At 67.2% G+C, this 57,671-nt stretch carries 49 protein-coding genes (1 of these 49 running past the window's edge); 38 read left to right on the top strand and 11 right to left on the bottom strand.

Annotation, left to right across the window (positions count from 1 at the left end; translation table 11 throughout):
* From VF168_14330 to VF168_14285, 10 genes are all read left to right on the top strand, one after another.
* Nucleotides 1-185 carry the end of a hypothetical protein gene (locus tag VF168_14330; protein ID HEX7005358.1) on the top strand. 1,552 nt of this gene lie to the left of the window's left edge, so the window shows 185 of its 1,737 coding nt (coding positions 1,553-1,737); the start codon falls outside the window, past its left edge; the stop codon is at nucleotides 183-185.
* Nucleotides 186-187: 2 nt separating this feature from the next.
* Nucleotides 188-982: a phytanoyl-CoA dioxygenase family protein gene (locus VF168_14325; protein ID HEX7005357.1), complete on the top strand. Its 795-nt coding sequence runs from the start codon at nucleotides 188-190 to the stop codon at nucleotides 980-982.
* A gap of 55 nt (nucleotides 983-1,037) precedes the next feature.
* Complete coding sequence (locus VF168_14320; GenBank protein HEX7005356.1) at nucleotides 1,038-1,964, top strand: class II fructose-bisphosphate aldolase; 927 nt, start codon at nucleotides 1,038-1,040, stop codon at nucleotides 1,962-1,964.
* On the top strand, nucleotides 1,961-3,310 hold the full coding sequence (locus VF168_14315; protein ID HEX7005355.1) for a protein O-GlcNAcase: 1,350 nt from the start codon (nucleotides 1,961-1,963) through the stop codon (nucleotides 3,308-3,310). The genes VF168_14320 and VF168_14315 overlap by 4 nt, the downstream gene beginning before the upstream one ends.
* A 117-nt stretch (nucleotides 3,311-3,427) precedes the next feature.
* Nucleotides 3,428-4,420, top strand: a complete 993-nt coding sequence (locus VF168_14310) for an ROK family protein (GenBank protein HEX7005354.1) — start codon at nucleotides 3,428-3,430, stop codon at nucleotides 4,418-4,420.
* 3 nt (nucleotides 4,421-4,423) lie between these two features.
* On the top strand, nucleotides 4,424-6,370 hold the full coding sequence (locus tag VF168_14305; GenBank protein HEX7005353.1) for an MBL fold metallo-hydrolase: 1,947 nt from the start codon (nucleotides 4,424-4,426) through the stop codon (nucleotides 6,368-6,370).
* Nucleotides 6,367-7,176, top strand: a complete 810-nt coding sequence (locus tag VF168_14300; protein HEX7005352.1) for a sugar phosphate isomerase/epimerase — start codon at nucleotides 6,367-6,369, stop codon at nucleotides 7,174-7,176. The genes VF168_14305 and VF168_14300 overlap by 4 nt, the downstream gene beginning before the upstream one ends.
* A complete protein-coding gene (locus VF168_14295; GenBank protein ID HEX7005351.1) occupies nucleotides 7,173-9,713 on the top strand; it encodes a glycoside hydrolase family 38 C-terminal domain-containing protein in 2,541 nt (846 codons plus the stop codon). Before VF168_14300 ends, VF168_14295 begins: the two co-directional genes overlap by 4 nt.
* Nucleotides 9,710-10,348 (top strand): SIS domain-containing protein, encoded by a 639-nt coding sequence (locus VF168_14290; protein ID HEX7005350.1) that lies wholly within the window; start codon nucleotides 9,710-9,712, stop codon nucleotides 10,346-10,348. The genes VF168_14295 and VF168_14290 overlap by 4 nt, the downstream gene beginning before the upstream one ends.
* 85 nt (nucleotides 10,349-10,433) lie before the next feature.
* A complete protein-coding gene (locus tag VF168_14285; GenBank protein ID HEX7005349.1) occupies nucleotides 10,434-13,622 on the top strand; it encodes an alpha-mannosidase in 3,189 nt (1,062 codons plus the stop codon).
* A gap of 105 nt (nucleotides 13,623-13,727) precedes the next feature.
* On the opposite strand, the gene VF168_14280 is transcribed toward VF168_14285, so the two are convergent.
* Complete coding sequence (locus VF168_14280; protein HEX7005348.1) at nucleotides 13,728-14,357, bottom strand: hypothetical protein; 630 nt, start codon at nucleotides 14,355-14,357, stop codon at nucleotides 13,728-13,730.
* A 167-nt stretch (nucleotides 14,358-14,524) separates the two neighbouring features.
* Here VF168_14280 and VF168_14275 point away from each other — a divergent pair, with 167 nt between their 5' ends.
* From VF168_14275 to VF168_14260, 4 genes are read left to right on the top strand one after another with little or no spacing between them, the layout of a single operon-like run.
* Entirely contained in the window at nucleotides 14,525-15,169 is a 645-nt protein-coding gene (locus tag VF168_14275; GenBank protein ID HEX7005347.1) for a ThuA domain-containing protein, read from the top strand.
* Nucleotides 15,166-16,305 carry a Gfo/Idh/MocA family oxidoreductase gene (locus tag VF168_14270; protein ID HEX7005346.1) on the top strand — a complete coding sequence of 380 codons (1,140 nt, stop codon included), beginning with the start codon at nucleotides 15,166-15,168 and terminating at the stop codon, nucleotides 16,303-16,305. Before VF168_14275 ends, VF168_14270 begins: the two co-directional genes overlap by 4 nt.
* Nucleotides 16,305-16,433: a hypothetical protein gene (locus VF168_14265; GenBank protein HEX7005345.1), complete on the top strand. Its 129-nt coding sequence runs from the start codon at nucleotides 16,305-16,307 to the stop codon at nucleotides 16,431-16,433. Before VF168_14270 ends, VF168_14265 begins: the two co-directional genes overlap by 1 nt.
* Before the next feature lie 58 nt (nucleotides 16,434-16,491).
* Nucleotides 16,492-17,211, top strand: a complete 720-nt coding sequence (locus tag VF168_14260) for a hypothetical protein (GenBank protein HEX7005344.1) — start codon at nucleotides 16,492-16,494, stop codon at nucleotides 17,209-17,211.
* Between the two features lie 100 nt (nucleotides 17,212-17,311).
* Here the strand turns inward: VF168_14260 and VF168_14255 are convergent, their stop codons facing one another.
* Nucleotides 17,312-17,794 carry an SRPBCC family protein gene (locus VF168_14255; GenBank protein ID HEX7005343.1) on the bottom strand — a complete coding sequence of 161 codons (483 nt, stop codon included), beginning with the start codon at nucleotides 17,792-17,794 and terminating at the stop codon, nucleotides 17,312-17,314.
* 40 nt (nucleotides 17,795-17,834) lie between these two features.
* Nucleotides 17,835-18,170, bottom strand: a complete 336-nt coding sequence (locus VF168_14250; GenBank protein ID HEX7005342.1) for a metalloregulator ArsR/SmtB family transcription factor — start codon at nucleotides 18,168-18,170, stop codon at nucleotides 17,835-17,837.
* A gap of 89 nt (nucleotides 18,171-18,259) precedes the next feature.
* Between VF168_14250 and VF168_14245 the strand changes: the two genes are divergently transcribed.
* From VF168_14245 to VF168_14215, 7 genes are all read left to right on the top strand, one after another.
* Nucleotides 18,260-18,817, top strand: a complete 558-nt coding sequence (locus VF168_14245) for a hypothetical protein (protein ID HEX7005341.1) — start codon at nucleotides 18,260-18,262, stop codon at nucleotides 18,815-18,817.
* Nucleotides 18,818-19,001: 184 nt separating this feature from the next.
* Nucleotides 19,002-21,251 carry a hypothetical protein gene (locus tag VF168_14240; protein HEX7005340.1) on the top strand — a complete coding sequence of 750 codons (2,250 nt, stop codon included), beginning with the start codon at nucleotides 19,002-19,004 and terminating at the stop codon, nucleotides 21,249-21,251.
* A complete protein-coding gene (locus VF168_14235) occupies nucleotides 21,238-25,824 on the top strand; it encodes a discoidin domain-containing protein (GenBank protein ID HEX7005339.1) in 4,587 nt (1,528 codons plus the stop codon). Before VF168_14240 ends, VF168_14235 begins: the two co-directional genes overlap by 14 nt.
* A gap of 154 nt (nucleotides 25,825-25,978) precedes the next feature.
* The gene (locus VF168_14230) at nucleotides 25,979-26,626 is read left to right on the top strand and encodes a CsgG/HfaB family protein (GenBank protein ID HEX7005338.1); all 648 of its coding nucleotides are present in this window, start codon (nucleotides 25,979-25,981) and stop codon (nucleotides 26,624-26,626) included.
* A gap of 190 nt (nucleotides 26,627-26,816) precedes the next feature.
* Nucleotides 26,817-30,188, top strand: coding sequence for an AAA family ATPase (locus VF168_14225; protein HEX7005337.1), 3,372 nt, complete (start codon nucleotides 26,817-26,819; stop codon nucleotides 30,186-30,188).
* Between the two features lie 119 nt (nucleotides 30,189-30,307).
* Nucleotides 30,308-31,213 carry a hypothetical protein gene (locus tag VF168_14220; protein HEX7005336.1) on the top strand — a complete coding sequence of 302 codons (906 nt, stop codon included), beginning with the start codon at nucleotides 30,308-30,310 and terminating at the stop codon, nucleotides 31,211-31,213.
* 153 nt (nucleotides 31,214-31,366) lie between these two features.
* Nucleotides 31,367-32,596, top strand: coding sequence for a hypothetical protein (locus tag VF168_14215; protein HEX7005335.1), 1,230 nt, complete (start codon nucleotides 31,367-31,369; stop codon nucleotides 32,594-32,596).
* 26 nt (nucleotides 32,597-32,622) lie between these two features.
* On the opposite strand, the gene VF168_14210 is transcribed toward VF168_14215, so the two are convergent.
* The 4 genes from VF168_14210 to VF168_14195 form a co-directional block, all read right to left on the bottom strand.
* Entirely contained in the window at nucleotides 32,623-33,744 is a 1,122-nt protein-coding gene (locus VF168_14210; GenBank protein ID HEX7005334.1) for a DUF2156 domain-containing protein, read from the bottom strand.
* A 32-nt stretch (nucleotides 33,745-33,776) separates the two neighbouring features.
* Nucleotides 33,777-34,748 (bottom strand): quinate 5-dehydrogenase, encoded by a 972-nt coding sequence (locus VF168_14205; GenBank protein ID HEX7005333.1) that lies wholly within the window; start codon nucleotides 34,746-34,748, stop codon nucleotides 33,777-33,779.
* A gap of 36 nt (nucleotides 34,749-34,784) precedes the next feature.
* Nucleotides 34,785-35,639: a glycosyltransferase family A protein gene (locus tag VF168_14200; GenBank protein ID HEX7005332.1), complete on the bottom strand. Its 855-nt coding sequence runs from the start codon at nucleotides 35,637-35,639 to the stop codon at nucleotides 34,785-34,787.
* A 160-nt stretch (nucleotides 35,640-35,799) separates the two neighbouring features.
* Nucleotides 35,800-36,057: a hypothetical protein gene (locus VF168_14195; protein HEX7005331.1), complete on the bottom strand. Its 258-nt coding sequence runs from the start codon at nucleotides 36,055-36,057 to the stop codon at nucleotides 35,800-35,802.
* Between the two features lie 152 nt (nucleotides 36,058-36,209).
* On the opposite strand from VF168_14195, the gene VF168_14190 reads away from it, so the two are divergent.
* Nucleotides 36,210-37,703, top strand: coding sequence for a SulP family inorganic anion transporter (locus VF168_14190; GenBank protein HEX7005330.1), 1,494 nt, complete (start codon nucleotides 36,210-36,212; stop codon nucleotides 37,701-37,703).
* Nucleotides 37,704-37,775: 72 nt separating this feature from the next.
* Nucleotides 37,776-38,060 (top strand): metal-sensitive transcriptional regulator, encoded by a 285-nt coding sequence (locus tag VF168_14185; protein ID HEX7005329.1) that lies wholly within the window; start codon nucleotides 37,776-37,778, stop codon nucleotides 38,058-38,060.
* Between the two features lie 164 nt (nucleotides 38,061-38,224).
* On the opposite strand, the gene VF168_14180 is transcribed toward VF168_14185, so the two are convergent.
* From VF168_14180 to VF168_14170, 3 genes are all read right to left on the bottom strand, one after another.
* Nucleotides 38,225-38,722 (bottom strand): hypothetical protein, encoded by a 498-nt coding sequence (locus tag VF168_14180; GenBank protein ID HEX7005328.1) that lies wholly within the window; start codon nucleotides 38,720-38,722, stop codon nucleotides 38,225-38,227.
* A gap of 114 nt (nucleotides 38,723-38,836) precedes the next feature.
* A complete protein-coding gene (surE, locus tag VF168_14175; GenBank protein HEX7005327.1) occupies nucleotides 38,837-39,580 on the bottom strand; it encodes a 5'/3'-nucleotidase SurE in 744 nt (247 codons plus the stop codon).
* A gap of 99 nt (nucleotides 39,581-39,679) precedes the next feature.
* Nucleotides 39,680-40,798: a nitronate monooxygenase gene (locus VF168_14170; protein HEX7005326.1), complete on the bottom strand. Its 1,119-nt coding sequence runs from the start codon at nucleotides 40,796-40,798 to the stop codon at nucleotides 39,680-39,682.
* A 129-nt stretch (nucleotides 40,799-40,927) separates the two neighbouring features.
* Between VF168_14170 and VF168_14165 the strand changes: the two genes are divergently transcribed.
* From VF168_14165 to VF168_14140, 6 genes are all read left to right on the top strand, one after another.
* Nucleotides 40,928-41,323 carry a VOC family protein gene (locus VF168_14165; GenBank protein ID HEX7005325.1) on the top strand — a complete coding sequence of 132 codons (396 nt, stop codon included), beginning with the start codon at nucleotides 40,928-40,930 and terminating at the stop codon, nucleotides 41,321-41,323.
* Nucleotides 41,324-41,428: 105 nt separating this feature from the next.
* On the top strand, nucleotides 41,429-42,055 hold the full coding sequence (locus tag VF168_14160; GenBank protein ID HEX7005324.1) for a S24 family peptidase: 627 nt from the start codon (nucleotides 41,429-41,431) through the stop codon (nucleotides 42,053-42,055).
* A 190-nt stretch (nucleotides 42,056-42,245) separates the two neighbouring features.
* Entirely contained in the window at nucleotides 42,246-43,607 is a 1,362-nt protein-coding gene (locus tag VF168_14155) for a hypothetical protein (GenBank protein ID HEX7005323.1), read from the top strand.
* Nucleotides 43,608-43,677: 70 nt separating this feature from the next.
* Nucleotides 43,678-43,830: a hypothetical protein gene (locus VF168_14150; protein ID HEX7005322.1), complete on the top strand. Its 153-nt coding sequence runs from the start codon at nucleotides 43,678-43,680 to the stop codon at nucleotides 43,828-43,830.
* 115 nt (nucleotides 43,831-43,945) lie between these two features.
* Nucleotides 43,946-44,263, top strand: a complete 318-nt coding sequence (locus VF168_14145; GenBank protein ID HEX7005321.1) for a type II toxin-antitoxin system prevent-host-death family antitoxin — start codon at nucleotides 43,946-43,948, stop codon at nucleotides 44,261-44,263.
* The gene (locus VF168_14140) at nucleotides 44,260-44,682 is read left to right on the top strand and encodes a PIN domain-containing protein (protein HEX7005320.1); all 423 of its coding nucleotides are present in this window, start codon (nucleotides 44,260-44,262) and stop codon (nucleotides 44,680-44,682) included. Before VF168_14145 ends, VF168_14140 begins: the two co-directional genes overlap by 4 nt.
* On the opposite strand, the gene VF168_14135 is transcribed toward VF168_14140, so the two are convergent.
* Nucleotides 44,679-45,425 carry an NUDIX domain-containing protein gene (locus VF168_14135; protein ID HEX7005319.1) on the bottom strand — a complete coding sequence of 249 codons (747 nt, stop codon included), beginning with the start codon at nucleotides 45,423-45,425 and terminating at the stop codon, nucleotides 44,679-44,681. The two genes, VF168_14140 and VF168_14135, sit on opposite strands and share 4 nt — an antisense overlap.
* Nucleotides 45,426-45,523: 98 nt before the next feature.
* Between VF168_14135 and VF168_14130 the strand changes: the two genes are divergently transcribed.
* From VF168_14130 to VF168_14090, 9 genes are all read left to right on the top strand, one after another.
* Nucleotides 45,524-46,228: a dienelactone hydrolase family protein gene (locus VF168_14130; protein ID HEX7005318.1), complete on the top strand. Its 705-nt coding sequence runs from the start codon at nucleotides 45,524-45,526 to the stop codon at nucleotides 46,226-46,228.
* Nucleotides 46,215-47,540 carry an erythromycin esterase family protein gene (locus tag VF168_14125; GenBank protein HEX7005317.1) on the top strand — a complete coding sequence of 442 codons (1,326 nt, stop codon included), beginning with the start codon at nucleotides 46,215-46,217 and terminating at the stop codon, nucleotides 47,538-47,540. Before VF168_14130 ends, VF168_14125 begins: the two co-directional genes overlap by 14 nt.
* A 311-nt stretch (nucleotides 47,541-47,851) precedes the next feature.
* Nucleotides 47,852-48,727 (top strand): ABC transporter permease, encoded by an 876-nt coding sequence (locus tag VF168_14120; GenBank protein HEX7005316.1) that lies wholly within the window; start codon nucleotides 47,852-47,854, stop codon nucleotides 48,725-48,727.
* A 4-nt stretch (nucleotides 48,728-48,731) separates the two neighbouring features.
* Complete coding sequence (locus VF168_14115) at nucleotides 48,732-49,655, top strand: ABC transporter permease (protein ID HEX7005315.1); 924 nt, start codon at nucleotides 48,732-48,734, stop codon at nucleotides 49,653-49,655.
* A gap of 32 nt (nucleotides 49,656-49,687) precedes the next feature.
* A complete protein-coding gene (locus VF168_14110) occupies nucleotides 49,688-51,295 on the top strand; it encodes an ABC transporter substrate-binding protein (GenBank protein ID HEX7005314.1) in 1,608 nt (535 codons plus the stop codon).
* The gene (locus VF168_14105; GenBank protein HEX7005313.1) at nucleotides 51,288-52,217 is read left to right on the top strand and encodes an acetamidase/formamidase family protein; all 930 of its coding nucleotides are present in this window, start codon (nucleotides 51,288-51,290) and stop codon (nucleotides 52,215-52,217) included. Before VF168_14110 ends, VF168_14105 begins: the two co-directional genes overlap by 8 nt.
* A 196-nt stretch (nucleotides 52,218-52,413) precedes the next feature.
* Complete coding sequence (locus VF168_14100) at nucleotides 52,414-53,598, top strand: ATP-binding protein (GenBank protein ID HEX7005312.1); 1,185 nt, start codon at nucleotides 52,414-52,416, stop codon at nucleotides 53,596-53,598.
* 175 nt (nucleotides 53,599-53,773) lie between these two features.
* Complete coding sequence (locus tag VF168_14095; GenBank protein ID HEX7005311.1) at nucleotides 53,774-54,166, top strand: DUF1801 domain-containing protein; 393 nt, start codon at nucleotides 53,774-53,776, stop codon at nucleotides 54,164-54,166.
* A gap of 124 nt (nucleotides 54,167-54,290) precedes the next feature.
* On the top strand, nucleotides 54,291-57,533 hold the full coding sequence (locus VF168_14090) for a DNA polymerase III subunit alpha (protein ID HEX7005310.1): 3,243 nt from the start codon (nucleotides 54,291-54,293) through the stop codon (nucleotides 57,531-57,533).
* Nucleotides 57,534-57,671: the final 138 nt, after the last annotated feature.

Below are 57,671 nucleotides of genomic sequence, written 5' to 3'. Positions count from 1 at the left end.
AGAGCGCCTGGCGCCGTTACCTGGAGATCCAGCCCGAACTGGGTGTCTCGTCGCTCTACTTCACCAGCCACATAGACAGTACCGGGGAGGCCCTGGATGAGGATGACTTCGAACTCATCCGCCGGACATGGAAGCAGGCGCCCGCCAGAAGCGAAACGGTCGTGGGCGTCGGAGAGCAGGTGTGACGATGGCAGGCCATGAACGACTGAGCCGCGAACAGCGGGAGTTCTACCGGGAGAACGGCTACCTGCTGGTCCAGGGCCTGTTCTCGCGTGACGAGGCCGAGGAGCTTCGGCGCGAATCGCACGAGTTGATCGAAAGGTTGAGCGCCACCAGGGATGTAGACGCGACCTGGGGCAGCGCCAGGCAGGCCGGCGCGATGTCCGGCGCTATGACCGCGACCGTCCTGCAGCATTGTCACGACGTCCAGTTCCACTCGGCCGCCTTCAGCCGCCTCATCGTCGACGACCGGCTCACCGGCGCCGCTTCCGAGCTGATGGGATCGCCGAACGTCCAGCTCCACCACACCAAGATGTTCGTCAAGCCGCCTGCCAAGGGGTCGCCCTTCCCGATGCACCAGGACCATCCCTTCTTCCCCCACGAGCGCCACACCATGATGGCCGCGATACTCCACTTCGACGACGCGCCGCTCGAGAAGGGCTGCGTACGAGTGGTCCCGGGCAGTCATAAGCTCGGGCCGATCGATCACGTCGAGGAGGGCGGCTGGCACCTGCCCTTCGACCGCTACCCGCTGGAGAGCGCGGTCGCCTGCCCGGCCCGCGCCGGGGACGTCCTCTTCTTCAGCTACCTGACGATCCACGGTTCCGGCGTCAACACCAGCGGCGAGGCGCGAACAACGCTGCTCGTGCAGATGCGCGACCCCAGCGACCCGCCCAGCAATGAAGAGCACCGATCCCGGGGACAGGGGATGATGCTCCGCGGTATCGACCCGCTGCTCCTACCGCAGCCGGCGCACGGCTGAGCCAGGCTTCCGGAAGCCACCAGACCCCCTGAGGAAGTTCAGACCGAGGAGACCGGTGCCGACGATAGACAGGCCGAAAAACCTGCGGACCTTCAGTGAACTCGCCCCCCACGCCGAAGCGAACGGCTACGCGATCGGCGCTTTCTCACCCCGCTATCCGCTGATGATCCCGCCCGTGCTGCGGGCCGCCGAACGGGCGCGCTCGCCCCTGCTGGTGCAGATATCGCAGAAGGACATGAGTCGCTGCGGCGTGGAGGTTGAGCGGTTCGCCGAAGCCTTCCGCGACTACCTGAACGAGCTGGCCATCACCGTGCCCGTGGGCCTCCATCTCGACCACACTCATGACGAAGCGCTCATCGAACGGGCGCTCGAGGCAGGGTTCACCTCGGTGATGATCGACGCCTCCGACTATCCGCTCGAGGAGAATATCCGGGTGACGAGACGCGTGGCCGACCGAGCCCACGCCCGCGGCGCCTCGGTCGAAGGCGAGCTGGGGACCATAGGTGCCACCTCGTTCTCCGAGGCCGAGGAGCGTGAGCTCGTCGCCTACACCGACCCCGACCAGGTGGAGGAGTTCGTCGCCGGCAGCGACGTCGATGCGCTTGCGGTGTCGGTGGGCACCGTTCACGGCGTAGGCCGAGCCGTCACCATCGATATCGACCGCCTTGCGGCGATTCGGGAGCGAACCAGCGCGCACCTGGTACTGCACGGCGGGTCGGGCGTGGACGCGGCGATGATGCGCCGGGCCATCCGCCTTCCCGGCGGCGGAGTCAGCAAGGTGAACCTGGCGACAGACCTCGAGGTCGCCATGCTCGCCGCCCTGAACAGCGCCAGGCGGGTGGTCGACGATGAGATCAGGGCGCTGCCCGATCGCGACCTGAGACTGGCCCAGGACGCAGTCGAAGCGGTCGTGATCGAGAAGATCGAAGCGGTCCTGGGCAGCGCCGGGCGGGCCAACGGACACCCGTGGGAGGGCCGATGAGCCCGTTCGAACTCCGCGGCGTCATCGAGGGCTTCTACGGCGTCTTCTACACCCAACCCCAGCGACTCTCGCTGCTGGAGTTCATGGGCCGACACGGCTTCAACCTCTATATCTACGCGCCGAAGAACGACCGCCAGCACCGGCGGCACTGGCGAGAACCGTACCCGCCGCGGCAGCTGGAGCAGTTCCGGGAGGCGGCCGCGGTGGCCAACTCACAGGGCATCGACTTCTGCTACGCCCTGAGCCCCGGGATCGACATCTGCTACTCGAGTGAGGAGGAGTTCGCGGCGGTACTCGGCAAGCTCGAGACGATCAACGCCTTGGGCGTTAGCCACTTCTCGCTACTCCTCGACGACATCCGTCCCACCTTCGCCAACGAGCGGGACGCCGAGGCCTACCCGAGTGTCGCAGCCGCGCAGGCCCACCTGTGCAACCGCGCTCTCGAACGGCTTCGTGAGATCGACCCGAACTGTCGGCTGAGCATGTGCCCCACCGACTACCATGGCGGTCCGCCCTTCTCGCCAGCCGTCGCCGAACTGGGAGAGCTGCTGGATCCGGCGATCGACGTCTTCTACACCGGTCTGGACGTCTGCTCCCGAGAGGTGGGGCGGAGCGAGGTGGACGAGTTCGCGCGGGTAGTGCGGCGGCGCCCGCTCATCTGGGACAACTACCCGGTCAACGACCTGGCCATGCAGGGCGAACTGCATGTCGGACCGATCAGGGGCCGGTCGGCCGACCTCCACCGCGCCGCCCGTGGGGTGGTGGTCAACCCGATGAACCAGATGGAGGCTTCCAAGGTGCCGCTGGCCACCTACGCCGAATACCTAGCGGATCCCGCCCGCTATCGGCCCGAGGAGGCCTGGGCGCGGGCGTTGCGGGAGGTGGCGGAACGGCACGCCCGGGAGCTGGAGCTGATCGCCAGGAACTCCTTGCGCTCCTGCCTCGGCACCGAGGAGGCGGAGAGGCTCGCCCAACTCACGGCCTCGGCGCTTGTCGCACTGGAAGCGGGTCTGGCCGACGACCCGGTGGTAGGCGAACTCCACGCCTACCTCACCGAACTCGACGAGGCCTGCTACGCTCTGCGCTACCGGCTCGAGAACCTGGAGTTGCGCAACGAACTGCTGCCCTGGCTGGAGCAGCTCGAGCAGTGGACCTGGCTCGGGCGCTGGAGCATCGAGGCCCTGAGCGAGAACGCCGTGGGCTCGACGACCGACGCGGGGCGACTGCGCAGGATCGAGGAGTGGCAGGGGATGATCGAGCGACACCCCAAGCGGATAGGTGGCGAGTTCCTCCGGCCGCTGGCCCAGTTGGCGCTGGAGCGGTGCCTGGAGGCGGAGGCCGCATGAAGCCGGAGACGGTAAGAAGCCGGTGACCGTATGAAGCCGGTGAGACCGGACCGCCAGCTGGAGCCCGGGGTCCGCCACCCGGGCCACTTCTACCCGAGCAGGGGGTAGTCTGCGCGCGTGAGTCACGCTTCTCCTCTCGTACTCGCTCTCGATTTCGGGGGCACCAAGATCAGCGCCGCGGCGGTGGTCGCCGGCGAGCGGGACTGGCTCGACCTGCGGAGGGCGCTCTCGCCCGAAGGCGCCGACGCCGACTCCGACTACCGGATCGCCACGGAACTGGCCGAAGAGGTGCTGGCAGGGTCGGCGCCGGCGGCAGTGGGGGTGAGTTTCGGCGGACCGGTCGAGGCCGGCAGTGGAACGGTCAAGCTCTCCCACCACGTCCCAGGTTGGGAGGGGGTAGCACTGGCCCGGGAGTTGGAGGCGCGGTTCGGTGCAGGTGTGCGAGTGGAGAACGACGGCATCGCCGGTGCGCTGGGCGAGTACCGCTACGGGGCAGGGCAGGGCGTGAACAGCCTCCTCTACCTGACAGTGAGCACCGGAGTGGGCGGCGGGATAGTCGCGGGCGGCGAGATCTGGCGCGGTGCCGACGGGATGGCTGGACACGTGGGACACCTGCGGCTCGAGCCCGACGGCCCGGAGTGCGTCTGCGGCTCACGCGGTTGCCTCGAGAGCATAGCGGCGGGCCCGGCGATCGCCAGGGAGGCCCGGTGGCGGATCGAGCGAGAACCGGAGCGGGCGAGGGCGCTGCTGGAGTTGGCTGGCGGCGCGGCGAACCTTACCGCACGGCACGTCGCCGAAGCCGCCCGGGGCGGCGACGCCATGGCCCTGGAGCTCATGGAGCGGGCGGGCAGCGCCCTCGGCATCGCCATCGGCAGCGCCGCCAACCTGCTCAACCCTGACGCCATCCTCGTGGGCGGCGGGGTCAGCAAGGCAGGCGAGCCCCTCTGGGGACCGCTCCTGCGCAGGGCGCGTGAAACGGCGATGCCCGAGGTGAGTCTCGACGTGAGGCCGGCCGGCCTGGGCGACGACGCTCCCCTCTGGGGGGCGGCTGCGCTGGCCTATCGGTTGCTGGACCCGTCGACTCCGGCAGGTCGTGCGGTGAAGGGCTAGGCGATGAGCGAGACGCGCATCGAGTCGATGCGGAGCGCGGCCCCGGCCGCCGCCGGGGAAGGTCGTGCCTGGGCAGGAGACGAGAGGCTCGAGCGCATCTCCCAGAACCTCTACCTCTTCCACGACACCTGCCAGGTCTACCTGCTCGCCGACGGGGAGCGAGGCGTGCTGATCGACTTCGGCGCCGGCGACATCCTCGACCTGCTGCCGCAACTCGGCGTCCGGGTAGGCGACGTGCTCATGACCCACCATCACCGCGACCAGGGCCAGGGTCTGGCTCGAGCCTCCGCAGCCGGCATCCGCATCTGGGTACCCCAGGCCGAACAGGAGCTCTTCCGCGGGATCGACCAGCACTGGCAGGCGCGGGAGCTCGACAACTCGTACAACAACCGTCAGGACCGCTTCTCGCTGCTCGAGCGGGTACCGGTCGACGGCGTCCTCGAGGATTACCGCAGTTACCGCTTCGGCGAGTTGGAAGTCACCGTCATTCCCACCCCCGGGCACACCACCGGTTCACTCACCCTGGTCGCCAATGTCGACAGCGCGACGGTCGCCTTCACCGGCGACCTCATCGCCGGCCCCGGCAAGATCTGGTCGCTCGCCGCCACCCAGTGGTCGTACAACGGCGCCGAGGGTGTGGCGGCGACGGTGGCCTCCCTCCTGGATCTGAAGGAGCGAGAGTGCGACCGCCTGCTCCCGTCGCACGGTGAGGTGATGAACGAGCCGGAGGCAGCGATCGACCTGCTCTGCGAGCGGCTGCTGGCGCTGCTGGAACAGCGCAGCCAGAACTCTCGCCTCCTGGAGTTCCGGAACGAGCCGTACGAACTGCTCTCCCCCCACCTGCTGCGCAACCGGACCTCCACCGCTTACAACTACGTTCTTCTCTCCGACAGCGGCAATGCGCTCCTTATCGACTTCGGCTACGACTTCATGGTGGGCAGCGCAGCCGGGGCCGACCGCGCCTCGCGCCGCCCTTGGCTCTATACCTTGCCTGGTCTCAAGCGGCGCTTCGGAGTCGAGCGGGTAGAGGTGGTGGTGCCCACCCACTATCACGACGATCATGTGGCCGGAATCAACCTGCTCCGCGAGGTGGAGGGGACCGAGGTCTGGGCGGCGGACACCTTCGCCGAGGTCCTCGAGAACCCGTCAGCGTTCGACCTGCCCTGCCTCTGGTACGACCCCATCCCCGTCGACAGGCGTTTGCCGCTGGAAGCGCCGATCACCTGGCGCGAGCACCAGCTCACCCTCCACCATCAGCCCGGCCACACGCGTTACGCCTGCGCGATCTCGTTCGAGGTCGACGGACGCAAGGTGCTGGCTGTCGGCGACCAGTTCGAGGGAGGCGCCGAGGCGCGCTGGAACTACGTCTACAACAACGGTTTCCACCCCGACGACTACCGCGGCACCGCCGCTCTGCTGGAGCGACTCCAACCCGATCTTCTGCTCGCCGGTCACTACTTGCCGCACCAGGTGAACGGAGACTTCCTCGCGGCCGTGCGCTCGCGCGCCGAACTGCTGTCGACGCTCCACAACGATCTCCTCCCCGTCGACGAGTTCGATTTCGGCGGCGGAGACCGTGCGGTGAGCCTGCGCCCCTACCGAGCCGCGGTTCCTGCCGGGAGGCGGCTGGCGCTGCGGGCGACGGTGCGCAACCCGCTCAACAGAGAGGAGAGAGCCAGTCTGAAGCTGGTGGTCCCCAGCGGCTGGCTGGTCGAACCGGCGGAACTCGGCAAGGTGCTGGCTCCGGGGGAGAGCGCCACGCTGGAGTTCGAGGTGGTTCCGCTGGGTGCGAGCGTAAGGCGGGCCAGGGTGGCCGCCGACCTCACCGTGGGTCGGATGCGACTGGGGCAACAGGCAGAAGCGCTCATCACCGTCGAGCGGAGCAGCGAGCGGACGCAGCAGAGGCCCTTCGAGAGGGGTGGCGGCAGGGCCGAGGAGGCCGACACGTGAACCTGGTGTCTTTCATGGGAGCGAACTACGTCGCGAGGCAGCTCGACTACCGGATGACGCGCGGCTGGGGGCAGGGGGAGAAGGCGGCGAGCGAGCATCTCCGCCCCCTGGGGACGTTCGCGGAACGGTTCGGGGAGATCCTCGCCGACGTCAAGCGGCTGGGATTCCAGGCGATCGACCTGTGGACGGCGCATCTGTCCCCCGCCTGGGCAACCGAGGCGCACATCGACACCGCCCGCGACCTCCTCGCCGAACACCGGCTGGCCGTCACGAGCCTCGCGGGCTGGTTCGGGAGCACTGCCCAGGAGTTCGACGCGACCTGCAAGCTGGCAGCGGCCCTGGGGGTGCCGGTTCTCGGCGGCTCGACCTCGATGCTGGACAAAGACCGCGAGTTCGTCGTGGGCCGGCTCGAGATGTACGACCTCAGGTTGGGCGTCGAGAACCACCCGGAGAAGACCCCGGAAGAGCTGCTCGACAAGGTCGGCGACGGGGGGAGAGGTCGGATCGGCGTCACCGTCGACACCGGCTGGTTCGCTACCCAGGGGTACGACGCAGCCAGGGCGATCGCCGAGCTGGCCAACGAGCTCTTCCACGTACACCTTAAGGACGTCCGCGAGGAGGGCCGCCACGACACCTGCCGATACGGAGAGGGAGTGGTACCAGTCGAGGAGTGCGTCCGGGCCCTGCAACGGGCGGGTTACGGCCGAGCGATGAGCGTGGAACACGAACCGGAGAGTTTCGACCCGAGCGAGGATTGCCGGTTCGGCAGAGAGCTGTTGGAGAGCTGGTTGGGAGTGGCGGCATGATCATCGGAGACGAACAGTCGATGAGTGACGAAGCAGCGGCGAGCGCCATCAAGGAGAAGAAGCTGCACATGATCGGCAACGCCCACATCGACCCGGTATGGCTGTGGCAGTGGCAGGAGGGGTACCACGAGGTGCTGGCCTCGTTCAGGAGCGCGCTCGATCGACTCGAGGAGTACGACGACTTCGTCTTCGTGTCGAGCTCGGCCGCCTTCTACGAGTGGGTCGAGAAGAGCGATCCGGAGATGTTCGAGGAGATCCGCCGGCGGGTGGCCCAGGGGCGTTGGGAGATCGTGGGCGGCTGGTGGATCCAGCCGGACTGCAACATCCCCGGCGGTGAGTCGTTCGTTCGTCAGGCCCTCTACGCCCAGCGCTACTTCATGGAGAAGTTCGGTGTGATCGCCCGGGTGGGCTACAACGTCGACTCGTTCGGGCACCACGGGATGCTGCCGCAACTGCTCAAGAAGAGCGGCCTCGACTACTACGTGTTCATGCGCCCCAGCCCACACGAGAAGGGCTTGCCAGGTCGGCTCTTCTGGTGGGAGTCCGACGACGGCTCGCGCGTTCTCACCTACCGGATCCCGTTCGAGTACGGAACTTCGGGGAAGGACCTCGAGAAGCACGTGCTGCGCTGCAGCGCCGAGCTCCGTGAGCAGGTGGGTGAGCTGATGTGCTTCTACGGGGTGGGCAATCACGGCGGCGGACCCACGAGGGAGAACATCGAGAGCATCATCCGGCTGTCGGAACGCGACGACCTGCCGATCCTCGAGTTCAGTTCGCCCAACCGCTACTTCGAGCGGATGGAGCGGAAGGAGTTGCGGTTGCCGGTGGTCCACGAAGATCTCCAGCATCATGCGAGCGGCTGCTACGCGGCTCACTCGGGGGTGAAGCGCTGGAACCGCAGGGCCGAGAACCTCCTGCTGACGGCAGAGAAGCTCGCGGCCCTGGCCCGCCAGGTTACCGGCCACGAGACGCACGAGGACCTCGCGCACGCCTGGAAAGGGGTCCTCTTCAACCAGTTCCACGACATCCTCGCCGGCACCAGCATCGAGGAGGCGTACGTAGACGCCCGCGACCTCTACGGCGAAGCTATGGCGATAGGCTCCCGGGCCCTCAACGAGGCTATGCAGTCGCTCGCCTGGAACATCGACATCCCCTATCAGGAGGGTGTGCGGCCGCTGGTCGTGTTCAACCAGCACGCCTGGCGGGTCGCCGGCCCGGTGGAGCTCGAGATCTCCCGCTTGCGGGAGGGCGAGGTGCTGGTCGACGAGGATGGCGAGCGGGTGCCCATGCAGACGGCCCAGTCCGCGGCCACCGCTCAGGGCCGGCAGAAGCTGGTGTTCGCCCCCGAACTGCCGTCGTTCGGCTACCGCACCTTCCGCTTGGTGCAGGGTCACGAGGCGCCAACATTCCCGCAGGCTCTGCTGGCGGCCACCGACACCACCCTCGAGAACGAGCGCTTCCGACTCGAGTTCGACGGTGAGACGGGCTGGCTGATCAGCCTCTACGACAAGATGGCTTCCACCGAGGTGCTCTCGGGGCCGGCCTGCAGGCCGGTCGTGATCGACGACCCCAGCGACACCTGGGGACACAACGTCTTCAGCTTCACCGACGTTATCGGTGAGTTCCGGTCGCGATCCGTCCGCCTGATCGAGAACGGGCCCGTGCGCGGGGTGGTCAGGATAGACAGCCGCTACGGCGACTCGAGGCTGGTCCAGGATTTCGCCCTCTACCCCGGACGCTCGGCTATCGACGTGAACGCCACCGTCGACTGGCGCGAACCGCAGAAGATGCTGAAGATAAGGTTCCCTACCAACCTCCAGTTCATGCGCGCCACCTTCGAGATCCCCTACGGCCACATCGAACGGTTCGCCAACGAGGAGGAGAAGCCCGGCCAGAGTTGGGTCGACCTCTCGGGGACAGCGCGCGACAGCGGCGACCTCTACGGGCTGAGCATCCTGAACGACAGCAAGTACTCCTTCGACGTCAACATAAGGGACATCGGCCTCACCGTCCTCCGCAACCCGGTATATGCCCACCACATACCGGCCGAAGTCCGGTCGGACGAGACCTATGCGTATACCGACCAGGGGGTGCAGCACTTCCGTTACACCCTCCTGCCCCACAAGGGCGGCTGGGCGCAGGCTGGCACGGTGAGGCGGGCGGCCGAGCTCAACGCCATGCCGCTTCCGCTGATGGCCACCTTCCACCCGGGCCCCTTGCCGCAACGCGCGTCCTATCTGTCGGTAGACCGCAGGAACGTCGACGTGAGGGTGCTCAAGGTTGCCGAGGAGGGGGAGGGGATGATAATTCGTGCCGTCGAGACGAGCGGCGACCGTACGACCGCAACGATCGGTCTGCCCGCCTGGCAGCGCACCATAACGGCCGACTTCGGGCCCAGCGAGATCAAGACCTTCCTGGTGCCACTCGATCCCGGGGCCGAGGTAACGGAGACCGACCTGATCGAGCGGCCGCTGCAATCGGTCGAACCTCTCGCGGCTCGCGGTGCGACGGAGAGGAACGAGGAGGAGAAGGCTTGAGCGGAGCAGTGCTTCCCGAACTCATCGCCCGCTACCCCGAACTCGACGAGTGCGTTCCCGACATCGACGCCGCATTCCAGGTCCTGGTCGACTGTTTCGAGAAGGGCGGCAAGCTGCTCCTCTGCGGCAACGGCGGTTCGGCTGCCGATTGCGAGCACCTGGTGGGCGAACTCATGAAAGGGTTCCTCTCGAAGCGGCCGCTGCCTGCCGCCGACCGAACGAAGCTGCTCGAGGCTTTCCCGGACGAAGGCGAGTACCTGGCAGCACACCTCCAGGGCGCCTTGCCGGCGATCTCGCTCGTGAGCCAGAGCGGCCTCATAACCGCCTTCGCCAACGACGTAGCGGCCGACATGGTCTACGCCCAGCAGGTCTACGGTTACGGCCGCCCAGGTGACGTCCTGATCGGGATCAGCACCTCCGGGCGATCGAAGAACGTCCTCAACGCCCTGCGCGTTGCCCGCTACCTGGGCATGGCGACGATCGGGTTCAGCGGCCGCAGCGGCGGCGACCTGCCCGAACTGTCCGACGTCGTCGTGCGGGTGCCGGAAGACGAGACCCTGAAGATCCAGGAGCGCCATCTGCCCATCTATCACGCACTTTGCGAGATGCTCGAGCTGGCCCTCTTCCCCGAATGAAACCTTGGCGTGCCCTGCGCGACCGGGACCGCCAACCGCCCCCACCGGCCGGGACGATCACCGGCACCCCCACCTGGAGTCCCCCATGCAGGTCCTTACCAGCGAGAAGATAGAGAAGCAGCTAGGCGAGATCCGCGAGAGCATCAGACGGGAGGCCTTGTCCATCCCGGCGTTCCGCTTCCACGAAGGTGACTGCCCCGGCGCTCAACACAGCGACTTCGCCGACGGCCACTGGCCCATCTTCGAAGTCGGCGGCACCTGGGGCGGATACGACGAAACCGTCTGGTTCCGGGCGGTCGTGCCCATCCCCGAGCGGCTACTGCTCGAGAAGCTGGCGCTCCGCTTCCTGGTTGGCCCGCGCGACGGGGGTGACTCGACCGCCGAGACCCTCCTCTACGTCAACGGCTTCCCGCTCCAGGCGATCGATATCTGGCACGAGGAGGCTTGGCTGCCGCCCGAGGTCGTTGCCGACGGCGAGATCGTCGTCGCTCTCAAAGCCTGGAGTGGGGTGCTGGGCGTGCCCGACCGGCGCCGCTTCAAGGTCGCGGAACTGGTCCGGATCGACCCGAGCGCCGAGGAGTTCTACTACCTCGCTAACACCGTCCACAAGACGCTCGAGCAGCTCGACTCGCGCGACTGGCGCTACGTCCGCATGATCGACGGCCTCGACCGCTCATTCGCCTTGATCGACTGGAGCCGGCCGCGCTCCGAGGAGTTCTACTGCTCGGTGGGCGAGGCGCTCGACTTCCTGCGCCGGCAGGCGACGGCGTGGCAGGCGCTCGAGCAGGAGAAGCCGACCGTCGTTGGCGTGGGCCACGCCCACATCGACATGGCCTGGCTGTGGCGGCTCAGGCACAGCCGCGAGAAGGCCGCCCGCACCTTCTCGACCGCGCTCCACCTGCTGCGCCAGTACCCCGAGTACCGCTTCATGCACTCCTCACCGCAGCTCTACAAGTACCTCGAACACGACTACCCCGAGATCTTCGCCCAGGTGCGCGAGAAGATCGAGATCGGCGAGTGGGAGATCACCGGCGGCATGTGGATCGAGCCGGACGTCAACCTGCCCAGCGGCGAGTCGCTGGTGCGGCAACTGCTCCACGGCAGGCGCTACATCCGCGAGAAGTTCGGCCGCGAGAGCCGGGTGGTGTGGCTGCCCGACGTCTTCGGTTACTCCTCGGCTCTGCCGCAGATCATGAAGAAGAGCGGTATCGACTACTTCATGACGACCAAGATCTCGTGGAGCCAGTTCAACCGCTTCTCCTACGACACCTTCAGATGGCGGGGGATAGACGGCAGCGAGATCCTCGCCCATTTCATCACCACTCCGGAGGAGAACTCCAAGGCCTTCACCTACAACGGGCAGCTCGAGCCGAAGGATGTGAAGGGACTCTGGGACAACTACCAGCAGAAGGGCATCAACAGCGAACTGCTGCAGGCGTTCGGCTGGGGCGACGGCGGCGGCGGGCCAACGAAGGAGATGCTCGAGCAGGCCCGGGCGATGTGCAATCTGCCGGGACTGCCGAAGGTGAACCTGGGCCACGTGGAGCCGTTCTTCGAGCGGCTGGAGAAACGCCTCGAGGGCCAGGAGTTGCCCGTCTGGGACGGTGAACTCTACCTCGAATACCATCGCGGCACGTACACCAGCCAGGCCAGGACCAAGCGCAACAACCGGAAGGCCGAGCTTCTCTACCACCGGGCCGAGTGGCTCTCGTCGATCGCCGACATCCTCATCGGGGAGCAGGAGTACCCCGACCTGACCGAGGGTTGGGAGCGCTTGCTGCTCAACCAGTTCCACGACATCCTGCCCGGCTCCTCCATCCGCGAGGTGTACGAGGACAGCGACCGCGACTTCGAGGTCATCAACGAGATCGGGGAGCGCGCGAGTGCCCAGGCGGCCGGCCGCCTGTCGGCCCGACTGGAGTTGGGGCCGGAGGAGCTGCTGGTCCTCAACCCGTTGGGCTTCGAGCGAGGCGGTCTGCTGGAGATCCCGTGGCGACCCTCCCTCGAGGGCAAGACGGTGGCGGCGGAGGACGGCGAGCCGCTGCCCAGGCAGCTCTCTGCGGACGGCGAGCGTCTCCTGATCGACCTGCCGGCACTACCGCCCCTCGGCTACCGCAGCTACCGGCTGGTCGACGAGGGCCAGGGCCCTGCCGCTCCGATCTCGATGGGCGATCGGGTGATCGACACTCCCTGCTACCGGCTCGAACTGGACGAGCGGGGGCAGCTGGTCTCGGTCTTCGACAAGCGAGCCGGTCGTCAGGTGCTTGCAGAGGGTTCCCGCGGCAACGTCCTGCAGGCGTTCGAAGACAAACCGCTCAAGTTCGACGCCTGGGACATCGACCTCTACTACCAGGAGAAGATGCGCGAGGTAGACGGCCTGGTCGAGGCCCGGGTCGAGGAGGCCGGACCGCTCCGTGGCGTGCTCAGGCTGGCCTGGCGCTTCCTCGACTCGACCATCACCCAGCGACTGGTCGTCTACGCCAACAACCCACGCATCGACTTCGTGACCGAGGTCGACTGGCACGAGTCGCAGATCCTGCTCAAGGCCGCCTTCCCGGTGGACATCCGGGCGAACCGCGCCACCTTCGACATCCAGTTCGGCAACATCGAACGACCCACCCACTGGAACACCTCCTGGGACTGGGCCCGCTTCGAGGTCGTAGGTCACAAGTGGGCGGACCTCTCCGAGGGCAACTACGGGGTAGCGCTCCTCAACGACTGCAAGTACGGCCACGACGTCAAGGACAACGTCATGCGGCTGACCTTGATCAAATCGCCGGTGAGGCCCGACCCGCTCGCCGACAAGGGCCTGCACCGGTTCACCTACTCGCTGCTGCCCCACCGGGGAACCTGGCGCGAGGGCGGAGTGATCCCGCAGGGCTACGACCTCAACGTTCCGCTCCTAGCCGTGCAACCTGCCGCGTCCGCCCCGACAGTGGGCGACGGAAGAGACCCCGAACCGGCTGCTGGCCGTGTGGCCCCTGCTGGACCGATCCCGCGCGAGTTCTCCTTCGCTCGCAGCGACAGCGACAACGCCCTGATCGAGACCGTGAAGAGGGCCGAGGACGGCGACGGCTGGATCGTTCGGGTCTACGAGGCGAAGCAGTTCCGGAGCGGAGAGGTCAGGTTGAGCTTCGGGAGGCCGCTGGCGCGCGCGGTCGAGTGCAACCTGGTCGAGGAGGGAAGCGCCCCGGTCGCTCACGACCGCCATTCCATCAGCTTCCCGCTTGCGCCGTTCGAGATCAAGACGTTCCGGGTGTGGTTCCAGCACTGACTCGGATGGCGCAGGAGCAACTGGCGTTCGAGCGCTGCCCTGCTAGCTGTACGTCTCGACAGGACGGCGGACAGCTCCGCGTGCCTCATCGCGCCGATCCCGCCTTCAGCCGCCGTCTTCCTCGGGGGCGGTCCGTTTACCGAACCGCTCCAGCCGTTCCAGTACGGCGTGTGAGCAGGTGACGGCGATGAGCATGGGGATACCGAAGAGGAGGAGGAAGGGCAGCCGGACGCAGAGTGCCAGCAGTATCGCGATGACCACGCCCAGTATCAGGGTGTAGAGCGGGCTGGCCAGCGTCGTTAGAAGCGAGTTCCGCAGCGCCTGCCGCAGGCTCGGGCGATCCTGTTCCATGAGGTAGGGGAGAGCGTAGAGCTGCAGCAGCAGCCAGGCGACGGCAGCCGCGAGCGTAGCTCCCTGCAACACGGAGCCGAGGCCGCTGCCCAGCCCGCCGTAGAACTGAAGATTTACCAGCACGCCTGCTGCCACCAGCAGTTGCAGCAGGAACCAGAGCCAGCTCTTCAGGAAGTAGCGGCGCAGCATCGAGGGCAACTCCCGGGGGTAGAGGGTGCGTTCGTGCGCGAAGTCGTTCGCGACCCGGTAAGCGGCGAAGGTCGCCGGGGGGCCCAGGACCACGGTGAGCCAGCAGAGCATCCAGGCGAGGTTTAGCACCGCCATGTTCACCCAGTCTCGCCACCAGTCGCCAAGACCACGCAGGAACACGGGTATGGCGGCCATCAGCAGCAAGCCGCCATCAGCGGCCGATCGTCGGGGGCGGTACCGGGGAGCACGACCAGACCATCTTCGCGGCCACCCAACAGGGGAGTCAACCGGCCGGCCAAGGTAGGATGGCCGAATCTGATACCGGAAGCAGCCCCGATCAGACGGCTGCCTTGGAGGACGTCATGAAGCGCGCACTCATCGTCTATGGTGGCTGGCCGGGGCATCAGCCGGTCGAGTTCCAGGTATGGGCCAGCGAGCGGCTCTCTGCCGAAGGCGTCGAGGTAGAAGCCGTGGACTCGCTCGAGCCGCTCGAGGACCAGCGCCGCCTCGAGGGGTTCGACCTGATCGTCCCGATCTGGACGATGGGAGAGCTGAGCGACGAGCAGGAGAAGGGACTGAAGGAGGCGGTCCGCAACGGCGTCGGCCTGGCAGGCTGGCACGGAGGGATGGGCGACGCCTTCCGCTCCCGCCCCACCTTCCAGTTCATGGTGGGCGGTCAGTTCGTAGCCCATCCGGGAGGGGACGACGTCACCTACGTAGTGAAGTTCACCGGCGATGACGAACTTACGCGCGGCTTGAGCGACTTCTCGATCACCTCGGAACAGTACTACCTTCACGTCGATCCATCGAACGAGGTGCTCGCGACGACCGTGTTCAGTGGCGAAACCCACCCCTGGGTGGCGGGCGTGGAGATGCCGGTCGCCTGGAAGCGGCGCTGGGGCGAGGGCCGCGTCTTCTACAGCTCCTTGGGTCATCAGCGTCGCGATTTCGACATCCCCGAGGTCGCCGAACTCACGCTCAGGGGGATGTTGTGGGCGGCGCGGTGACCGGGACCGAGCCAGTCGTGGCGCAGCCCGCGACGAGGGCGCCGCTGCGGGTCGGCATCATCGGCTGCGGCAACATCAGCGCCACCTACCTGAAGGTGGCACGGCAGTTCGAGCGGCTGAGGGTCGTCGCCGTTTCCGACCTGGACCCAGAGCGCGCCCGGGCCCGGGCGGAAGAGTTCGGGGTGCGCGCCCAGCCGGTAGAGTCGCTCCTGCTCGATGACGAGATCGAGGCCGTCATCAACCTGACCGTGCCGAACGTGCACGCTCAGGTGAGCAAGCTGATCCTGGAGGCGGGGAAGCACGTCTACAGCGAGAAGCCGCTCGCCACCCGTCGCGAGGATGGAAGCGAGTTGCTGGAGTTGGCCCACTCCCGGGACCTGAGGATCGGCTGCGCTCCCGACACCTTCCTGGGCGCCGGCCTCCAGACCGTGCGGAAGCTCATCGATGAGGGTGCCATCGGGAGGCCGGTGGCCGCCACGGCGTTCATGATGAGCAGCGGGGTCGAGATGTGGCACCCCGACCCGGGCTTCTTCTACCGGCCCGGCGCCGGCCCACTCTTCGACATGGGCCCCTACTACCTCACCGCGCTCATCTCCTTCCTCGGCCCGATCGCCGCCGTGAGCGGGCAGGCCGCCACCTCTTTCCCGGAGAGATTGATAACCAGCAAGCCGCTGGCCGGGCAGACCCTCCGGGTCGAAACGCCTACCCACATAACCGGGCTCTGCGATTTCCACTCGGGCGCCGTCGCCACGCTCATGACCTCGTTCGACGTGCAGGCGAGCCGGCTTCCCAGGATGGAGATCTATGGGAGTGAGGGGACTATCGATGTGCCCGACCCCAATACCTTCGGGGGACCGGTTCGCCTGCGGCGCAAGGGGGAGAAGGAGTGGGCCGAGGTTCCTCTGACCCACGGTTACACCAGCAACAGCCGCGGGCTGGGGCTGGCCGACATGGCACACGCGCTCGCCTCGGGCCGGGACCACCGGGCCAACGGAGAGCTCGCGTACCACGTCCTCGACGTCATGCAGTCGATACTCGAGGCGTCGGACGAGGGCCGTCGCACCGAGGTGAGTAGCAGCTGCGGGAGACCCGCTCCTCTGCCTTTGGGCCTTGAGGAGGGGAGGTTGGACGACTGATGATGATGCGCCCGGGACTGCCCGAAGAGGCCGACCTCGTCCTCCAGGAGCTGCTGAAGCGGACGGTGGAGCTGGCGGCCGAGCTGCGGCCATACGGTGCGGCCGGCGGCAGAAGCCACCGGCGGTAGTTCGGCCCTGCCGTCCGGGCATCATCGGTCCAAGGGTGGGAGTGCAATCATCGGTCTCATGACCTTCTTCACCCGCCGCCTCCGACCGGGAGCCGGCGGCGCTCCCAAGGCTCGACTGCTCAACCTGACGCCGCTCGCTCAGTTGCGGGCGGGGCGTCTGCCGTTGCGTCTGGTGCAGCTCTTCGTCGGTCTCTCGCTCTTCGGCTTCTCGATGGCGCTGATGATCCGCAGCCAGCTGGGCATGCTCCCCTGGGACGTACTGCACTACGGGGTCGCCACCAACCTGCCGCTTTCGATCGGCACGATCGTGGTCATCGTCTCGCTGGTAGTGCTGCTCCTATGGATACCGCTGCGTCAGAGTCCGGGGCTCGGGACGATCGCCAACGCCCTGTGGATTGGGGTGGCGACGGACGTCAGCCTCCACTTCCTGCCGCAAGCCGTCGGCCTGCCTTGGCAGCTGCTCTTCATGGTCGCCGGGACCGTGCTGAACGGGGTTGCTACGGCGATGTACATAGGCACCCAGCTGGGACCGGGCCCACGGGACGGACTGATGACCGGCCTGTCACGCAAGAGCGGATTGAGCCTCCGCCTGGTACGCACCGGCCTCGAGGTCGTCGTGGTGACGGTGGGCTGGCTGCTGGGCGGGGTGGTGGGGGTGGGCACGCTGCTCTTCGCGCTCGCCATCGGACCCCTCATCCAATACTTCCTGCCAGCCTTCATCGTCGAACTCGAGGCGGCTCCCGACGTGACTGCGCTCGAATCGACCCCGCCCTCCTAGCCGAAGGACCGCGACGGCAGGCCGGTGACCGGCCGGAAGGGGTACCTGCCTAGCTGCCCTTGCCGGGGGCCCGGCCGGCGCCGGGCCCCGCTGGCGGACGTTAGCTGACGGCGGGCAGCCGCTGCAGGAGTTCGTCGAGCTGCTCGTGGCCCTGGACGACACCTTTCTCCATGCCCGACTCGATCATCGCGTCGCGGTCTTCGGTTGACTGGAAGGAGGAAACGGTCCGCACGACCGTCTTTCCCTCCCTCTCCTCGAACCAGAGTGAGTCGAGGGACACATGGCCGGGCCAGCCCTCGAACTCGAAGGTCTGAATTATCGATTCGCTATTGGGGTTCCCGTGGAAGACTCCTCTGAAACCGTACTCGTTGCCCTCAGGGTCGGTGTGGATGTACCGGTAGCGACCGCCGTCGCGTGCTTCGAGCCGCTCGACCTTCATCTCGTAGCCGCGCGGCCCCAGCCACTGGGCCAGCAGTTCCGGCTCGGTGTAGGCGCGGAAGAGCAACTCCTTAGGGGCGTCGAACGCCCGCTCGATGATCACGGTAGGCTTCCCTGGTTCCGCGGTTATCTTCGTCCTGTTCATCGTTCCTCCTTCGTCTGCGGGATCATCAGCCGTGGGATCATCAGCCGTCCCGCTCCTGCTGGAGCGATGCCAGCAGTTCGTCCAGACGCTCGAAGCTTTCGTCCCAGTACTCCTGATAGCGAGCCAGCCAGATGGTCGCCTCGCGCAGCGGGCCGGCCTCCAGGTGGTTGAGTCGCGCCGTTGCCCGCCGGGTACGGGTGATGAGCCCGGCCTGCTCGAGCACCTTGAGGTGGCGCGAGATAGCCGGTTGCGACACCCCGAACGGTTCGTAGAGTTCGCCAACGTTGGCGTCGCCGCGTGCGAGGCGATCGAGGATCGCGCGGCGAGTGGGATGCGCCAGTGCGCCGAATACCGCGCTCAACCGATCAGAATCCATTCATAACGACTCCTTTCTATAACGTGATGGTTAAGTATGCGTTAGCGGGCGCCGGTTGTCAATAGGGTGACGGTTAGACTGAGCCGAGCATGAAGCGGATCTGCGTGATCGGCACGACCGGCGCCGGTAAGACGACGTTCGCCGGGCGTCTGGCCGACCTCCTCGGCTGCGAGCAGATCGAACTGGACGCCCACCATTGGGGACCGCACTGGACGCCCAGGCCTACGGAGGAGTTCAGGGCCTCGGTACGAGCAGTGGCGGCGCAGGAGTGCTGGGTCGCAGACGGGAACTACCACAAGGTACGCGACCTGCTGTGGGCGAGGGCCGACACGCTGGTATGGCTCGACTACTCGATCGGCACGATCCTCACCCGCCTGCTGCTCAGGACCATGAGGCGCGTGGCGAGGCGCGAGGAACTCTGGGGCGGGAACCGTGAGAACCTCTGGTGGCATCTCGCGACCCGCCGATCTCTATTCCTCTGGGCCCTGCAGACCCATTGGCGACGGCGACGAGCCTACCCACAACTCATAGCGGCGCCAGAGTTCTCCCACCTCCGGGTCGTGCGCCTCTACTCGCCCGCCCAGGCAGAGGTCTGGCTGACACAGACGGCAGCCGCGGAAGCGACGAGCGCAGAGCCGACGAGGTGACTTCAGCAGAGATGCTGTAACGCTTCGGTAACGCCAACTTCCCTACGCTCCACGAGTGAATCTGAGTTGGAGTGTGATCGGTGTGTCGATTAGCTGTTCGCGGAGAAGAGTAGGGATCTGGGCAACTTCGCTTCTCACGCTCGGGATGCTTGCGCAGACGGCTTTCGCGCAGGACGCCCCCGAGTTGGAACAGCTATTCGAGGCAGTAGAGATCGCTGCCGCGCAACAGCCGCGCGACTCGTTCGATCCGCAGTGGATCGTAGAGGAGGTCGGCACCGAGCCCGAGGCGCTGTTCGCATGGGTTCGCGACAATACCTATCTGGTGCCCTACAAGGGGGCCCTGCGTGGTCCGGTCGGAGTCCTCATGGACCGACGGGGGAACTCCCTCGACCGTGCGCTCCTCCTGCGCGAACTCCTGATTCGAGCTGGCCACAACGCCTTGCTGGTAACCGGCACTCTGACGGCTGAACAGGCCGAAGGCCTGCTGGAAAACCGGTCGCAGCCGCCGGAGGGCATCGATCCTGCAGAGGCGCGGCAGGCCGCCATGAGTGCCGAAGAAGTGGTAAGTGCCGAAGAAGTGTGGGCTGGCCATGGACTGGATGTCGACATGCTTCGGGATCGCATCACCGAGCAAGAAGCGGCCGGGGACGAGATCGAGCGAACCTTGGCTGCCAGGACCGACGAGCAGACGAGATTCCTTGTCGACCTCGCTGGCGACCTCATCAGCGGCCAACAGGATGAACGTGCCCTGCGGATCGAGTCACTGCGTGATCACTGGTGGGTGGAGATCCAGATGCCGACCAACATCGTCGACCTGGATCCTTCTCTCCCAGACGCCGAGGTCGGAGAGATCATCGCTCAGCCCGCCACGCGCTTCAGCCCCGAATCCGTCGGTCAACTGCGCGGGTTGCCCGACATGACGCACACCGTGACCATCCGCGTGATCATCGAACGCCTCAACGAAGGCGAACTCGAGGAGCAGGTGGCGCTCGAGCATGAAATATTTCCTGCCGAGCTTTACGGCAAGCCGGTGCAACTCCTGCACACGCCCCCGAGCCTCCCCCAGGAGTTGAGCACCCTCACCGGCGCCGCGCTGGAAGAGCGCCTGGCGACGCTCGAGGTGGAGCGGGAAGAGTGGTTGCCGATCCTGCGAGTCGGCGACGAGGAGATAGTTCAGAAGTCGTTCACGAAGACTGGCGAACTGAACAGCGATCCGGGCAGCAGTGCCGCATCCGCCGGGCAGGTCGGCAACGCGGTCGGGGGTATGTTCGGAGGATTCGGAGGCGCCCTGGGCGGCGCGGCACCCGAGCAGACCTCCTACCTGACCGCCGAATTCATCGAGTACGAGTTGCACGTTCCCGGAGCGGGAACGCGCAAGATCCGGCGCGAGGTCTTCGATCTCATCGGTGCCGCCGCGCGACTCGGAGACGACTTCGTCGCGATCCAGGAGCGTCTCGCTGCGAGAGAAGAACCTCCCTTCGTCGTCTCGGAGGTCGATATCCTCGCCACGCCCACCCTGCCCTCGGCAAGCTTCTACGCTCACCTGGCGGCGAGCGCGCTTGCTGCCAACAGGGAGGTCCTGCTCGGATCCCTCGAGGGGGACTTCGACGGAAACCCGGCCTCGGTCGACACCGCCCCGTTCCCCTCTCCCGCGTACGGCGTCGCGCTGGCGCTACGCGAGATGGCAAGCGGCGCCGGGTTCTACTCGGACCGGGTGAGCATCTTTACCTTCCACCGACTCGGCACATTGAGCGGCGAAGAGTTGACCGAGATCGAGGCGTTCGACGTGGTGACCGACGGCTCCGATGCGGGGAGCGCAAGCGCCGACGCCGACGACAGGCTCAGACGCGGAGTGATGCTCACGAACATCGAAGCAGCCGCGCACCCGAGTGCCGAGGCCGGGGTCGTCAACACGGCGCTGCTCCTCGAAGCAGGTCGGGAGCAGGGTGTGGACTGGATCGCGTTGCGGTCCCCCACGGACCCAGGTTGGCAAGAGCTGAAGCTCTCCCCCGACTCGATCGCCCGGATACGGGAGTCGGTGGAGGCGGGTGCGGTCGTCGTAGCTCCGCTATCCCCCATCTCGGTCGCAGGGCAAGCCCCCGAGGAGGGCTGGTGGACTATCGACCCGCTAAACGGGGCCACCCTCGGCATCGGTGCCAACGGATGGGGCCAGGGCATGGTCGAGCAGGCCGAACCACTCGTGAAGGTCGCCATCTCCACCTACTGCTTCATAAGCGCGGGTCTCAAAGCCCGCAGTAGCACAGCCGTGAGGACCAGCGCGCGACTCCTTGTCTGTGCCGCGGGCCTGGGCCTGAGGACGGCGGGATTCATCAGCAATTCGAAGGGGATCGGGATGGCGGGCGACATCATCTCGCTCGTAGCTTCGATAGGGGACGACCTCGCGGACAACCTCTACGGCGATGACAAGAAGTAGCGCCGAACCAAGCGGCTCGGGGAGGGCCGGGACGGCGAGCGCCCGCGCCTTGGGCGTTCCACGCGCGCGCCAGATCGCGAGATGGCTGGTGGCTCTGCTGCTGGGCATCGGCGCGCTCGGCGCGCTCGCATGCTCCTCGGCGATCGCCCAGTCCCAGAGCTGTGCCACCGTCGCCTCCGGCGGTGAGCAGAACAGCCCGATCGCTGCTCCGGCATGCGTGGTGGGCGAGCTAGCGCCCTCGAAAGTCCTGCTCCTTCCGATAACTCTGCCGACGGATGGGTCTCATGCGTCGATTGGAGCGTTTCTGGAGGCGGAAGGGGAGCTAGAGCTGTGCCTGCTCGGCGCCGATGGGGCGCGGCTCCAGTGCCGACGAGGAACAGGCGAGGTCATGCTGGTCGATCTGGTTGGCACCGGCACGGGAGGACACTCGGTACATCTGCGCCAGGACGGAAGCGAGGCGACACGGTTCAGGCTCGAGCTCGGTCTCGCCGCCCCGGAAGCGGACGAGGCCGAGCCGAACGACACTCTTGCCCAGGCCTCCCCGATGCGTGACGGTGAGGCGAGCGGACGCTGGCTGGGTGACGAGTACGACTACTACTCCTTCCAGGTAACCGGAGCTCCTCGACTGTGGCGATTCGAGGCGGCAGGGAGTGGCCTTTCGATGCTCGACTACCTCGACGGATCGGGCAGGTCGGTGCTGCAACGCTCGGCGACCAACGGCGAGGTCTCGATGACCAACCTGTTCCTGCTGCCCGGCCGCCACTATCTCGCGGTGCGAGGCGCCGACTCCGACTACTCGCTGAGGGCGATCCCTCTGGCTGAGCCCGGGGAGGATGCGGAACGCGAGTTCAACGACGACACGACGAGAGCGCTAGCGCTCCCCAGGGGGGCGGTCAGGAGCGGAACCCTCGACGCCGGCGACAGTGACTACTACCGGTTCACCCTCTACGCGCGCGAGTACGTCCGCATCGAGGTGGAGCCGAACGAAGGCACCGGCCTCAACATCTACCTCGACGATCTCTATTCGACCCGGCAGGACCTCCCGCCCGGTGAGCCGACCGTCTACCAGGCGTTGCTCCTGCCCGGCGACCACTACCTGCGGGTGCAGCCGAGCTACGACCAGACCGGTGACTATCGCATCGGCTACGTGACGCTCGATCCGTTGGCGCTGCCGGCAGATGTCGAACCCAACGACGAGGAGTACCAGGCCGGGCCGATGCCGGCAACTGGCTCCATCGAAGGTGAACTGAGCAGAAACGACAACGAGGACTGGTACAGGCTACCGCCGCTGAAGGAGCCGTCAACCGTCACGATGGAGACGGAAGGGTCGCCCCAGCTGACCTTCTACCGGGTAGAGGGAGAGCGCTACGAGCAGGTCGCGCGCGTGAACGGCGAATCGGACCCGACGGTCGAACTGCCCGCCGCGAGTGACCTGAGGCTGCAGGTCTACGGCGAGCAGCCGTACCGCCTGGCCTTCGACCCGGTTGCTTTCGGCCTCTCGGCGCCCGCGCCGGTTCAGCTAGGCGTAACGGTGGAAGCCGACGACGTCCCCCTCTCGGCCTACTGGCACGAGGGGCAGATCATAGAAGGGGTCGTGACCGTGGAGAACGACGGTCCGACTCCCAGACAGGTCGAGTTGCGCACGGCCAGCTCTCACTACGAGTGGCGCCCCCGGCTGGCCCAGACGAGGCTGCTCCTGGAGCCGGGGGAGACCAGGAGGGTACCGCTGACGGTCGAGGTACTGCCCGACGCCCGGGCCGACATCAGCACCAGGATCACGGTTCAGGCTCGGCCGTCCGGTGCCAACGGGACCGAAGACGAGGGGGCTGATCTCTACTTCCGGGCCGATGGGCCCACCGGCACGCTCGAATTCACCGCAGTGTGCGGAGCGCCTCCCCTCAGGCCCACCGCGGTGTGGCCCGTGCCCGCTGAACTGTTGGGCGGACTCGACCTGGCGGCTGCCGGTCTCGGTGGAACCATCGCCGACCCCGCCGGTAGCGGAGCCGCGCTCGCCTTGATCGACGGCATGGTCGCGCCATCGACCGGCTGGCAGGGAGTCGTAGGCAACTCGGTGACCTTCCGCCTTGCTCAGCCGGCCCTGCCCATCGCAGGGCTTCTACTGAACCCGTACTCGCATGGCAGGCCGCAGGAGTGGCTGGACGAGTTCGAAGTGCAGGCGTCGGATGACGGCGAACGGTTCGATACCATCCTCGAGGGCCGACTGAGACCCGAGCCGGTCGAGCAGGCCCTTCTCTTCGACAGCCCGGTGACCACCAGTTACCTCCGCCTCGTCGCCCTGTCGAACCAGAGCGGCTACCGCGGCAGGATCACACTGGGCGAGTTCAAGGCGGTGGCGGCCGAGGCGGAAGGTTTCTTCGGCGGCCTCGGAGCAGACCTCGCCGCCCCCGCGAACGGCGGTTACCTGGTTTGGACGAAGCCCGACCGGCATCCGGGGCCGGATGTCTTCAGCGAGACCTCGGGCGGTTGGGGAGCCTACCTGGACGAGGGCGAGACCGCCATCGAGTGGGCTATCGGTTTCCACAACGACCGTGCCGCCAGGGTTGCAGCGCTCGAGTGGGTTCCCCCCAAGACCGTGGGTGGGCCGCCACTGGAGAGTGTCGAGGTGGCGATCAGCCTCGACAGTCCGGTAGGACCGTGGACGGTCCTGGGAACCTGGGACGTCGCGCGGCAGTCCCGATTCGAACTGGAAGGCGCGCCCTGGGTTCGCTTCGTGCGCATAAGCGCCCGCGGGTTGCCGGAGAAGACCGGCTACTCCCTACCCGCTGCCGTCAAGGTATTCGAGGCCCCCACGAGCGGCGACTACCGCACCATCCTCGGTGAGTGGGGTCAGTCCCAGAAGACCGCGGTCTTCGAGGCCCAGCAGGGACAGTCGGCTCAGGTGGCGCTGAGCGAGAACGACGACAACGACACCGTTGAAACTGCTCAGCTGCTCGTGGACGGGGAGTCGGTCGAAGGCCAGGTAGTGATCGGGGAGGACGTCGACTGGTACCGCATAAGCGTCCCGGAGGGCGAGAACAGCTTCGAACTGACGCTCTCCGGCGAGCCGGTACTGGGCGTCGAGTACGACCTGCTGGACGACGGCGGCAAGCCCGTACTGTTCGACGAATCGGGATCCTCTGCCCAGAAGACGCTGACCGCCTTCGTGCAGCCGGGCGACTACTACCTACGGCTCGAAGAACCGCCCCGATCGGTGGTCTTCGCCTGGGACAACAGCGGCTCGATGGGACCGTATCTCGACATCATCTACCAGACCGTGGCGGGTTTCGTACAGGACGTCCAGCCCGGGCGTGAGGTCGCTCAACTGCTGGCCTTCGAGGAGGACCCCCGGGGTGTCTTCCTGCTGCCCGATTGGAGCGGCGACCCGCTCGAGCTGATGAGCGCGCTCAACGACTACGACCGCTCGGCCGGCTCGAGCAACGCCGAGGCCAGCCTCCTCGCCTCCACTCTTGCACTGGGTGAGCGGGAGGGAACCCGGGCGATCATGTTCATGACCGACGCAGAGAGCCCCGGCCTCGACCTCAATGCCAGGCTATGGACGGAGCTGGAGCGGGTGCGGCCGCGCATCTTCACCTTCGAGACCAGTTCGGCCGGCTCCACCTACACTCAGGACCTCATGCAGTCTTGGGCCGACGTGGCCGGCGGTTACTACGACTACGCCCGGGGCGTGGGCGACTTCGAGGCCGGGTTCGATAGGGCGACTTGCCATCTGAGGCGGCCCGCCCGCTACAGCCTGCTCACGGATACCGAGTACCGCGAGCCGCCCGGGCCGGGGCTGCTCAGCGTCGTGCGCGCCGAGGGGACGGCCGGCAATCCCCCGGTCGAGATAATCCTCGACCTCTCCGGATCGATGAGCCGGCCGCTGCCCTCCGGTCCGAGCCGGGTTGCGGTCGCCAAGAAGGTCCTCGACGACCTGGTGGCCCACACCTTGCCCGCTGGAACGCCGTTCGCCCTGCGGATGTTCGGTCACATCCGCCCCAACAGCTGCGATACCCGCCTCGATCTGCCGCTGGGTCCGCTCGACTCTGCCCAGGTTCAGCGGGTCGTTGCCGCGGCCCAGCCTCAACTACTCTCGGGAACCCCCCTCGCGGATTCGCTGCTAGAGGTCCCCCACGACCTGGGCGATCGCGGCGACGGCGCAACGGTGATCCTCCTGACCGACGGCGAGGAATCGTGTGGAGGCGATGTCGAGGCCGCCGTAACGGCCCTGCGCGACTCGGGCTTCTCGGTCCAGCTCCACATCATCTCGTTCGACGTCGCCTCGGACGAGGCGAAGGCCGCCTTCGCTCAGTGGGCTCGACTCGGAGGCGGCCGCTTCTTCGACACGAGCGACGAAGCGGCACTGGCCTCGGCCCTTCGAGACGCGCTCCAGCCGGCGTTTGAAGTGCTCGCGCCCGATGGCACGGTCGTGGCGGTGGGGACCGTGGGCGGCGCCGGCGTATCGGTACCGCCCGGTCTCTACTCGATCAGCATCGCCGGAGAAACGGTGATAGAAGACGTGCGAGTGCGCGGCGACGACGAACGGGTGCTGACCCTGGGCGGGGATGGGTCGTGAGGCGGTCGGCTCTTCGGTTCGCTCGGGGTAGTGCGACCTTCGCCCGAGATGGTCCCGGCGGGCGACCGAGACCGTTACCGCCGCGTGACGCCACGCCAGGTGGGCCCGTTCCTGGGATTCGGGCAAGCATCGCGATAGGGAAGGGAAGACAAGCATGAAGAAGCAACTAACGACAGCCGTCCTGGGCCTCTTGCTCCTGGTGGCCGCCTGCGCCCCCACCACCTCGGCTCCGGCCAGTACCGCCGCCGCCCAGGTCACCTGCTACGACGACACCCCCGAGACGGTGATGATCGCCGAGTTCGAGAAGGTGGGCGGCGGATACGGCGGGACCAATGTGCTCGGTGTCGAGGAGGCCGCCCGTGCCCGCCTCGTCAACCTCATGGTGAACTCCGGCTGCTATCGGGTGATCGAAGAATCGCAGTTGCAGGCCCTCATCGCCGGCCAAGGGCTCGAGTCCACCGATCCCGCCGAGCTGGCCCGGGCCTCGGGCGCCGGCTACCTGATAACCGGCGTGCTCACCCGCTCCACCCTGAGCCGGCCCAGCGGCGGCATCGCCGGCTTCGGAGGCGGATTCGTAACGGCCGACGTCGCAGTCGACATGCGGGCTACGGACGTGATCACGGGCGAGATAGTCGCCTCCATCGACGCCAGCGCCAGCGTGCGCAACCCGAACTTCAGCGTTACCGGAGTGCCGCTGGCCGGACAGATCTCGTACGAAGATCCGACCTATGGCCCGCTGATGGCCGACGCTGCCGAAGCGGCGATGGTGAAGGCGCTGCAGGAACTCACCTTGCGCTTCTGAACGTACGGCGCGTGACGGAGTGAGGATCGATCCGGCTGGGGCGCCGAGTACCGGCGCCCCGACACCCGGCCCCCCGACCCCCGGCCCCACCGCCGGACCGCTACACCCGGCGCCCCGACCAGGGGCGCCCAGTCTGAGCCCTTCGAGGAGGTCTCGCAGCGAATCGTGCCCTGCCCTATAATCTGCGCAGATGTCGTGGCAACTGCGGGTCCTCGGGGAGACCTCTCTCCTGGGACCGGGGAAACGCGTCGCGCCCGAGCGAAAGACGGCCGCCCTTCTGGCGTACCTGGCTCTGGAGGGGCCCACCGGTCGCTCGCGACTGGCCGGCATGCTCTGGCCCGAATCGGGCGAGGAGCGTGCCCGTGGCAACCTCAGGCAACTCCTCCGGCGCCTGAGAACGGCCTGCGGCGCAGACCTCCTCGACACCTCCGACCAGCTCCGGCTCGATCCGGAAGTCTCCGTCGACGTGCTCCGACTACAGGCGAGGGCCGTGACGGACGGTGCTCTGGACCGAGCTGCTCTCATGGGGGAGCTCTTGGACGGGCATGACTACGACGACTGCCCCGAACTGCTCGAGTGGTTGATCGCTCAGCGCGAACGCCTCGCGCTCCTCCGTCACCAGTTGCTCGAGGAGGAGATCCGCCGCCACGAGGAGCAGGGGGATCTCCAGAACGCCGTGCGGCTGGCCGAGCGGCTGCTGGAGATCGATCCGCTCTCCGAGGAGTCGTGCCGGAAGCTGATGCGACTCCACTACCTGAGCGGTGACCGATCGGCTGCGCTGCGCGCCTTCCGCCGCAGCCGGGAAGCGCTCCAACGGGAGCTGGGACTCGAGCCGTTGCCCGAGACCGTCGCCCTCGCCCGGGAGATAGAACGGCAGGCGAGTTCGCTTCCCGAACGCGAACAACGAGCCGAGCTGCCCATCGCCCTCGAGCGGCCACCCTTCCTCGTTGGCCGCGAGCGGGAGTGGACGGCGATGGAATCGGCCTGGAAGGCGGGCAAGGTGATCGTCGTTCGGGGAGCGGCGGGCATGGGGAAGACGCGACTCATGCTCGAGTTCGTCGCCGAACAGGGACCCTTCCTGCGATTCGCCGCCAGGCCCGGCGACAGGAGCATCCCCTACGCCCTCTTCTCGCGCGGGCTCGGGGAACTCTTCAGCGGCGCCGGTGGGCAGGATCTTCCCGACTGGGCGCGTGCCGAACTCGCTCGCCTGGTGCCTGAGCTCGCCCGAGACGAGGCTCCCGATGCCACGACTGCGCACAAGACCCGGCTTCTCGAGGCGGTGCGTGAAGCGCTCGGGCTCGCTCGATCCGAAGGTCGAACCGCCCTCGTCGTCGACGACCTGCACTACGCCGACGACGCCTCGCTGGAAGCGATCGCCTACCTGCTGCCCGACGGCGGCAGTGGCCCTGCCGGGCTCCGCTGGCTGCTCGGCTACCGGGCCGGGGAACTGGAGGCGAAGCGGGCCGTCTGGGTCGAGGAGATGCTCTCGGGCGAGTGGGCGGTTGCGGTTGATCCGCTGCCGCTCGATGTCGACGCGATCGGTCGGCTGATCGACTCCCTCTCCGTGCCTACCGGGGATATCGCCTCGGGGCTGGCCAGGTACACCGGCGGCAACCCGCTGTTCGTGGTCGAAACGCTCAAGAGCCTCGCGGAAACCGGAAGCCTCGACCTCCCCTTCCCGGAACGTCTTCCCCCTTCCCGGCAGCTCGGTGCTCTGCTCTCGCGTCGGCTCGACCGGCTCTCCCCGGCTGCCCTCCGGCTCGCCCGCGTGGCCGCCGTACTGGAGGAGGCCTTCGACCTCGAAGCCGCCGCGACCATACTCGACAGCGTGCCCCTCGAGCTGGCCGAGCCGCTGACCGAGCTCGAGAGCGCGCAACTCATCGGCGAAGAGGGGTTCAACCACGACCTCATACGCCAGGCGGTGTTGGAGGGGATACCTGCCGCGGCTCGCCGACTGCTCCACCAGCGCGCCGCCGCCTACCTCGAGAAGATACCGGTACCACCGGGAGTAGTCGCCCGCCACTACCTCGCTGCCGGCGACGAACTGCGCGCCGCCCCCTTCCTCAAGGAGGCGGGAGACTCGGCCGCAGCGGCCTACAGGCTGGACGACGCCGCCAACCTCTACCTCCAGGCGGCGGGCCTGCTGGAGCGGAACGGGGAGATCTCAGCGGCTTTCGCGACGCTGTCGGCCACCGTTGAGATACTCCTGAAGCGCGAGTACGGGTCCGGTCACGAAGAGCTGGAACGTTCCCTCTTCCGCCTCGCTCGCACTCCGGCGCAGCTTGCCGAGGCGTGGCAGACCCGTTCGATATTCCTCCAGATGGTGGCTCGCGCAAGGGAGAGCGAGGCTGCCGCCCGGGAAGGGTACCGGCACGCCGTCGCCGCGGGCGACCCGGGATTGCAGGTGGGTCTACTCAATAACGTGGTGGGTGCCCTCTGGCTCCAGGATCGGATCGAGGAGACGCTCAAGATCCTCGCGGAGGCGATCGAGCTGGGCGAGCGGTGTGAGGACCCTATCCCGCTCTCCGAGACGCTGGCGAACATGGGGGTGATACTCGACCACCTCGATCGCCACCGGGATGCGATCGAGTATCACGAACGTTCGGCTGCCCTGCGCGCCAGGCACTCGGGCCGCCTGGGCCAGGTCCAGGTGATGGGCAATCTGGCGGTGAGCCAGGCCGAGCTGGGATTGGCTCGAACCTCGCTCGAGACCGCCGAGCGGATGCTGTTGCTGCTCGAGGAGGTACACGGCGCCGAGGAGTACGAGGTCCACGCGCTCGTTTCGGCCGGCACGGCGCATCGTGACCTCGGCCAACTGCAGAGCTCGCTCGACTGCCTCCAGCGCGCGGTCGCTGCCGCCGAGAAGCTCAATACCTGGCTGGTCACACCGGTTAGGCGGCATCTCGCGGTCACGCTCACCCTCCTCGGCCGCTTCGACGATGCGGAGGAGGAGCTGAACCGAGCGGGCCGGGCCGGGGAGGTCCCGGACCAGGTCCGCAGCGCGATACTCCAGGTGCGGGCCATGCTCGAACAGTATCGGGGAGGCGACCCGACGCCCCTCCTTGCCGAGGCCGAGGAGTTGCTGCGAACGAGCGGCAGGCCCCTCAAACGGGGCAACCTGCTGCTGCTCCAGGCGCTCGCCCTGCCGCCCGAGGAGTCGCTGGCCGCCGCACTCGAAGCCGTTGAGCTGGCCAGCGAACACGAACTGGGTGGTCTGCTCATCGCCGCCCGCACCCGTTGCGCCCAGGCGCTGCTCGCCCTCGGCCGAACCGATGAGGCGCTGGCGCAGGCCGATGCCGCGGTCGCTCTGCTGGACGAGTACGATCCGGTGGATTTCTACCTGCCCGAGCTCCTCTTGACGCGTTACCGCATCCTGGCGGCCGCCGGAGCCGAGGGGGCCGACGACCAGCTTCGCGCCGGCCTGGAGTGGGTGGAGAGGGCGGGCGCTGGACTGACTGCGAAGTCGGACCGCAGCAGCTTCCTGAGCGCGAACCCGGTGAACCGAGAACTGCTGAGAACAGCTGCCTCGGCCGGAGTTGCGACGGTTCCGACTTCGACCTGACCTTGCCCCCTCCGTAACGCACCGGTCACGCTGCGGCGAATACCCTCCGAGTCGCTGCACTGGGCGATCTCACGTCCATGCCCGCGCGGGGACCCCGGTGGGTCCCGGAAGGAAGGTCAATGACTCGTCGAACGAGCTTAATAGTCGTCGCTGCCGTTCTCGTCCTAGCCGCATCCGGGCAGGCCCTGGCCCAGGCCACGACGATCACTCTGGAGGTCGGGTCCGGTCCCCACCAGGGTCGCTACGAGACGGCTTCCCGGGACGTCACCTGCACCTACGGCTTCGCCGGTGAAGGGCTCTGGGGAAACCAGTACAGCATCGACACCACCGATGCCGACGTCTTCTCCTCGTTGCAGCTGATCGTCGACACCAGGGCTGCCGCTCAAGGCACCGCAGAGTTCCTGACCACGATCTCTTTCGGCCCGTTGTTCACCCCACAGGAGACGAGGTACGAGGTCAACACCCGCTCCGCGGAAGAGGGCAGGGGTACCGTCACGGTGGACGACCGGGGCAACAGCGGGACCGTCCACATCTCCGCGGTCACCGCCGACGGCACTCCCTTGGAAGCGACGATCGAATGTCACACCGTTCTGAGGGCCGGCGCCTCGGTCGAGGAGCTGGAGAGGGCCGAGGAGGAAGCGGCGGCTCCGGCCGGCCCGCTCAGCCTCACCCTCGACGGGCAGAGCTTCGAACTCCTGCCCAGCAGCGAGGAGGCCTACTGCTCGGAGGCGCTGGCCGAGAGCCACGACTTCCAGTACAGCTACTACCCGCTCGAGTACGACGGCGCCCGCATCACCGGCGTGGAGGTGTACCTCTACGACGTCCGGCGACCGGACGAAGGCGGCTTCTACGTCTCGATCTCCACTGCGGACGACAGCTACTACCTCGACACCTCGGAAGAGGTGGGAGACGGATCGGGCACGGCCCGCTTCGGCAGCCAGGGGGAGCAGCGCAGCGTCGAGGTCTCTGCGACTACAGCCGAAGGGGTGCCGGTCCAGCTAACCCTCCAGTGCCGGGTGGAGTAGACAGGTGAACTGACCGGCCGAAAGGACGACCGTCACCTCCCGGGTACCAGGGATTGTGCATTAATGCACCTCATCGAACGGATGTTGTATTATCCGAAGGACAGCACACTGTCGATCGGAGGATGAGGATGGGGGTACTACCGGGAGGTGCCGGTGAGTGACGTGAGCAAGTTGGGGCCACTCGGCGAGGGGGCAGAGTCCCGGCCGCTGAAGGTGGACCTCACCCGGATCGACATCAGACGAGGCACGCTCAACCTGCCTCGTCGCTTTTATGACGCCTTCCCGGCCGGCGAGATCGAAGCGAACGACGTGGCGCTGGGTCGCAAGCTCACGGTCACCTTCGTCCCGCCCCGTGAACTCGAGGGCCTGGGTCCCTTCTTCGAAGAGCACGACCTGCAGCCGAACGATGCGGTGACGATCGCCGTAGCCGGCGGCCTCCAACTCACCCCCATCAAGCGCGAACGCCGCCAGGAGCGGGGCGACGCGCAGGAGGCGGTAGCGCGGAGCGAGCCGGTGGCCAGAGGGTCGGCCGCGAACTGGAGTCAGTCCGGACAGCAGGGCGCTGAGGGCGGCTACGTTCGCGAGAGGGTGCGGCTCGAGACGCCGCAGTTGGGGCGGGAACCTCGGGGCGACGGGATGCGCGAGAAGAGGGGCGACGATAGGGGCGAGCAGTCACGGGTGCGCCTCGAGGCTCAGGAGCCGGCCGCCTATCTGGCGCCGCCGGTCCCCGAGACGAAAGGTGGCTGGCAGGACGTGCTGCACGACCCGGTACCGCGCAGAGGGCAGATGCTGCGGCCCAGCGAACGCGCGGTGGTACGCCCCGACGACCTGCCGGATGGCGGCGTCCGGGAGAAGCTCGAACGCTCCGACATGCGTCAGCAGACGCTCTTCGGCGGCGAGCCCGAACATTACGGAACGGTTCGGGAGGCGCCCCGACAGGAGGCACGGCCTGGCCGTCACGCTCCCGAGAGCAGCCGGCCCCTGGCGCCCAGGCAGGAGGCGGAGGATGAACAGCCCAGAAACCGCAGCGAGTCGAACCGCTCCGATAGGGACGTGGGAGGCGTCAGGGGACGCGAGGCCCAGAAGCGGCCAGCGCCGGCGTCAGGGCAGGGGCGGGCCCCGGCCCCGGAACCCCAGCTCGCGGAGGAGCGAGAGCCGGTACTGGTCGGAGGCGCGCAAGCCGAAGGCGACGTAACGGGCCGCATCGCCAGCTATCTGCAGAACCCCTCGACGCCGGCGATCGTGCGCGCATATGCGGTCGCCGAAGAGCTCCACTTGCCGATCGCTGCGGTCCAGAAAGCCCTGGCCGAGGTCTCGAGGAACTCCGACGGCTCGGTCGCGCCGATCCGCGAGGACGTCTATCTCGTCAAGCGGGGGCGCTAGCGCCCGGCGTCCCCGGGGGAGCAGTTTCACCTCTTGCCGGGAGCGGCAGCCAGAAGCTCTTCGAAAAGGGCGCCCGCCAACGCCCTTGCCAGCATCAGCAGAGGGGGACCCTCGCTGAAGGCGGCCGCCACCGCATAGATGGTTCGCGGCGATACCCGGGAGCCGCTGTCGATGACGTAGATCGGGTCCCAGCGAGGGGGCCGGAACTTGCTCTTGAAGAACTCGAGACCGCGGAAGTTGTAGAAGCGCCGGCCATGAGCTCGGGCCCAGGCGAGCAGCAAGCGTAGCCACCACGATTCGCGGCCCCGGTTGGGCCCGATCGAAGCCAAGGGCGCCAGGCCCAGCGTCAGGTAGCTCGAGCCGCTTTCGGCGAGCTCACGCACCGCCGTGTCGATCATCAGTTCGGCGGTACCGTTGACGGCAGTCGGCCGTCTTACCACCTGTTCGATGAGCCACCCGTCCCTAGCCGGGACGGGTGAGGCCACCACGAAGCCCAGGACGTCGCCGGCTCGTTCCGCGACGAAGAGCCGCCGGTCCTCGAGCCTGTCGAGGGTGTCGCTTTCGATGAGGAAGTGCAGCGGCGGCAATCCGCGGCGTTCGAGCCACTCGCGGAGGCAGGAGCGCAGCTCGGAGTTCCCGCTCGCCCGCCGTGGGCTCCACTCGCTGACCGAGACGCCCTTGTTGCGAGCGCGGTTGAGTTGGGCCCTGATGGAGGAGCGGCCGTGCACCCGCGCCTGCCACTCCTGCGGGTTCCATACCGGTTGGGCGCCAAGCTTCACCATCGCTCGTTCACCACCGAGAAGCTCCTCCAGTCGCGGCTCGGCGCCGAACCAGCAGACGCGCTCGCCTTCACTCGCGGCGTCCGCCTCGAACTCCGCCACCGCCGCCGCGACCAGCTCCGGGGCGCAGACAGGAGCGCCGGCTGCCACCCTCACGCCCCATCTGCTGACGAACCCCACCACCGCGTAGTCGTCATCACCGAACCACAGATCGATGCCGGGATTGAGGATCTGGTAGGCGGTCGAGTTCCAGCCACAGGAGAGTACCAACCGCCGAGCTCGTTCCCGTCTGGTCGGTTCCTGCAGGCTGTCGGTCCCCGCGGTACCGCTGTCACTGCTCTCGGCCCGAACAGGACTCCCGTCGTTCATCGAAGTCAGGGTACTGCCGCGCGGCCCTGTGTTCAGGGGCGCTCGTCGTTGAGCCGCTCGATCTGCGGCTCGAGTCCGGCCTCGTCTATGATCGCCCGGTACTCGTCCGGTTCCAGAGGGTGACGCCCGACCACAGCGATCAGTGTCGCCTCGAGCAGGTTGGTGGCCAGCGACCGGCCCTCGAAACGGGGCGTGGTGGTGATGAGCAGTGAAACGCCCCGCGAACGCAACTCTTCCACGTCGGAGGCGGTCGTGGTGTTGGTGAGGATGATCTTCCCGTCCAGGCGCTCCGGTGCGTAACGCTTGATGTAGTGGTAGTCGCCCGCTATCACCTGGGCCCATTCGAAGTACTTCGCTCGATTACCGGCCTTCCCTGACTCCTGCTTGCTTCCCGTCGGGTAGATCCAGCTGATGGGCAGCTTGGCCACTACCGGCAGCAGCAGCCTGGCTACCAGCTCCAGGCGCCTGAGGTCGTAGATGGGCAAAGGTAGGCCGAGAGCGAAGATAAGATCCCCGTAGAGCACCTGCGCCTGGTGCTGAGCGAGCGCCTCCGCCATGCCGAAGCGGTCGACTGCCGACACCATCAGCACCTTGCGATCCTTCCAACCGATCAGTTGATCGAGCTTCTCCACCGTGACCCGTTCGAGGGTGTCCTTGAGGCCGGCTCCGCACACCACCGGTGTTCGCTTCGCCACTCGAGCCAGACGAGCACCATCACGCAAGTAGTAGCGTCTCCCCGCTGCCATCACGAAATGATCGAGGCCGCCCAGGCCGACAGCGTCCACCTTGCCGTCGAGTTCGCGGATGAGTTCGGCTGCCCTGGTCAGATCGCCGTCGGTCCCTGTTCGCTCGATCCGCACTCTCCGCCCGAGCAGTTCGACTTCGACGGCGACATCCCGCTTGCTCGAGCCGATCGACACGCTCACCGCACGTTTGAGGGGGCTGTCAACAGCCGAACTAGGTTCGAAACCGCCTGTCTCTGCAGGAATTGGGGGCTCGCTCATCGGACTTCCTCCGGGTCAGAACGACCTTAGCACGTCCTACCTCGGGTTCTCGGCCGGAACGCGGGGCAGGCCGAGCCGCTCGAGCATGGTTGGCAACAGCGTGAGCGCATTCGCCTGTGGAGTTCGCCCGGACGCCCCGATGGTGGTAGGGGCCTCGGCGTGATAGGTGCCCGAGGGCATGATCGCGCAGCCGCCCCAACGGCGCAGCAGGAGGTTCTGTACCAACACCTCCTCGCCTGCGTGGTCGGCAGGGAGCTCGCTCCAGAACGAGAAGCCGCCCACCTCCTCGAGCTTCTGCCTGTCGTAGAGGGCACAGGCGCCCACCCAGGCCACCTTGTAGCGGCGGACCGTGCCCGGCGCCAGCCGTTCCGCGGCGTGATAGATGTTGGCGGCGGCGTGCAGCCTGGCCCTCTGCCACTGTGCCGAGTCCGGTTCCACCACCTCGGGTCTGACGGGACCCTCCCAGAACTCCACTCGCTGCTCGTTGGGCCTCACGTCGTCGACGAAGGAGAGTCCCGCCGGGAAGGCTCCGACGAAACCGATCCCCTCCTCGTCGAGGACGCGCTCGAGTTCGGTCAACACCCACGGCTCCATGAAGACGTCGTCGTCGAGGAGCAGCACCTTCGGGGCGGTCGCCCGTTCGAGGAGGAAGGAGCGCTGCTCGGCGATGCCGTGACACGGCTTCCGGTGATGCCAGTCGACCTTCCCGCCTCGCGCTTCGATGAGCCGTCGCAAGGTTGCGATAGCCGCGCTCGAATAGGCTGGGGTAGCGCTCTGGTCGGCGACGATCACCCTGAGTTCCCTGTGAGTCTGGGATGCGACCCCGGCGAGGGTCACGGCCAACTCCTGCGGCCTGTCGATGGTGGGGATCAGGATGTCGATGAGTGACAAGGGTAACCTCCGGAGCGCCCATTGTGGACCTGCGCCGGAGATACCGTCTGTCGGCTGTCTACCGTTCCTCGCGGCTGGAGATACGCGCTGCCTGCCGTTCCTGGCGGTAGGGAGATCCGCGGCTGAGCACCGTTCCTCGGCCGCGCAGAACCTCTGCCGTCTACTCCTCGCCGCGGCGTCGGCGGAGCGTAAGCTCGGCCCGCTGACGCCAGACGTCGAGGGACAGCCTCGCCAGCAGGTAGCAGCCCAGCATGGTGACGGCCGTAGCCGTGAGGTGATCGTCGATGAAGGGCTCGCGGCCCAGCAGGGTGAGCAGCGCGTAGATGGCGGCGCTGACGACCGATCCCCAGGCGAATATCAGTTGGGAGAGGGTGCGCCGCAACTCCTGCGCTCGGATGTGGGGGCTTTGCCGGATCACGGGCGAATGCTAAGGGAACATCGACGCACGCGAGGTGAAAGGTTTCGCGTCGGAAATCGCACTCCGGCAAGGGTGCGACGCGAATCCGCGGAACCGCTGTACTATATCGGCGTCGTGTCTGACGCCTCCTGCCCGCGAACTCCCTGCCAGGCATGAAGGAGCGGATCCGGCGGGTCTGGCTGCGTGACCTGCTGGCAGGTACGAGCGTAGCTCTCGTGCTGGTTCCCCAGGCGCTCGCTTACGCCGAGCTCGCGGGTGTCGACGCCGTCGTCGGGCTGATCGCGGCCAGTCTGCCTCTGGTGGTGGCTGCTCCGCTGGCCTCGAGCCCCTACCTGCAGACGGGGCCCACGGCGATGATCGCCCTCCTCACCTTCGGCATACTGTCTCCCCTCTACCCGCTGGGCAGCGCCGAGTATGCCGCGGCGGCTGCCCTGCTCGCCCTGACCGTCGGCTTGATCCGAACCATCCTCGGCCTGGGCCGTTTCGGAGCGGTCGCCTACTTCATGTCGCAGCCGGTGATGCAGGGGTTCAGTTCTGCCGCCGCGCTCCTCATCATCCTCTCGCAACTTCCGGCCGCCGTGGGCACCAGCACCAGCGTGCCGAACCCCACCTTCGGCTTCATCGAGACGATCGGACACCCTGGCCGCTGGGACCCGTGGGCCGTTACGTTCACGCTCGCCACGATCCTGGTCATTCAGGTCGCCCTGCGGATATCGCCTCTGCTTCCGGGGGTCCTGGCGACCGTCGTAGTAGGCGTCATCGTGAGCAAGCTGGTCGGCTACGAGGGGCCCACGGTTGGTGAGATCGGCGGCTTGCTGCTGCAGTTGGACCTGGTGCTGCCCTGGCAGGACCTTCCGCACCTGATCCTCGGCGCGCTGGTGATAGCCGTCGTCGGCTTCGCCGAGCCTGCGGCGATAGCCCGGCACTATGCCGGACGCAGGTCGTGGGACCCCGACCGGGAGCTGGTGAGCCAGGGCGCCGCCAACCTTGTCTCCGGGGTGCTGGGCGCCTTCCCGGTTGGCGGCTCCTTCTCGCGATCGGCCCTCAACCACGCCGCCGGCGCGGTCACGCGCTGGAGCGGCATGATCACCGGCATCTCTGTGCTCGCGGTACTGCCGTTCGTAGGCTTGCTCGCCGACCTCCCCGAGGCGGTGCTCGCCGGGGTCGTCATCAGTGCGGTGGCCAAGCTGGTCAGCCTGCCCTCGCTGCTGCGCCTCTGGACCTACGCCCGCCTCCAGGCGCTGACCGCCTATCTGACCTTCCTCCTCACCCTCGCCCTCGCCCCGCGGATCGATGTGGCGGTGGTGATAGGCATCGGCCTTGCGATAGCCGCTCACCTGTACCGGGAGATGGACCTGGGGATCGTCGTGCGTGAGGAGGGAGAGGAGCTCGTGCTGAGACTCTCCGGGGTCCTCTGGTTCGGTTCGACTCACCTGCTGGAGGAGGCGCAGCTCGAGCTCTTGCCGCCAGCCCAAGGGGTGGAGCGACTCAAGGTCGACGCTACTGCGCTGGGCCGTATCGATCTCTCGGGCTCGCTCGTTCTCGACTCGCTCCTCAGCGAGGCGGAGCGGCACGGGCTGGAAGTGGAGGTGGTTGGCCTCCGGCCCCACATGAAGCGGGTGCTCGAGCGGATCAGGGCCGGGTGACCCGGGCTGTTGCCGGCCTATACCCCGCCAGGATATCGTCGCGTGTAGCCGCAAGGCGGCCGAGGAGGCCAGATGCCAGCCACCGAAGAGAACGTGAGCGCACCGGTACGCAGCCGCAAGAGCCGCATCATCAATCGACTCCGGCGTCTCGAGGGACAGGTGCGGGGATTGCAGCGGATGGTAGGAGAAGAGCGCTCGTGTCAGGACACGCTCACCCTGCTGGCGGGGATCAGGAGCGCGCTAGACGCCGCCGGGGACCTGATCCTCGAGGACTACCTGGAGAACTGCGCCGGGCTCAGCGTCGACGGCGATGAACTGGCCGAACTCCTGCGGGCCGTGAAGCTCGCACGAGGCTGACCGGTTGCCAGGATTACCACAGTTCTCGGCTCGGGGACGCTGATCGTACGATCGCTTACTTCTCCGTTCTTCTCAGCTTCTGGGGCTGATCGGCTGGTATCCTTCTCGTCGGGTGAGACGAGTTCGACCTGCCGTTCGGCAGCCGGCTGCTCCCCTTGCGCTAACTACCTCTCACGTGACGCGTTGTTCCCAACGACATCCTGCCTGGCGCTTCCGGTGGGGTCGCTATCAGCGGCCCCGCCTTCTTCCATGGTGTCGAGAAGCGCGTCCAGATCGAGCGGGTCCCCGGCCGTCACGGCCTGAGGCGAGGCCAGCGGTCGTGCGTGATCTTGGCTGTTCCACGGGCGCCTGGCCGAACGGTGCAACCGAGCCGCGACGTGGGACGCGAAGCAACCGGGCTTGACCGTTATCCGCAAGCCCCCTTCGGCGGCCGGCAGCGGATCGAGGCCGAGGATGTCCTCGTAGGCAAGCGTGAAGATCGAGGAACCGATGTCGATCATCGCGCAAGAGCCGCGCAGGTCGCGGATGCGAGCCTCCATGGGCGCCGAGCCCTGCACCGTGAGCGAGAACGACCTCCGGCGCGAAGCGTCCGCTTCGGGCGGCCCGCGACGTTCGACGAACGCCGTGAGTACGCGGTGGATCTCTTCGGCTCGAGGCTGCATTCTCACCCTTCCCGCTGCCCGGGCGCCCACGACGGTAGTCGGTTAGCGTCTGCCGACAGCCTACCGCAACGGTAGGGCCCGTCGCATCGGACCGGCGGGTAAGGGTCGGGTCGGTCAGTCGGCTACGGCGACCGGTTCGATCTCGCGGGCCCGTTCGAGGCTGCTCATGTCGGTCAGGTCGAGCCTCAGGGGCGTCAGTGAGACGTGCCCCTGCTCTATTGCCCAGCGATCGGTGCCCTCCTCGACGCCTTCTCGAGCCTTCTCGGCGAACCAGTAGTGATTCCTGCCCATCGGGTCTTGCCCTGCCAGCACCACGCCCTCGTAATGGCGCACCGACTGCCTCGTCCAGATGATCGTGCCGTCGGGCCGTTCGGGGAAGTTGACGTTGAGCAAGGGCAGGTTCGGAGTCTGCAGGAACATCTTGATGATCTTGCGGATGTAGGGCGCATAGTCGTCGTAGTCGGGTGGCTCGTCGCTGTAGGGGGCGCTGAAGGCTATGGCCGGGATCTGCAGGAACGCGGCCTGCTTCGCGGCCGCCACCGTGCCGGAGTGCCACACGTTGTGGCCGATGTTCAACCCCAGGTTTATGCCGCTCAAGACCAGGTCGACTTCATCCCAATGGTGGGCTCCCAGGGCTACGCAGTCGGCTGGCGTGCCGTCGACCCGGTAGGCCTCGATGCCGTTGATGGGGGCCGAGTGATAGTGGAGGGGTCTCTTGATCGTGATCGCGTGTCCCATGCCCGACTGCTCGACGTCGGGAGCCACGATCCGAACCTCGCCGAAGTCGGCGGCGATGCGGGCCAGAGCTGCGATGCCGGGGCTGAAGACACCGTCATCATTGGATACGAGTATTCGCATGGGAAACGAACTGTACCCCCACCGCAGCCCGGCGCGCAAGGCCAGGCGTACGAGCCTCAGCTGCTTTTGCGCATAGGGGATAGGCCCATGGAGCGGCGCCTACTCGTCGACGGCCGGTGACCTGAGGGCCTGCGCCACCCCCGGGTCGGTACCGCTACCCAAGCGTGAGATGGTCGCCTCGAGCTCTGCGGCGACCGCCGCCACCAGTTCGGCCGCCCCTGTCCGCCGGCCAAGCCGCACCCCCTGGCCCGACCAGAGCGAGATCAGGTCTCCTCGTCCGGCTCTCGCCGCGGCCTTGCGCATGCCGCGGGTGAGCGAGTTCTGCAGCGGGAAGGGCAGGGGTTCCGCGGCCGCCTCGATCTCATCCATGAAACGGTTGCGCACTCCCCGCGCCGGCCGTCCGGAGAAGGCTCGAGTTACGCGGGTCGAATCTTCCCGCGCGGTGAGGATCGCCTCCTTGTGGGCCTCCGGCACGCCGGCTTCGTGGCATGTCAGGAAAGCCGTTCCCATCTGCACGGACTGCGCACCCAGGGCGAGGGCCGCCGCGACGCCGCGACCATCCATGATCCCGCCCGAGGCAACCACCGGTATGCCGAGGGCGTCGGCCATCGCCGGCACCAGGGCCATCGTCCCTACCAGACCGCTCTCGAACGGCCCGCCGAAGGTGCCCCGGTGCCCTCCCGCCTCGCTCCCCTGGGCGACGACGGCGTCCACTCCGAGTTGCTCGAGTGTGAGCGCCTCGTCCACGGTAGTCGCGGTGCCCATCACGAGGATGCCTCGTTCGTGCAGCGCCTCCATGGCGCTGGGCGGTATCGTCCCGAAGGTGAAGCTGAGGACCGCTGGGGCCACCTCCAAGACCGCTTCGAGCTTCTCCTCGAACGTATCGGGCGCCCACTTCGGGACGGCCGGCGGCGGCAGTCCCAGCTCCTCGTGGTAGGCCGAGACGAGGGCGATCATTGCGCTCGGGTCGCCCGCAGCCGGTTCCGGGAGGGGGGCGAACAGGTTGATCGCGAACGGCTTGCCGGTTCTTTCCCTCAACCGGGATGCGTGCTCGACGATCCTCTCCGGGGGGTCGTAGGCCGCCCCGAACGAACCGAGGGCGCCGGCCCGGCACACCGCGGCAACCAGGTCCACGGTGGTAGCTCCTCCTGCCATAGGCGCCTGGATGATGGGATGCTCGAGGCCCAGGAGCCGTGTCAAAGAGGTCTGAATCGCCATCTCACTCCCTTCGGGTTCGTCAGTTCGATTATCGCCGGGGGGCCGATGACCGGTGCGCCGTTGTCCCTCGGGCCGAAAAAAATCGCCCTTCGGTTGCCGCGGGCTAGTTCCCGGGTTAGCCTGCCGCTCGTGACAGATGCCACTACTCTCAGCGAAGCGCCTGTGAAGCACGAAGTCGCCAACGTTTTCGTTCCCGTCCTCGACGTGAACCTCAGCCGTGAGTGGTACCGCGATGTGCTCGGCCTGCCGGTCGGGGAGGTGGTCTTCGGGCACCTCTGCATCATCGAGCTGGAGCGCGGCCCCAGCCTCATCCTCGATCAGAAGTTGACCCCCGATGGACCGGCCGACATCCAGCGTGGCCGCTACCCCCTCTTCATGCTCGCCACCGACGATATCGACGCCGCTCTCGCCCACATGCGGCGTCACGGTGTGGAGGTCGTGGAGTACGACGGGGAAGTCATCCAGAACGGTCACTGGTTCAACTTCCGCGACTGCGACGGCAACCTTCTGATGATGTGCGCCTGAGGCCTGTTGCACTGTTCGGGGCGGGGCCTCCGCCCGCTTGACAACTCGGCGAACCCGGGCCTATCCTGATCGTTACCCTATAATATGTAGGGTAAGGAGGAGGAGATGGCGCGACCGCCCCACAAGCAGCTCCAGATACTGGCCTTCCTCGAGCGTCGGCTCGACGAGCAGGGGGAGCTGCCCGATCCGGCGGAGGTCGCCCGTGCCTTCGACATCAGCTATCCCACCCTGCGTGGTCACCTCGAAGCGTTGGCCCGCAAGGGCCACCTGAGCCTGGAGAGCCGCGGCCCCGGCCGCAGTCCCAAGCTCTCCCTGCGCCGCCGACCCGGTGGCATCCCGCTCTTCGGCGAGATCGCCGCCGGCCTGCCGGCGGGCGCCTACCCCGAGCCCGAGGGACACCTCTCCCTGCGTGGCCTGGAGGGGGGATTCGCCTTGCGGGTGCGGGGGAACTCGATGGCCGAGAGGATCCAGGAGGGGGACGTGGTCGTGCTGCAGAGCGGCCAGCCGCAGCGCTCCGGCGAGATCTGTGCCGTGAGGGTGGGGAGCGACGAGACCACCCTCAAGTACCTCGACTGGAGCGGTTCGCCGCGCCGCTACCTGCTGAGGCCCCACAACCCCGACTATCCGACCCTCGAGGTCGACCCCCGCGACCTGCACATCGACGGGGTCTTCCGGTCGCTGCTCCGGGGAGAGGTGGTCGAGCAGTTGCTGAGCGAGGGAGGTGGTGGGTAGAGCGCCACTCCGACCGATGACGGGCCGTGCCTAGCGGCTCGAATGCGAGAGGACCGATGAAAGAGAAGGACACATCCCGCCGCCAAGCAAAGATGTGTCCGAGGTCCAAGCCACCGTTCGAAAGGTAGTCCTGGCTCCATTCAGCCTAGCACGGAGCCAGGGCGCGCCCCCACCGCCCTGGAGGGAACCGATGATCGCAGCCCTGGTGCTCGAGCCGCTCGAGTTGTGGTGGGCGCAGCGGAACAGCCCCGAACTGCGAGGCCTTCCGCTGGTGACGAGCGAGCAGAACCGGGTGATCCACGCGACCCCAGAAGCGAGGCGTGAGGGGGTCGTGCCGGGCATGGCTCTCTCGGGAGCCCGGCTGCGCTGCCAGGCGCTGCGGGTGGTCGAGGTGAGCGAGGCGGAGCTGCAGGCCGCCTGGGAGAGCGTGCTCAACGAGCTGCACGGCCTTAGCCCGTTCCTCGACGGCTCCCGCCGTGGCCGCCTGCTCCTCAGAGTCTCCGCCGCCGAGGCGCGGATGGTGGCCGAGTCGTACCGGGTCCGGGTGGGACACGCCACGACCTGTGAGATCGCCGAACTGGCTGCCCTCAGCGCCCGTGCCGGTAGTTGCCGGGTGCTGCCCGAGGGGAGCGAGACGCACTTCCTGGCCAAACTGCCGCTCCGCTTCCTCAAGGGGGTTGGGTTGAGCGGCTACTCGCTGCAGCGGCTCGGCTGGCTGGGGCTCACCAGCGCCGGCGAACTGGCGAGCTGGCGCCCCGGGCAGTTGCGGGCGTTCCTTGGCGGGGAGGCTCGCCTCCTGGGGCCCTACCTCCACGGTCCCCGGCGCGAACGCCTGCCGCTCGCGCAGCCGCCCCGTGCCCTCAAGCGGCAGATCCGCTTCGAGGAGCCGGTCTTCGAGCCCGGCCCGCTGGAGGCGGCAGTGGAGAGGCTGGCCGGAGCGCTCGAGGAGGCCCTGGCGGGACGCGCCTCCGGTCGCCTCACTCTGTCTGCCGAGGTGACCGGGGTGCAGATGCGCGCCACCCGCTTCGCCAAGAAACCGCTCCGCGCCAGGCGCGAGATAGCGCTGCTGGCGGGGCTGGCGCTGGCCGATACCGGCGCCGCGCCGGTGGGGATCGAAGCGTTGTCGCTGGAGCTGCCCGAGCCGGCCCTGGTCGCTCGACAGGGGAGCCTGTGGCTCGCCCGCGAGCGCCGCGAGGCGGCCTGGGAGGAGTTGCTGGGGCGCTTCCCGCGGGCGGCGGTGGAGGTCGAGTGGCTCGATCCCTACGCCGAATCGAGTGACTTGGCCTGGCGCTGGCGGCGGCCGGCGGTGGGCGAGGAGCATGCCGACGAGCAGGAGCGCTGGCAGGGCGAACCGACCGAGCAGGAGCGGACCGAGCGGGGGCGCTGGCAGGACGGACCGTCCGAGCGGGAGAGCGATCGGAACGAGCGAGCGCTCACCCGTGACCCGCCCGGGCTCGACGCGAAGGGGGTGAAGCGTGAGGCGAATCCAGCAACCGGCTCTGGTGGTCGTGGAGAAGGGCAGGCCCGGACGCGTGAACTGGTCCTCCGCTGATGGCCCGGCCGACTCCCCGGGCATGTGGACCGGTCCCGGTGGACGGGCGCGACCGAGTTCCGGTGGACGGGTGAAGCGGGTGATCGACGAGTGGCGCGTCGCCGGCCGCTGGTGGGCGAAGGAGATGAGGCGCGACTACTACCTGCTCGAGCTGGACGGCGGCAGGCTCGTCGAGATCTACCGCGAGGGCGGGGAGTGGTGCGTGACGGGAGTTGCCGACTAGGAGAGAAATAGCGACCCCTTCCCGTGACTAACACCATTGCATGACACTTCAGGGCGGCTTCGCAACGGCGGCCTCACCAACCAGGTACGTCGCTGTACGAACTGTACAATGATCCATGGCTCGGATGACGGTCAGTGAGGCAAGAGCTCAGATGCGCCAGGCGATCGAAAAGGTGAAGGCGGGCGAGGAGGTGGAGATCACTCAGAATGGCGAGGTGGTAGCAGTCTGGGTGCATCCCTCGAGGAGGAGGCCGATGGTCAGAACGCCAAGCACCGTGGCGGCGGAGCGCCTGCACGAAGAGCTGGAACGTCTACGCCGGGAGAAGCCGCCGCTGGATGAAGCGACAGGACTGAGTGTCGAGCGGACTCAGGAGCTCGTGGATGCGATAAGGGCACAGAGGGACGAGTCTCAACCGTTCGAAGAGCCCGAGTGAACTACGGAGCCATCGCCTTCGACGCAGATGTCCTCATCTACTCGGCTCAACCACAGCATCAACTCGGCAAGCCGATAAACCAGCTGCTCGCCCGAACGACCGCGGAACTCCGACTGATCGGCTCCGTGCTACTCCTGCCGGAACTGCTGATCAAACGGCAACGTAGGAGAAACGACAACGAACTTGCCCTGCTCGCCAAACGACTGTCCAGACTCGAACTGCTTCCGGTCGACCAGCCCACTGCTGAACTGGCAACCGCACTCGGGGCCACCTATAGCCTGAGAAGCCTGGATGCCTTACACCTGGCCACTGCGGTCCATGGCCGAGCCGACCGGTTCATCACCAACAATCGAAAGGACTTCGTTCCAGACGAGATAGTTGAGCTGGAAGTCGTCTATCCGGACCAGCTGCTGCTCTAGTCGTCCGATTCGGGCAGGAACAGCTCCCAGGTCGACTTCGACGTCACGCTCTCGTACGACCTGGGCTTGAGGCCGTCACCCTCCATGGCCGCTTGCAACACGTCCCGAGTGAAGGGAGACACCCGGTCACTGGCCATGAACTCCGCGAGAGGCATCCAGACGGCCTCGGCGATCTCAGATTCCTGCCTGACGATCTCGCGGCTCACCGCCTCGAGGGCGCACACCAGGTAGAGACTCGCCCGGCCGAAGATCCAACGCGGGGCGTGGGTGACCGCCAACAACCCCTGGAAGTCGCTGTCGACGCCCGTCTCCTCCCGAACCTCGCGCCTGACCCCGTCGGCGATATCCTCGCCCACCTCTACCAGCCCGCCGGGAAGCTTGTAGTGACCCGGCCCGTAGCGCTCTACAACGGCCAGGATCTCCCCTTCCGGCGAGAACACCGCGCCGCCGGCCCCGACGTAGTGAGAGGCGAAGGGCGGCACGAACGAATCGGCAGAGAGTCGCCTGGTGAGCATGAGGCTGTCGCCGGAGGTGTGGTGGAAGCGGAAGCCGCGCGCGGTAGCCAGCGGGATCAACTCGGCCAGCTCGAGCCGAAGCTCGAGCCAGGCTAGCCGGTAACCCCCGGCAGTCCAGATCTCGAGCGCCGTGTCGAGTTCCTGGGCGAAGAGATCGGGTTCGCAGGGGATGCTCTCGGGGACCACGATCACTCCCCGGAATCGATCGACTCTAATTTCCAGCGGCATGTCTAAGCCTATCCGTTGTGACGAGAGCGTGCCCTTGCCCGGCGGACTTGCGCCCAACTCACTTAGTCTCGCTCGGGCAGGTCCGAGACTGGAGTCGGATGCCCGGAAGAGAGAGCCTGAGCGAGGTGAGGCAAAGAAGCGTCCGCATCCCAACGGGTGCAGCCGATATAGACGGCGACCTCACCCTGCCTACCGACCCTGCCGGTGTAGTGCTATTCGCCCACGGCAGCGGAAGCGGCCGCCACAGCCCACGAAACAGGTACGTTGCCCGGGCGCTCTGCGAAGCGGGCCTGGCTACCCTGCACGTCGACCTGCTCACGGAGGCGGAGGAACGGGTGGATGCCCTTACCCGCGAGCATCGCTTCGACATCGGACTTCTGGCGGCTCGGGTATGCGCCACCATCGGCTGGCTGGGGGAGCAGGCCCGGACGGAGGGCCTCCCGGTGGGCCTTTTCGGCGCCAGTACCGGTGCCGCGGCCGCTCTTGTGGCTGCAGCGGAACGTAACCGCGCCGTCGCCGCGGTCGTGTCGCGCGGCGGCCGCCCCGATCTGGCGGGACCGGCCCTGGGCGCGGTCCTCGCGCCCACGCTCCTCATCGTAGGCGGCCTCGATGACGTGGTGATCCGGCTGAACCGGGAGGCGATGGGGCGAATGGAGGCAGAGACGGCACTGGAGGTCGTGCCGGGGGCGACCCACCTGTTCGAGGAGCCAGGCAAGCTCGAACGGGTGGTCGAGCTCGCGGGCGACTGGTTCGGGACCCACCTGCAGGGCCGAAAACCGGAGGTGAAGAATGTTCCGAGATGACGGACCGCTGGTCGCCGATGAGGTCGTCGAGCTGAGGCGAGAGATAGAACGAGTAGCGTTGGACCTGGATCGACGCGAGGACCTGGACCCCCTGATCGACCGGATCGGTGACGCCCGGGTGGTGATGCTGGGCGAAGCGAGCCACGGCACCTCCGAGTACTACAGCTGGAGGGCGCTCATCAGCCAACGCCTCATCCGCGAGAAGGGCTTCTCCTTCATAGCCGTGGAGGGCGACTGGCCGGATTGCTACCGGGTGAACCGGTACGTCAAGGGGTACCCAGGGTCGGGGGAGAGTGCGCGCGAGGTGCTCCACGCCTTCGAACGGTGGCCCACCTGGATGTGGGCGAACTGGGAGGTGGCTGCCCTGGCGGAGTGGATGAGCCGCCACAACCGGTCGGTTGCCCAGGAGGAGATGGTCGGCTTCTACGGTCTCGACGTCTACAGCCTTTGGGAGTCGCTGGAAGCGATCATGGGTTACCTCGAGCGTGCCGACCCAGAGGCGTTGGAGACGGCCCGGCGGGCGTACTCCTGCTTCGAGCCGTACAACGAGGACGTACATTCCTACGCCGAAGCCACCGCTTTCGTGCCCACTTCCTGTGAAGAGGAGGTAGTCGCTCTTCTGGCTGAGGTCCGCGGCAAAGCACCACGGTACCCGGAGGACCGCGAGGCGAGTTTCGACGCCGAGCAGAACGCGCGTTCGGTGGTGGGCGCAGAGCGCTACTACCGGACGATGGTGCGTGGGAGCCGCGAGTCGTGGAACGAACGCGACCGGCACATGATGGGCACCCTCGAGGCGCTGCTCGAGCACCACGGCTCGGGGGCGAAGGCGATCGTCTGGGAGCACAACACCCACATCGGCGACGCCCGCGCCACCGACATGGCCGACTCGGGGATGGTCAATACCGGCCAGTTGGCTCGTGAGCGCTACGGCCAGGAGGGAACCGTGCTCGTGGGGTTCTGCTCCCATCACGGCAGCGTGATCGCCGGACCTTTCTGGGGCGCTCCGATGGAGAGGATGACCGTCCCGCCGGCTCGGGAGGGCTCGTGGGAGGAGATCTTCCATCGAGCCGGAGCCAGGAACCGCTTGCTCTTCACCGATCGGCTCTCGGAACGCGCCCGAAAATTCCGGGACCATCGCGCCATAGGTGTGGTCTACGAACCCAGGCGCGAACGTTTCGGCAACTACGTGCCCACGATCCTCCCGCAGCGTTACGACGCCTTCCTCTTCCTCGAGCGGACCGAGGCACTCCATCCGCTCCACATCGAGCCGCGTGAGCCCGGACCGCCCGAGACCTATCCCTGGGGCGTCTGAGCGCCGGAGCGCCAGGAGCGACGGTATTTCGCCCTAGACCGGCTCGGGAACTCACCGGCAGACCGTCCCGCCCGGCATGCCAAGCGGCACCGGCAGATGCCGCCCAGACGGGTCTGTCACGCGTTGCGCTGCCCTCGTGCCGCTGGTTGTGTGGTACAACGTCCCCAAGCTCTTCGGGGGCAACAGGTAGGCCTTGCCTGATCCATCGAGCGGCCTGTGAGCCGGCTTTCTGCAGAAGAGGGTCATACGACGTCGCGTCAGCGGTTACCGCCCTGGCGCGAAGAATACTATTTAGAGGTCCAAGAGCCATCATGCAGATGACAGCGGCCAAGCAACGCGAAGTCCCCTCCTGGCTCAAGCGCTTCCGACGCAACGCGGGTGGGATGTTCGGCCTCGTCGGCGTGACGGTGCTCGTCCTCGTCTCCGTCTTCGCGCCGCTCCTGGCACCCTACGACCCGGCGCGACAGTTCTTCGAGGGGTTGACGCTCGAGGGCAACCCTCTGCCCCCCGGAGGTCGCTTCCCCCTGGGGACGGACCTGCTGGGCCGGGACCTGCTGTCACGGGTCATCTTCGGGGCCCGCGTTTCCCTGATAGTCGGCGTGGCCGCGAACGGGGTGGCGATCATCCTGGGCGCGGTGGTGGGAATAGCCGCGGGCTACTTCCGCGGCGCGACCGAGGTGATCCTGATGCGCTTCACCGACGTGATGACCGCGTTCCCGGCGCTCGTACTCGCCATCGCCCTGGCGGCCATCCTGCGACCCAGCCTCTGGATCGTCGCCCTGGTGATCGCGCTCGTGAACTGGGTATGGATCGCGCGCGCCGTCTACGCCCAGGTATTGTCGATAGCGCAGCGGGACTTCGTCGAGTCGGCGAACGCCATCGGGGCTCCAGCGCCGCGGGTCCTCGCCCGTCACATCCTGCCGCACCTGGTGTCCACGCTCCTGGTCTTCGGCACCCTGGGGATCTCGACGACAGTGCTGCTGGAGGCCGCCCTCTCCTTCCTGGGGGTGGGAGTGCAGCCGCCCACACCGTCGTGGGGCGGGATCATCAACGAGAGCCAGTCATACTTCCTCACCGCCCCCTGGCTGGTCTACGTCCCCGGCCTCGCCATCCTGCTCACCTCGCTCTCCTTCAACCTCCTGGGCGAAGCGCTCCGCGACGCACTCGACCTCTCGGAGCGGAGGTGAGCCGTTGCTTCTCGGCTACCTGATCCGCCGCATATTCCAGGCAGTCGCCGTGCTGCTGGGGGTCAGTGTCATCACCTTCCTGCTGGTGTTCCTGCTCCCGGCCGATCCCGCCCGGATGATCGCCGGCAGGAGCGCTACTCCGGCGACGGTCGAAAGCATCCGCCACGAACTCGGCCTCGACCGGCCGCTGCCGGTGCAATACGTCGACTACCTCTGGGGTGCGGTGCGTGGCGACTTGGGCCGCTCCTACGTGCAGCGGGTAGACGTTTCGCAACTGATCGCATCCCGGATCGGGCCCACCGTTCAGCTGGCGCTCGCAGGCATCCTCTTCGAACTGCTCATCGGCATCCCCAGTGGCATAGTCGCCGCAACCCGGCGGGGCAAGCCAGCCGATCAGCTGGTGATGGCGTTCGCCTTCCTGGGTGTATCGGCCCCTCAGTTCGTCGTGGGACTGCTGCTCCTGTACGCCTTCAGTTACATCATCCCGCTCTTCCCGCTGGGCGGCTACGGATCGGTGGCTCACGTGGTCCTGCCTGCGATAACGGTCGGCCTGGCGGGGGGCGGGTGGTACGCTCGTGTTGCACGCTCATCGATGGTCGATGTGCTTCGGCAGGATTATGTGCGGACCGCTCGGGCGAAGGGGGTGCTGCCCCGCAAGATCCTGTTCAAGCACGTCCTGAAGAACTCCGTGTTGCCCGTTATCGCCCTCGTCGGGCTCGATATAGGTGTCTTCATGGGAGGCATCGTCGTCGTCGAATCGGTCTTCGGCTGGCCCGGCATCGGCCAGATGGTCTGGCAGGCTATCCAGCTCGTCGACATTCCGGTGATCATGGGAGGTGTACTTGTAACAGCGCTGTTCGTAGTCATAGGCAATCTCGTGGCGGATCTCATCTATCCGTTCCTCGACCCAAGGATCCAGTACGGCTGACCGACCGGTCTTCAGCCGCGAAAGGACGTGACATGAAAGGTATCCGGATTTTCCTGCTGAGCCTCACCGTGGCCCTCTTCTTGGGAGCCTCGCAGGCTCAGGAACAGGGAGGGGCGATGGTCGTCTCGTTCCAGAACGACCTCTCGACCCTCGATCCCGCTATCGGCTATGACTGGCAGAACTGGTCGATAATCAAGTCGATCTTCGATGGCCTGATGGATTACCGGGCCGGGACGACCGAACTCGTCCCCCACCTGGCCGAGAGCTTCGAGGTGTCCCCGGACGGCACCGTTTACACCTTCCATCTGCGCGACGGAGTGGTGTTCCACAACGGCCGTGAACTGGTCGCAGACGACGTCAAGTACTCGCTCGAGCGAGTACTGGATCCCGATACCCAGAGCCCCGGGCAGGGTTTCTACCTCGGGATCGCGGGAGCTCAGGAGTTCATCGACGGGGAGGCCGAGGAGGTAACCGGCATACAGGTGCCCGACGACTCCACCGTCGTCTTCGAGTTGACCCAACCGGACGCTGCCTTCCTCCACAAGCTGGCGCTCAACTTCGCCCACGTGGTTCCGCAGGAGGCCGTCGAGGCCGCTGCCGGCGACTTCGGGCACAACCCGGTGGGCACCGGCGCATTCATGCTCGACGAGTGGGTGTTGGGCCAGCGGGTGGTCCTCGAGCGCAACCCCGACTACTTCGTGGAGAACCGTCCCTACCTCGATCGCATCACCTTCCAGGTAGGCCTCGATCCGAACGTGGCCTTCCTGCAGCTGCAGCGCGGGCAGGTCGATGTCCTCGGCGACGGCATCCCCTCGGCCCGTTTCACCGAGGTGATGAACGATCCCGACCTGAGCGACCAGGTCGTGCGCGGAGAACAGCTGAACACCACCTACGTCACTCTCAACACCCAGACCCCTCCGCTCGACGACCCGCAGGTTCGCAAGGCCCTGAACATGGCCATCAACAAGGAGCGGATCGTACGCATCATCAACAATCGCGCTGAACCCGCCAACCAGATCCTGCCGCCGCTCATGCCCGGTTACGCCGAGGAGTACGAGGGCTACCCCTACGACCCCGAGGCGGCGCGCCAGATGTTGGCCGACGCTGGCTATCCCGATGGCTTCAGCACCGTCCTCTACGCCTTCAACGTCGCACCCAACGACCGTATCGCGCAGGCCATCCAGCAGGACCTGTCGGTCATCGGCGTCGATGTCGAGTTGCGGGCTCAGGCTCAGAGCACCGTGATCGAGGCGGGTGGCGCCGGCCAGGCTCCGCTGCTCTGGTCGGGCGGCATGGCCTGGATCGCCGACTATCCGGACCCGAACAACTTCTTCTGGCCGATCCTCTCCTGTGCAGGCGCTGTCCCGGGCGGCTGGAACTGGGCGAAGTACTGTAACGAGGAGATCGACGCCCGGGCGTCCGAGTACGACACCATGGCGCAACCGGGTCAGGAGCAGGAGCGTATCGACCTCTACAGTCAGATGTTCGTCGACATCATGGAAGAGGACGCGCCCTGGATCCCGATCTTCAACGAGACCCGTTTCACCATGCACTCCGACGGCGTAGGCGGAGCCGACTCCGTGTTCGCCGACCCCATCCACATCCCCGTGAACTACCAGGAGGTCTATCGGGTTGACTAGCTTCAAGACCATCCACGACCGGCATCACCACTTCGGCTGGGACAATTCGATCGAACCGGTCATCCGGGTCGAGGCCGGGGCGGAGCTGGAAGTGGGAACGGTCGATGCTTCCGGGGGCCAGCTGACGGCCGACTCCACGACCGAAGACGTAGCCAGGCTCGACTTCGAGCGGGTGAATCCGGTCACGGGGCCTGTCTACGTCGATGGGGCCCAGCCGGGTGATGCGCTCGAGGTAGAGATCCTCGGCTTCGAGGAGAACAGCTGGGGCTGGACCGCGCTCATCCCCGGTTTCGGCCTGCTGGCCGACGAGTTCCCCGATCCATTCCTCCACATCTCGAGATACGACGGCCGCTCGGTCCGGTTCACCGATGAGATCGAACTGCCGTTCCGACCGTTCCCCGGGACGATCGGCGTTGCTCCGGCGCAGAAGGGCCTTCACTCGGTGGTGCCGCCGCGGCATGTGGGCGGCAACCTCGACATCCGCGACCTGACCATCGGGAGCAAGCTCTACCTGCCCGTGGAGGTGCCCGGCGCGCTCTTCTCGGTCGGGGACACGCACGCCGCCCAGGGTGACGGCGAGGTGTGCGGAACCGCCATCGAGACGGCGATGAAGATCCGCGTTCGCCTGTCGGTGAAGAAGGGGACGAGTATCCCCACTCCCCAGTACGACGTCGCCCCGGGAGCGCACGATCGCGAGGGCGCCAAGGGGTTCTTCGTAACCACCGGCGTCGCTCCCGACCTGATGGCCGCTGCCCGGGACGCGGTCCGCTCGATGATCGAACATATGGGGCGTGAGTACGCGCTCGAGCTGCAACTCGCCTACGCGCTCTGCAGCGTGGCGGTCAACCTAAAGATCAGCGAGGTCGTCGACGCCCCCAACTGGGTCGTCTCTGCCTGCCTGCCAAAGGGGATCTTCCGCTAGTGATCCCGTCTCGTCGCTTTTACGGCCCGTCCGCAGTTCAGGACGGGCCGTTCTTTCGTTCCCACCGGATGTCGCTGGGACCTTGACGCTGCCGGCACCGCTGTGCAGTCACGACTAGGGGAGGGACCGTATACCGAAATATAACCGTGTATAGCTCGAACTGCATATACAAACCTATACTCTGATACATTGAGGCGTGGACCCGGTACGCAATCCGTTCGCTCCAGGTGCCGGCTCCCAGCCGCCGGAGCTGGCCGGACGGGACGAGATCCTCGCCCGGGCCACGACCACATTGCGTCGGGTCAGCGCCGGCAAGCACGCCCGCTCCCTCGTCCTGCTGGGCCTGCGGGGCAGCGGCAAGACGGTGCTGCTCAACCGCTTCGAACTCCTCGCCGAGCAGGAGGGCCACCTCACGGCCTTCATCGAGGCGCCCGAGGATGGCAGTCTCGCCGAGCTCCTCTACCCGCGGATCCATCAGGTGCTGCGCAAGCTGTCGGTGATCGAGAAGGCGCGGGCCTCGGCCCACCGCGCGTTGAGGGTACTGCGCGCCTTCGCCAGCGCCTTCGAGCTCTCGGTCGGCGAGGTCACCATCTCGGTCGACCCCGAGCCCGGCACAGCCGACAGCGGCATCCTCGAGTACGACCTGAGCGAGCTGCTCGTCCGCGTGGGCGAGGCGGCTGCCTCGGCCCAACGCGGGGTAACGCTGCTCGTCGACGAGATCCAGTACCTGTCGACGGAAGAACTCTCTGCCCTCATCGTCGCCATCCACCGGCTGAACCAGAGAAGGCTGCCGATCATCCTGCTGGGGGCCGGGTTGCCCCAGGTGGCCGGCCTGTCGGGCAATGCCAAATCGTACGCAGAGAGGCTCTTCGACTTCACCGCCATCGGGGCCTTGGATGCGGCGGCTGCGGCCGAGGCGATAAGGGAACCGCTGGCCGACGAAGGCGAGTCGATCACCGACGACGCCCTGCAGATGATCGTGGAGCGCACCAGGGGGTACCCCTACTTCCTGCAGGAGTGGGGATTCCAGGCCTGGAACGCGGCGAACGACTCCCCCATCGGAGTCGCCGACGTGGAGCTCGCCTCGGAGCGGGCGGTCGAGAGGTTGGACGAAGGTTTCTTCCGGGTGAGATTCGATAGGCTTACGCCCAAGGAGCGCGAGTACGTGATCGCGATGGCGCGTTCGGGGGATGGTCCGTACAGGTCCTCTGAGGTGGCCCAGGCCCTGGGCCAGTCGGTCCAGAGCCTGGGACCGCGCCGTGCGAAGCTCATCAGGAAAGGGATGATCTACAGTCCTGCCCATGGGGACATCGCCTTCACCGTGCCGATGTTCGAGGACTTCCTGAGGCGCACGGTGAGGCCGCCTCGAGCAGACCCTTGACGGGCTCCGCCTGCCTGCCCACCCACCGCGCGCAGCGGCGCCTGGTTGCCGGATACCCTCCGCATGCGACGCCTGATGTGCCTACCCTCCGCGCGGGCGACGCTCGATCGCACACCCGCCGCGCAGGCGACGCCTGGTTTCACAGCCGTCTCGCGGTGACCGAGAGGAGATGAACATGCCGAACGAGAGCGATAGCGCCGCGCGGCTCATCGACGCCAAGATCGCGCAGCTGCCCGCCTGGCAGCGGGAGATCCTCGCCCGGATCCGCCGCCTTATCCACGAGGCCGACCCCGCCGTGGTCGAGGAGGTCAAGTGGAGAAAACCGTCGAACCCGAGCGGGGTTCCGGTCTGGTCGCACGACGGGATCGTCTGCACCGGCGAGACGTACAAGGACAAGGTGAAGTTCACCTTCGCCAAGGGGGCGTTGCTCGACGATCCCGCCGGTCTCTTCAACTCCGGCTTCGGTGGCGCTACCAGGCGGGCGATCGACCTGCGGCAGGGTGACGAGATCGACGAAGGCGCCTTCGCAGCGCTCGTCCGACGAGCGGTGGAGTTGAACGCGCAGTGACCGTCCTCGCACCGTAGGCGGCCGGTCGCTCGATGTGCGGCTGTTGGCGCCCGCTCGGCGGAGATCCCTCCGATTTGGAGTCCCAGGGAAATCGACCACCGATTCATACCTTTATAATTAAGGTATGTACGGGGGGTTCGCTCGAACGGAATCGATTCCAGCGTCCCGCGAGCGGGGACCAGGGCGGGCGCAAGCCCTGGAAGCCGTCCTCTGCGCCCACTCCTACTACTCGCTGGGCGTAGGCACGGCCTCCCCAAAGACCCTCGTCGAGCGCGCCGCCGAGCTCGGCTACCGCTACCTGGCGCTGACCGATCATCTGAGCGTGAGCGGCGGCGTCGAACTGTTCGAGGCCGCTCGCGAGCAGGGCCTCAGGGCGCTCATAGGCGCGACCGTGCCGGTGCGCATCGAGGAGCGCACCTTCCCGCTGGTGCTGATCGCCCGGAGCCGCCAGGGTTACGCCAGGCTCAACACGATGATCACGCTCGCCCATGAACGGGAGGAGAAGGACGTGCCCTGGCCGGTGCTCATCTCCCGCTCCGAGGATCTGGCGCTCCTCACCGGCGACCGCGAGGGGTTCCCCAGCGTCTACCTGGCCGAGAGGCGCGTCAGCGAACTCGAATCACTCCTGCGTGAGCTGGCCGGCGCGTTCCCCAACCGGCTCTATCTGCAGCTCTATCACGACCTGCGCCGCTGGGACACCCGCCGAACGAGAGTCCTCCGCCGACTGGCCTACAGCCTGGGTCTGCCCGTCGTCGCCGCGCCGCCGGTGCGCTACGCCCGGCCCGGCGACTACCGGCTCTACGATGCGCTGGTGTGCGGTCGCCTGGGGATAACCGTCGAGGAGCCGAATGCGGCCCGGCCCCGCAACGCCGAGAGCTACCTGCTCGAGCCGGAGGTGACGTACGAGCGGCTGCCGTTCCCCGAAGCGCACGCCAACGCCAACGCCCTGGCCCGGGAGAGTCACTTCGAACTGCTGCCCGAGCGACTCATCCCGCCCCGGGCCCAGGGGATCCCCGATGGCGTCTCGCCCGAGCAGCACCTGGAGGAGCGTTGCTACGCGGCGCTGCTCGAGCGCTACCCCGGCGAGCGGCTCGCGCAAGCGCGCAAGAAGCTCGAGGAGGAGATGGCGACCGTGCGCGCCCTGGGCCTGGCCGAGTTCTTCCTGGTCGCGGCCGAGGTCACCGACTACTGCCGCAACCACGGCATCCTGGCGGCGGGCAGGGGCTCGGCGGCGGCCAGCATCCTCTGCTACCTGCTGGGCATCACCGGCGCCGACCCGCTCAAGCACGACCTCCTCTTCGAGCGCTTCCTCCACACCGGCAAGTCGACCATGCCCGACGTCGACATCGACATCTCCAGCAGCCGCCGCGACGAGGTGCTGGCCTGGGTCGAGGAGCGCTTCGGCGCCGCGACCGAGGCGATGGTGTGCAACAAGATCCGCTACCGCCTGCCGCTGGCCCTGCAGGACCTGGGCCGGGCGCTGGGGGTGCCGCCCGAGCTGCGCAACCAGCTCACCTCGGCATTGGGACGCGACTACCGCGGCTTGCGGCCGCCGGCGGTGGACCAGGCCGAGGAGGTGTTCGAGGAGGTGCTGCCCGGAGCACCGGCCGCCGACGCGCTGCGCTCGCTGGTACGCGGCATGGAGGCCAAGCACGTGCGCCACCTGGCGCCGCACTCGGGCGGGGTGGTGCTCTCCCGCGATCCACTGAGCCACTACAGCCCGCTCGAGCGCTCCAGCGGCGGCATCAAGATCATCCAGCTCGACAAGGACGACGCCGAGGCGATGGGGCTCATCAAGCTCGACCTGCTGGGGCTGCGGATGCTCTCGGCGCTCGAGCGCGCCCGTGAGGAGATCTTCCGGATGGAGGGGGAGTGGTGGGACCTGCACGACCTGCCCGACGACGAGCGCGTGTGGGACCTCATCTCGTCGGGCGAGACGATGGGTCTCTTCCAGGTGGAGAGCCCTTCGCAGATGCACACCAGCCAGGTGATGAAGGCCCGGAACCTCAAGGACCTGTCGCACCAGATCGCGCTCATCCGCCCCGGGCCGATCCAGTCGGGGACGGTCCACCCCTACCTGCGGCGGCGCCAGGGGCTCGAGCCCGTCACCTACCTCCACCCCTCGCTCGAGCCGATCCTGGCGAAGTCGTACGGGGTGTTGCTCTTCCAGGAGGACGTGCTGCGGATCGCCGTGCACGTGGCGGGGATGAGCTGGACCGAGGCCGACCGCTTCCGCAAGAAGGTCTCGGGCTTCTCCGACCTCGACGACATAGAGCCCGAGCGGCAGAGCTTCATCCAGGGTGCGATGCGCAAGGTCGGCGCCACTCCCGAGGAGGCCGAGGCGATCTTCGAGTCGATAAAGGCCTACCAGGGCTTCGGTTTCGCCGAGAGTCACGCCTGGGCCTTCGCGCTCCACTCGTATGCTTCAGGGTATCTGCGGATCCACTACCCGGCCGAGTTCTTAGCCGCCATCCTCAGTGAGGAGCCGGGCATGTGGTCGCAGTCGACGAAGCGGCAGGAGGCCAGGGCCTGGGGCGTGCCGGTCCTGCCGTTCGACATCAACAGGTCCGGGGTCTACTTCCGTTGTGAGCGGCTTAGCGAGGAGGAGCTCCGACGCCGGGAGCGGCCCGGGAAGCAGCCGGAGCGGGCCGTGAAGGACAAGGCGATCCGCCCGCCGCTCTGCGCTCTCGACGGCATCAGCGAGGAAGCGGCCCGGGAGATCGTGCTCGAGCGCCTGCGGAATGGACCGTTCGTTTCGCTCGACGACCTCTACGGCCGGGTGAAGCTGCCGCGCGAGACCTTCGAGACGCTGCTGCGTTCAGGGGCGCTCGACGAGCTCGGCTCACGCCGGGAGATGCTCTACCGGTTGGGTGTGCTCGCCGGCGCCATCGCCAGCGGCTCGAGACCACTCCTGTCGCCTGCCCAGGACGCCCCGGAACTGCCGCGGCTGGTCGTCAAGGATCGCTTCATGTGGGAGTTCGAGACCGCCCGCTTCTCACCGCTGGAGATGCACCCGCTCGACTTCGTCAGAGATCAGCTGCGCGAGCTGAATGCCACTCCGCTCATCAGACTGCTCAAGGCCCGGCACGGCACTTCGGTGCGAACCGCCGGCCTGGTGGTGGGCAAGCAGAAGCCGCCCACCGCCAAGGGGCACGCCTTCTTCGTCCTCGAGGATGGACCCCACCGCATCCAGCTGGTCATCTCGCCGACCCTCTGGGAGGCGCGCCGCGAGGTCCTTCGCGACGCCGTCGCCCTGATCGTGGACGGCACCATCGAGGGGCGCGGCGACATAAAGGTCACCCTCAAGGCCGAGTCGATCTACCCGCTCGCGGTGCCGGCGAAGAGCCGCGGCTATCACTTCGGATAGACATGGGCATGGGGGCGGCAGGCGCCGTGGGAGGGATCAGCCAAATCGTCTGCATGAGGGCGCGAGGTCGAGATAGCCCCGCGCCCGAAGTCGAATCGTGCCGATCGGGCCCCGCGCCCGAAGTCGAATCGTGCCGAT

It is taken from the genome of Trueperaceae bacterium, assembly GCA_036381595.1.
In the GTDB taxonomy this organism is placed as follows: domain Bacteria; phylum Deinococcota; class Deinococci; order Deinococcales; family Trueperaceae; genus DASVCN01.
The sequence above is the reverse complement of the archived record's forward strand: the minus strand, read 5'-3'. Positions and strand labels throughout refer to the sequence as shown.

What these genes read in the sequence shown, in the direction of transcription:
- VF168_14325 (HEX7005357.1), top strand. Translation starts at nt 188, where the DNA reads ATGGCAGGCCATGAACGACTGAGCCGCGAACAGCGGGAGTTCTACCGG.
- VF168_14315 (HEX7005355.1), top strand. Translation starts at nt 1,961, where the DNA reads ATGAGCCCGTTCGAACTCCGCGGCGTCATCGAGGGCTTCTACGGCGTC.
- VF168_14305 (HEX7005353.1), top strand. Translation starts at nt 4,424, where the DNA reads ATGAGCGAGACGCGCATCGAGTCGATGCGGAGCGCGGCCCCGGCCGCC.
- VF168_14295 (HEX7005351.1), top strand. Translation starts at nt 7,173, where the DNA reads ATGATCATCGGAGACGAACAGTCGATGAGTGACGAAGCAGCGGCGAGC.
- VF168_14285 (HEX7005349.1), top strand. Translation starts at nt 10,434, where the DNA reads ATGCAGGTCCTTACCAGCGAGAAGATAGAGAAGCAGCTAGGCGAGATC.
- VF168_14280 (HEX7005348.1), bottom strand. Translation starts at nt 14,357, where the DNA reads ATGGCCGCCATACCCGTGTTCCTGCGTGGTCTTGGCGACTGGTGGCGA.
- VF168_14275 (HEX7005347.1), top strand. Translation starts at nt 14,525, where the DNA reads ATGAAGCGCGCACTCATCGTCTATGGTGGCTGGCCGGGGCATCAGCCG.
- VF168_14265 (HEX7005345.1), top strand. Translation starts at nt 16,305, where the DNA reads ATGATGATGCGCCCGGGACTGCCCGAAGAGGCCGACCTCGTCCTCCAG.
- VF168_14260 (HEX7005344.1), top strand. Translation starts at nt 16,492, where the DNA reads ATGACCTTCTTCACCCGCCGCCTCCGACCGGGAGCCGGCGGCGCTCCC.
- VF168_14255 (HEX7005343.1), bottom strand. Translation starts at nt 17,794, where the DNA reads ATGAACAGGACGAAGATAACCGCGGAACCAGGGAAGCCTACCGTGATC.
- VF168_14250 (HEX7005342.1), bottom strand. Translation starts at nt 18,170, where the DNA reads ATGGATTCTGATCGGTTGAGCGCGGTATTCGGCGCACTGGCGCATCCC.
- VF168_14245 (HEX7005341.1), top strand. Translation starts at nt 18,260, where the DNA reads ATGAAGCGGATCTGCGTGATCGGCACGACCGGCGCCGGTAAGACGACG.
- VF168_14235 (HEX7005339.1), top strand. Translation starts at nt 21,238, where the DNA reads ATGACAAGAAGTAGCGCCGAACCAAGCGGCTCGGGGAGGGCCGGGACG.
- VF168_14230 (HEX7005338.1), top strand. Translation starts at nt 25,979, where the DNA reads ATGAAGAAGCAACTAACGACAGCCGTCCTGGGCCTCTTGCTCCTGGTG.
- VF168_14225 (HEX7005337.1), top strand. Translation starts at nt 26,817, where the DNA reads ATGTCGTGGCAACTGCGGGTCCTCGGGGAGACCTCTCTCCTGGGACCG.
- VF168_14220 (HEX7005336.1), top strand. Translation starts at nt 30,308, where the DNA reads ATGACTCGTCGAACGAGCTTAATAGTCGTCGCTGCCGTTCTCGTCCTA.
- VF168_14210 (HEX7005334.1), bottom strand. Translation starts at nt 33,744, where the DNA reads ATGAACGACGGGAGTCCTGTTCGGGCCGAGAGCAGTGACAGCGGTACC.
- VF168_14205 (HEX7005333.1), bottom strand. Translation starts at nt 34,748, where the DNA reads ATGAGCGAGCCCCCAATTCCTGCAGAGACAGGCGGTTTCGAACCTAGT.
- VF168_14190 (HEX7005330.1), top strand. Translation starts at nt 36,210, where the DNA reads ATGAAGGAGCGGATCCGGCGGGTCTGGCTGCGTGACCTGCTGGCAGGT.
- VF168_14185 (HEX7005329.1), top strand. Translation starts at nt 37,776, where the DNA reads ATGCCAGCCACCGAAGAGAACGTGAGCGCACCGGTACGCAGCCGCAAG.
- VF168_14180 (HEX7005328.1), bottom strand. Translation starts at nt 38,722, where the DNA reads ATGCAGCCTCGAGCCGAAGAGATCCACCGCGTACTCACGGCGTTCGTC.
- surE (HEX7005327.1), bottom strand. Translation starts at nt 39,580, where the DNA reads ATGCGAATACTCGTATCCAATGATGACGGTGTCTTCAGCCCCGGCATC.
- VF168_14170 (HEX7005326.1), bottom strand. Translation starts at nt 40,798, where the DNA reads ATGGCGATTCAGACCTCTTTGACACGGCTCCTGGGCCTCGAGCATCCC.
- VF168_14160 (HEX7005324.1), top strand. Translation starts at nt 41,429, where the DNA reads ATGGCGCGACCGCCCCACAAGCAGCTCCAGATACTGGCCTTCCTCGAG.
- VF168_14155 (HEX7005323.1), top strand. Translation starts at nt 42,246, where the DNA reads ATGATCGCAGCCCTGGTGCTCGAGCCGCTCGAGTTGTGGTGGGCGCAG.
- VF168_14145 (HEX7005321.1), top strand. Translation starts at nt 43,946, where the DNA reads ATGGCTCGGATGACGGTCAGTGAGGCAAGAGCTCAGATGCGCCAGGCG.
- VF168_14135 (HEX7005319.1), bottom strand. Translation starts at nt 45,425, where the DNA reads ATGCCGCTGGAAATTAGAGTCGATCGATTCCGGGGAGTGATCGTGGTC.
- VF168_14130 (HEX7005318.1), top strand. Translation starts at nt 45,524, where the DNA reads ATGCCCGGAAGAGAGAGCCTGAGCGAGGTGAGGCAAAGAAGCGTCCGC.
- VF168_14125 (HEX7005317.1), top strand. Translation starts at nt 46,215, where the DNA reads ATGTTCCGAGATGACGGACCGCTGGTCGCCGATGAGGTCGTCGAGCTG.
- VF168_14120 (HEX7005316.1), top strand. Translation starts at nt 47,852, where the DNA reads ATGCAGATGACAGCGGCCAAGCAACGCGAAGTCCCCTCCTGGCTCAAG.
- VF168_14110 (HEX7005314.1), top strand. Translation starts at nt 49,688, where the DNA reads ATGAAAGGTATCCGGATTTTCCTGCTGAGCCTCACCGTGGCCCTCTTC.
- VF168_14095 (HEX7005311.1), top strand. Translation starts at nt 53,774, where the DNA reads ATGCCGAACGAGAGCGATAGCGCCGCGCGGCTCATCGACGCCAAGATC.
- VF168_14090 (HEX7005310.1), top strand. Translation starts at nt 54,291, where the DNA reads ATGTACGGGGGGTTCGCTCGAACGGAATCGATTCCAGCGTCCCGCGAG.